Source organism: Rhizobium sp. SG741, from assembly GCF_012275435.1.
Lineage (GTDB): Bacteria > Pseudomonadota > Alphaproteobacteria > Rhizobiales > Rhizobiaceae > Rhizobium > Rhizobium lusitanum.
On sequence record NZ_JAAZQP010000004.1, the window covers coordinates 1 to 54,112 of the forward strand.

Here is a 54,112-nt window from a genome sequence, read left to right on the forward strand (position 1 = left end):
CTGATCGTGCCGATCGCGATGGAAGAAAAGCTGCGCTTCGCCATCCGCGAAGGCGGCCGTACCGTCGGCGCAGGCATCGTCGCATCCATCGTCGAGTAATAAAGCAGGCGGCTGGGCCAAGGCCCGCAAATGAGTGATGGGGACGCCGGTGAATTCGGTGTCCCTCTCGATCTTTGAAACCGGTGGCCCGCCTCAGGTAACTAAAGCTAAAGACGTGTCTTTTAGAGAGACGCGCAGATAACAAACACAAGGATAAAGTCGAATGAACGGCCAGAATATCCGCATCCGCCTTAAGGCGTTCGATCATCGGATTCTCGACGCTTCCACGCGCGAGATCGTATCGACGGCTAAGCGCACCGGTGCCAGCGTCCGGGGCCCCGTTCCGCTTCCGACCCGTATCGAGAAGTTCACGGTTAACCGGTCCCCGCACATCGACAAGAAGAGCCGCGAGCAGTTCGAGATGCGCACGCACAAGCGCCTTCTCGACATCGTTGACCCGACCCCGCAGACGGTAGATGCGCTGATGAAGCTCGATCTCGCCGCCGGTGTCGATGTTGAGATCAAGCTCTGAGACCTTGGGTTCTCGAGCTGAATGAGAAGGATTGAACCGATGCGTTCAGGTGTGATTGCACAGAAGGTGGGAATGACGCGCGTCTACAATGACGCCGGCGAGCACGTCCCGGTTACCGTATTGCGTATGGAAAGCTGCCAGGTCGTGGCCCAGCGCACAGTTGAAAAGAATGGCTACACCGCAGTACAGCTCGGTGCCGGCCAGGCGAAAGTTAAGAACACGACGAAGGCCCTGCGCGGTCATTTCGCCGTCGCAAGTGTAGAGCCAAAGGCCAAGCTCGCAGAATTCCGTGTCACGGAAGACAATCTGCTCGACGTTGGCACCGAGCTCAGCGCGGGTCACTTCACGGCTGGTCAGCTCGTCGACGTGACCGGCACGACGGTTGGTAAGGGCTTTGCCGGCGCCATCAAGCGCCACGGTTTCGGCGGTCTGCGTGCCACGCACGGTGTGTCGGTTTCGCACCGCTCGCACGGTTCGACCGGCTCGCGCCAGGATCCGGGCAAGGTGTTCAAGAACAAGAAGATGGCTGGTCACATGGGCCAGACGCGCGTGACGACGCAGAACCTTGAAGTGGTATCGACCGATGAAGATCGCGGTCTGATCCTCGTCAAGGGCGCGGTTCCCGGCTCCAAGGGTGCCTGGATCATCGTGCGCGACGCCGTCAAGTCGGCATCGAAGTAAGGGAGCCAAACCAATGGAATTGAACGTCAAGACCCTCGAGGGCAAAGACGCTGGGAAGGTTTCCCTTTCTGATGCGATTTTCGGCCTCGAACCGCGTGAAGATATCATCGCACGCGTCATTCGCTGGCAGCTTGCCAAGAAGCGCCAGGGCACGCACAAGGCTAAGGGCCGCGCAGAAGTGTGGCGCACAGGCGCCAAGATGTACAAGCAGAAGGGTACGGGCCGCGCTCGTCACCATTCGGCTCGTGCTCCGCAGTTCCGCGGCGGTGGTAAGGCTCACGGCCCGGTCGTGCGCAGCCATGAACATGACCTGCCGAAGAAGGTTCGCGCCCTCGGCTTGCGTCTTGCTCTCTCCGCTAAGTTCAAGGCCGAGGATGTTATCATTCTCGACAGCCTCGTTGCCGCTGATGCCAAGACCAAGGTTCTGGCCGGCGCTTTCGAGACGCTGGGCCTGACCAATGCGCTCTTCATCGGTGGTGCCGAGCTCGACAGCAACTTCAAGCTCGCAGCCGCCAACATCCCGAATATCGATGTTCTGCCGGTTCAGGGCATCAATGTTTATGACATCCTGCGCCGCGGCAAGCTCGTCCTGTCCAAGGCTGCAGTTGAAGCTCTAGAGGAGCGATTCAAGTGACGGATCTTCGCCATTACGATGTGATCGTTTCTCCTGCGATCACCGAAAAGTCCACGCTGCTGTCGGACAATAACCAGGTTGTTTTCAACGTTGCCAAGACTGCGACGAAGCCAGAAATCAAGGCTGCCGTCGAAGCGCTGTTTGGCGTCAAGGTTACGGCCGTCAACACTCTGCTGCGCCTGGGCAAGACCAAGCGGTTTAAAGGTCTCGTCGGCAAGCAGAAGGACGTGAAGAAGGCTATCGTGACGCTCGCCGAAGGCCAGTCGATCGACGTCTCCACCGGTCTCTGAGGAATAAGAAAATGGCATTGAAAACATTCAATCCGACGACCCCGAGCCAGCGTCAGCTGGTCATCGTCGACCGGTCTTCGCTCTACAAGGGCAAGCCGGTCAAGGCCCTGACCGAAGGCCTGTCCTCCAAGGGCGGCCGCAACAACCTGGGCCGCATCACCGTGCGTTTCCAGGGCGGTGGTCACAAGCGCACCTATCGTCTGGTCGACTTCAAGCGTCGCAAGTTCGACGTCGAGGGCACTGTCGAGCGCATCGAATACGATCCGAACCGTACCGCTTACATCGCTCTGGTGAAGTACACGGACAGCGAACTGGCCTATATCATCGCTCCGCAGCGTCTCGCTGCCGGCGACAAGGTCATCGCTTCCGAGAAGGCCGTGGACGTGAAGCCGGGCAACACCATGCCGCTTCAGTTCATCCCGGTCGGCTCCATCATCCACAACGTGGAAATGAAGCCGGGCAAGGGCGGTCAGATCGCTCGCTCCGCCGGTTCCTACGCCCAGCTCGTTGGTCGTGACCAGGGCATGGCGATCCTTCGCCTGAACTCTGGCGAACAGCGCCTGGTGCATGGCACTTGCCTTGCAACGATCGGCGCGGTTTCGAACCCGGACCACGGCAACATCAACGACGGCAAGGCTGGTCGTTCGCGTTGGCGCGGTAAGAAGCCGCACGTCCGCGGTGTCGTCATGAACCCGGTCGACCATCCGCACGGCGGCGGTGAAGGCCGCACCTCCGGTGGTCGCCATCCGGTGACCCCATGGGGTAAGCCGACCAAGGGCAAGCGTACGCGGTCGAACAAGTCGACCGACAAGATGATCATGCGCTCGCGCCATCAGCGCAAGAAGTAAGAGAGGAAGTCTCAAGTGGCTCGTTCAGTATGGAAAGGTCCGTTTGTTGACGGCTATCTTCTCAAGAAGGCTGAGAAGGTGCGTGAAGGCGGACGTAACGAAGTGATCAAGATGTGGAGCCGTCGCTCCACCATCATGCCGCAGTTCGTTGGTCTCACCTTTGGTGTTTACAACGGCAGCAAGCATATTCCGGTCAGCGTCAATGAAGACATGGTCGGACACAAGTTCGGCGAGTTCGCCCCGACCCGTACCTATTATGGTCACGGTGCGGACAAGAAGGCGAAGAGGAAGTAATAATGGGCAAGGCAAAAACCGAACGCCGGCTGAAGGACAACGAGGCGCAGGCAATTGCGCGCACGCTCCGTGTCAGCCCGCAGAAGCTCAACCTGGTCGCGGCTTCGATCCGTGGCAAGAAGGTTGATCGCGCGCTCGCAGAGCTGGAATTCTCCCGCAAGCGTATCGCAGGCGCCGTCAAGAAGACGCTTGAATCTGCGATCGCCAATGCAGAGAACAACCACGATCTCGACGTTGACTCGCTCGTCGTAGCGGAAGCTTACGTCGGCAAGTCGATCGTCATGAAGCGTTTCCACGCTCGTGGCCGTGGCCGTGCGTCTCGCATCGAGCGTCCGTTCGCGCATCTGACGATTGTCGTTCGTGAAGTGGAAGCTCAAGGGGAGGTCGCATAATGGGTCAGAAAATCAATCCAATCGGTTTTCGTCTTGGCATCAACCGTACCTGGGATAGCCGCTGGTTCGCGGACAATGCCGAGTATGGCCAGCTTCTCCACGAAGACCTGAAGATGCGTAAGTTCGTCATGAACGAACTGAAGCAGGCTGGTATCTCCAAGGTGGTCATCGAGCGTCCGCACAAGAAGTGCCGCGTCACGATCCACTCGGCTCGTCCGGGCCTGATCATCGGCAAGAAGGGCGCTGACATCGACAAGCTCCGCAAGAAGCTGTCGGACATGACGAATTCCGAAACGCACCTCAACATCGTTGAAGTGCGCAAGCCGGAAATCGACGCGACGCTGGTTGCTCAGTCGATCGCTCAGCAGCTCGAGCGCCGTGTTGCTTTCCGTCGCGCCATGAAGCGCGCCGTTCAGTCCGCGATGCGTCTTGGCGCCGAAGGCATCAAGATCACCTGCGCCGGCCGTCTCGGCGGTGCTGAAATCGCTCGTACGGAATGGTACCGCGAAGGTCGCGTGCCGCTGCATACGCTGCGCGCCGACATCGACTACGGTACGGCTGAAGCAGAAACCGCTTTCGGCATCTGCGGCATCAAGGTTTGGATCTTCAAGGGCGAAATCCTTGAGCACGATCCGATGGCCTCCGAACGCCGTGCGATGGAAGGCGACGCCCAGGGTCCGGCTAGCCGTGATCGCGATAGAGACCGTCGCCGCGACAACGCTTGATAGCGTGCGTGGCAGATAAGTTCGGAGAATAGGAAAATGTTGCAGCCAAAGCGTACGAAGTACCGCAAGCAATTCAAGGGCCGCATCAAGGGCGTTGCCAAGGGTGGTTCTGATCTGGCGTTCGGCGAATTCGGCCTGAAGTCGCAGGAGCCTAACCGCGTCAACGCTCGTGAGATCGAAGCGGCTCGCCGCGCGATCACCCGTCATATGAAGCGTGCCGGTCGTGTATGGATCCGCGTGTTCCCGGATGTTCCGGTAACCAAGAAGCCGACCGAAGTCCGTATGGGTAAGGGTAAGGGCTCCGTCGAATACTGGGCATGCAAGGTCAAGCCCGGCCGTATGATGTTCGAGATCGATGGTGTGAGCGAAGAAATCGCTCGTGAGGCTCTGCGCCTTGGTTCCGCCAAGCTCTCGGTCAAGACGCGCTTCGTGCAGCGCATTGCAGAGTAAGGAAGAAGCTCATGAAAGCCGCAGATGTTCGCGCCCTGAGCGCCGACCAACTCAAGGACGAGCTTGCCAAGCTGAAGAAGGAGCAGTTCAACCTGCGCTTTCAGAAGGCGACCGGCCAGCTTGAGAAGTCCTCGCGCATCAACGAAGTCCGCAAGGACATCGCTCGCGTAAAAACCATTGCCCGCCAGAAGGCGGCAGAAGCAAAGGCCTAAAGGAAAAATAACATGCCGAAGCGCATTCTGCAGGGCGTCGTGGTCAGCGACAAGAACGAGAAGACGGTAGTAGTCCGCGTGGAGCGTCGTTTCGCTCACCCGCTGCTCCAGAAGACTGTTCGTCGTTCCAAGAAGTACAAGGCTCACGACGAGAATAATCAGTACAAAATCGGTGACACCGTTTCCATCGAGGAATGCGCGCCGATCTCCAAGGACAAGACCTGGACGGTCGTTTCCGCCCAGGCCAAGTAACAGAATTTCGCTCAGGCCCTTGCGCTTGGGCGAAATATCTGTATGAAGCACGAGCTTGGAAGCAGGACGCTCGAGTACGAGCGTTCTTTTGCTTTATTGATGGCCGGCGAAGATGACCCTGGTGGTCCCGAGCGCTGGAGAAATCAGACAAGAGACTAGTCCATAAGCCGGGGTAGGGGGTCGTTAGGCCCAACCATTCCGGTAACAACAAGAAGGCGACCTGACATGATTCAGATGCAAACAAACCTCGACGTGGCGGATAATTCCGGCGCACGTCGTGTCATGTGCATCAAGGTGCTGGGCGGCTCGAAGCGCAAGTATGCCTCGATCGGCGACGTCATCGTCGTTTCGATCAAGGAAGCTATTCCGCGCGGCCGTGTGAAGAAGGGTGACGTGATGAAAGCGGTTGTTGTTCGCACCGCCAAGGACATCCGTCGTCCGGATGGCAGCGTCATCCGCTTCGATACCAACGCAGCAGTCCTCATCGACAACAAGAAAGAGCCGATCGGCACCCGTATCTTCGGACCGGTTCCGCGCGAACTTCGCGCCAAGAACCACATGAAGATCATCTCGCTGGCTCCAGAAGTACTGTAAGGAGCGGAGCGATGCAAAAGATCCGTAAAGGCGACAAGGTTGTCGTATTGGCCGGCAAGGACAAGGGCCGCACCGGCGAAGTCATTCAAGTAATGCCGAAGGAAGACCGTGCGGTCGTCCGTGGCGTCAACGTCATCAAGCGCCACCAGCGCCAGACGCAGACCCAGGAAGCTGGCATTATCAGCAAGGAAGCCTCGCTTCACCTGTCCAACCTGGCGATCGTCGACAAGGACGGTAAGCCGACCCGCGTCGGTTTCAAGGTTGTAGAAGGCAAGAAGGTCCGCGTGGCCAAGACCTCGGGAGAAGTGATCGATGGCTGAGGTAAAATACGAGCCGCGGCTCAAGAAGGAATACGGCACCCGCATCCGCGCGGCCATGCAGGAGAAGTTCTCCTACGCCAACGAGATGCAGATCCCGAAGCTTGATAAGATCGTGATCAACATGGGCGTGGGTGAGGCAACGGCTGATTCGAAGAAGCCGACCGTTGCTGCTGCCGACCTCGCGGCGATCGCTGGTCAGAAGCCGGTCATCACGCACGCGCGCAATTCCATCGCTGGCTTCAAGGTCCGCGAGAATATGCCGATCGGCGCCAAGGTGACGCTGCGCGGCGCCCGCATGTATGAGTTCCTGGATCGCCTGGTCAACATCGCGCTTCCGCGCGTTCGCGACTTCCGCGGCCTGAACCCGAAGAGCTTTGACGGTCGTGGCAATTTTGCCATGGGCATCAAGGAACACATTGTGTTCCCTGAGATCAACTACGACAAGGTTGATCAGATGTGGGGCATGGACATCATCGTTTGCACGACGGCGAACACGGACGACGAAGCGCGGGCTCTTTTGACAGAGTTCAACTTCCCGTTCCGTCAATAACCGTAACGACGAGCGTAGAAAAGGAACCCTGATATGGCGAAGACAAGCGCAGTTGAAAAGAACAAGCGCCGCCGCAATACGGTTGCCACCCAGGCCGCGAAGCGTGCTGCTCTGAAGGCAATCATCATGAACCAGTCTCTTTCGATCGAAGACCGGTTCAAGGCCACACTGAAGCTGGCATCGCTCCCGCGCGATGGATCGAAGACCCGTATTCGCAATCGCTGCGAAGTTTCGGGCCGTCCGCGCGCCTACTACCGCAAACTGCGCATGTCGCGTATCGCGCTGCGTGAACTCGGCAATTTCGGCAAGGTGCCGGGCATTGTCAAGTCGAGCTGGTAAGGAGCAGATTAGATGACTATGACTGATCCTTTGGGCGATATGCTCACCCGCATCCGCAATGGCGCTTCGCGTCGCAAGTCGTCGGTTTCGACGCCTGCGTCCAAGCTCCGTGCACGCGTTCTCGATGTTCTGCAGGCTGAAGGCTACATCCGTGGCTACTCCGTCGTCGATTTCGGCAATGGCAAGTCTGAACTCAGCATCGAGCTGAAATACTACGAAGGCACATCGGTGATCCGCGAGATCGGCCGTGTGTCCAAGCCGGGCCGCCGAGTTTATGTCTCGGTTAAGTCCATTCCGCAGGTCGCGAACGGTCTCGGCATCACCATCCTTTCGACTCCGAAGGGTGTGATGGCCGATCACCAGGCTCGTGAACAGAATGTTGGTGGCGAGGTTCTCTGCTCGGTCTTCTAAGATCGGACAGAGATCTCCTTCGAAACAGACAGGTTTGAACAAATGTCTCGTATCGGTAAAAAGCCCGTTCAGGTGCCTGCAGGGATCACGGCCTCGGTTGATGGCCAAAAAGTGACTGCCAAGGGCCCCAAGGGTGAGCTGTTTTTCGTCGCTAACGACGAAATCGGTCTCAAGCTGGAAAACAATGCAATCGTCGTAACGCCGATTAACGACTCGAAGGATGCTCGCGCAAAGTGGGGCATGTCCCGCACGATGATCGAGAACATCTTCAAGGGTGTTAAGGACGGCTACGAGCGCAAGCTCGAAATCAACGGCGTCGGCTACCGTGCCTCCATGCAGGGCAAGAACCTGCAGCTCGCGCTCGGCTTCAGCCACGACGTGGTTTATGAGCCGCCGCAGGGTATTTCGATCGCTGTGCCGAAGCCGACGGAAATCGTCGTCACCGGCATCAACAAGCAGCAGGTCGGCCAGGTTGCCGCAGAAATCCGCGAATACCGCGGTCCTGAGCCCTACAAGGGCAAGGGTGTTAAGTACGCTGACGAGCGGATCGTCCGCAAAGAAGGCAAGAAGAAGTAAGGATCACGCGAAATGGCTAGCAGGAAAGAAGCACTTGCGCGTCGCGCCAACCGCGTGCGCCGTCAAATCAAGGCGGTGGCCAATGGCCGTCCGCGCCTGTCGGTTCATCGCTCGTCAAAGAACATCTACGCCCAGGTCATCGATGACGCGGCTGGCAAGACCCTTGCGGCTGCCTCCACGCTCGACAAGGATCTGCGCGGTTCTCTGAAGACCGGTGCCGATACCGCCGCCGCAGCCCTGGTTGGCAAGCTCGTTGCCGAGCGCGCCTCCAAGGCCGGCGTGAAGGAAGTCGTGTTCGATCGCGGCGCCTTCATCTATCACGGCCGCATCAAGGCTCTCGCCGATGCGGCTCGCGAAGGCGGCCTGACCTTCTAATCAAGTTTCCGGCCGGTATCCGATAGGGCGCCGGCCGGATTTCACCGGACCGCAAATCTCCGTTTGGAGGTTGATGCGGTCTTTGTTGTTTGCCGATTGCACCCGGAAAAGAAAAAGGAAGAGGACAATGGCACAGGAAAAGAGGGGCTCGCGGGATGACCGTCAGAGCCGTGACGAGCGCGATAGCGAATTCGTCGACAAGCTGGTCGCGATCAACCGCGTCGCCAAGGTTGTAAAGGGTGGCCGCCGCTTCGGTTTCGCCGCTCTCGTCGTCGTCGGTGACCAGAAGGGCCGCGTTGGCTTCGGTCATGGCAAGGCACGCGAAGTGCCGGAAGCCATCCGCAAGGCCACCGAAAGCGCCAAGCGCGACCTGATCTTCGTACCGCTGCGCGACGGTCGTACGCTGCATCACGACGTCCATGGCCGTCATGGCGCCGGCAAGGTTCTGCTGCGCTCGGCCAAGGTCGGTACCGGTATCATCGCCGGCGGTCCGATGCGCGCCGTTTTCGAAACGCTCGGCGTTCATGACGTCGTTGCCAAGTCGACCGGTTCGTCGAACCCGTACAACATGGTTCGCGCCACGTTCGACGCCCTGAAGCACCAGGTTCATCCGAAGGACATCGCAGCTCAGCGCGGCATCAAGTATGCCACCCTGCAGGCTCGTCGTACCGCTTCGGGCAACGCCTCCGAAGAATAAGGGAGTTTGACCTATGGCCAAGACGACCAAGAAGGCTGAAGCCAAGACCGTTACGGTCGAGCAGGTTGGCAGCCCGATCCGCCGTCCGGACGTTCAGCAGAAGACGCTGATCGGTCTCGGACTGAACAAGATGCACCGTCGCCGCACGCTGGAAGATACCCCGGCCGTTCGTGGCATGATCCGTGCTGTCCAGCATCTCGTTCGCGTTGTCGACGAGAAGTGAGCCGGAGGTAATTCGCTATGAAATTGAATGAGATCAAGGATAACGAAGGCTCGACCCACAGCCGCAAGCGCCTCGGCCGCGGCATCGGCTCCGGCTCCGGCAAGACCGGCGGTCGTGGTGTGAAGGGTCAGAAGTCCCGTTCGGGCGTTGCGATCAACGGCTTCGAAGGTGGTCAGATGCCCATCTATCGTCGCCTGCCGAAGCGCGGCTTCACCAACATCTTCGCCGCCGATTACGTTGTCGTATCGCTGGCTCGCATCCAGGCTGCCGTCGATGCCGGCAAGCTCGATGCCAAGAAGACCGTTGATGCCGCTGCCCTCAAGGCTGCGGGCGTGATTCGCCGCGTCAAGGATGGCGTTCGCGTTCTCTCGGACGGCGAGCTGAAGGCGAAGATTACGCTTGAAGTTGCAGGCGCTTCCAAGCCGGCGGTCGAAAAGATCGAAAAGGCTGGCGGCTCCATCAAGCTGCTCGCTTCTGCCGCAGAATAATATTATCAATAATCGCCCGGGGTGCTTCACTTCGGGCGATTTTGCTCCCATATGTGAGCCTCACGAACCTGAACGATGCGCCAGTATCTTTCCGGGGAATAACGGGAACCAAGGGTGAGGCGCCCGATTGCAATGCAATCCGTCCGAAGCCCGGCTTTTGAACAATTTACATACTGATTCCGGGCCCGGCCGATTATGCCGGAATTGGTAGTGCGGAGATTTGCATGGCTTCTGCAGCGGAACAATTGGCGTCCAATCTCAATTTTTCGACCTTCGCCAAAGCCGAGGATCTCAAGAAACGCTTGTGGTTCACGCTTGGCGCTCTTCTCGTCTACCGACTCGGCACCCACATTCCGCTTCCCGGCCTCAATCCTGCCGCTTACGCCCAGGCTTTCCAGAATCAGTCGGGCGGTATCCTTGGCCTGTTCAACATGTTCTCGGGCGGTGCCGTGCAGCGCATGGCGATCTTTGCGCTCGGCATCATGCCTTATATTTCGGCCTCGATCATCGTTCAGCTGATGACGTCGGTCGTGCCTTCGCTTGAGAACCTGAAGAAGGAAGGCGAGCAGGGCCGTAAGATCATCAACCAGTACACCCGCTACGGTACGGTGCTGCTCGGCGCATTGCAGGCTTATGGTATTGCGATCGGCCTTGAGCACGGCAACGGCGTCGTCATAGATCCAGGCTGGTTCTTCCGTCTTTCGACCGTCGTCACGCTGCTCGGCGGTACGATGTTCCTGATGTGGCTCGGCGAGCAGGTTACCTCGCGCGGCATCGGCAACGGTATTTCGCTGATCATCTTCGCGGGCATCGCAGCCGGTCTGCCGACGGCACTTGCCGGTACGCTCGAACTCGGCCGAACCGGCGCTCTGTCGACCGGTCTCATTCTCGCCGTGCTCGTCGTCGCCGTTCTGGTCATTGCGCTCATCGTTTTCGTCGAGCGTGCGCAGCGTCGTCTGCTGATCCAGTATCCGAAGCGACAGGTCGGCACGCGCATGTTCCAGGGCGATACGTCGCACCTGCCGCTGAAGCTGAACACATCTGGTGTTATCCCGGCGATCTTTGCCTCGTCGCTGCTGCTTTTGCCGGCAACCATCGCCGGTCTCGGCAACAACACGGCGCTGCCGACCTGGGTCACCTCGATCGTCGCGGCCCTCGGTCACGGCCAGCCGCTTTACATGGTGCTCTATGCCGGCCTGATCGCCTTCTTCGCCTTCTTCTATACCGCACTGGTCTTCAACCCGAAGGACACGGCGGACAACTTGAAGAAGCACGGCGGCTTCATTCCCGGAATTCGTCCGGGCGAGCGCACCGCCGAGTATATCGATTACGTGCTGACCCGTATCACGGTCATCGGCGCGATCTACCTCGTCTTCGTCTGCATTCTGCCCGAAATTCTCGTGTCCCAGACCGGTATTCCCTTGTCTCTGGGTGGCACTTCGCTTCTGATCGTGGTTAGCGTAACGCTGGATACGGTGGCGCAGATTCAGGGTCACCTGATTGCACAGCAATATGAAGGCCTGATCAAGAAATCGAAGTTGCGTGGAGGAAAGAGGGGGCGATGAGACTCATACTTTTAGGGCCGCCGGGAGCAGGTAAGGGGACCCAGGCCCAGCGTATCGTGGAAAAGCACGGTATTCCGCAGCTTTCCACAGGCGATATGCTGCGGGCTGCGGTGGCGGCTGAGACTGAAGTTGGCAAGCGTGCCAAGGCCGTCATGGACGCCGGCAAGCTTGTTTCCGACGAGATTGTCAATGCCATCGTTTCCGAGCGCATCGATCAACCGGATTGCGCCAGGGGTTTCATTCTTGACGGTTTCCCGCGCACTCTGGTGCAAGCGGATGCCACCGAGCGGATGCTGCAGGCCAAGGGTCTGGAACTTTCCGTTGTCATCGAGCTCAAGGTTGATGATGCCGAACTGATTCGCCGCGTCTCCGGCCGTTATTCTTGCTCGAACTGCGGCAGTGTCTATCATGACACCGACAAGGTTCCGGCGACGGCTGGTGTCTGCGACAAATGCGGCTCGACGCATTTCAAGCGCCGGCCGGATGACAATGCCGAGACCATGGCAACCCGTCTCCAAGTCTACTACAAGGAGACCTCGCCGCTGATCGGCTACTACTACGCCAAGGGCAAGCTGCAGAGCATCGACGGCATGGCCGATATCGAGCATGTGACTGACAGCATCGAAGGTATCCTGGCTAAGCTTTAGATAGCTTAAAATAAACTTGCCGGAGCGGTTGCTTTTTTGCGCTGATTCCGCTAAACACCGCGCCAACTCGCGACATGCTATGCGATCGGCGCGGATTTCCATCGGGAAGTCCGGGTACGGTCGTTTTGACATGTTGCGGACTCAATCGAACAAGCAGCTCCCGGGCTGCATAACAAGACCCTTTGCCCTAAGGCAAAAGGAATGCAAGGAGAACAGGCGTGGCTCGTATCGCTGGCGTCAACATCCCGACTGCAAAGCGCGTAGTTATTGCGCTTCGCTACATTCACGGGATCGGACCGAAGTTTGCACAGGAAATCTGCGAGAAGGTCGGTATTCCGGCCGAGCGTCGCGTCAATCAGTTGACGGATGCTGAAGTTCTGCAGATCCGCGAAACCATCGACCGTGACTATCAGGTCGAAGGTGACCTGCGTCGCGACACTGCGATGAACATCAAGCGTCTGATGGACCTGGGCAGCTACCGCGGCCTGCGTCATCGTCGCGGCTTGCCGGTTCGCGGCCAGCGCACGCACACCAATGCTCGTACCCGCAAGGGTCCGGCAAAGGCGATTGCTGGTAAGAAGAAGTAATTTCCGGGCAACCGGATGTGGGAGGCTGGCGGTCCGCCGGCCTCTTTTGAGTTTGGAGCGGCGCCCCACGGGTGTCGCTTCGGTGTAGCCGCTGGGATTACGGCGGTGCAGAGATCCAAGAAAGGACTAACATGGCCAAGGAAGCCGTCCGCGTTCGCCGTCGCGAGCGCAAGAATATTTCGTCGGGCGTCGCACACGTCAACTCGACCTTCAACAACACGATGATCACCATCACCGACGCACAGGGCAACGCGATTGCCTGGTCGTCTGCTGGTGCCAAGGGCTTCAAGGGTTCGCGCAAGTCGACCCCGTTCGCTGCCCAGATCGCTGCTGAAGACTGCGCCAAGAAGGCTCAGGAACATGGCATGAAGTCGCTGGAAGTTGAAGTTTGCGGCCCGGGCTCCGGTCGTGAATCCGCTCTGCGCGCGCTCCAGGCTGCCGGTTTCATGATCACGTCCATCCGCGACGTGACCCCGATCCCGCACAATGGTTGCCGCCCGCGCAAGAAGCGTCGCGTCTGATCATCGCCACTCTCGACACCGGCCGGGGCAGATGCGCCCGGCCTGGTGTTTCTCAAGCTCGGTTGCCACGATTGGATGGTGGCAACGAACGGAAGGCAAAAACATGATTCAGAAAAACTGGCAGGAACTGATCAAGCCGAACAAGGTCGAGTTCACCTCGAGCGGCCGCACTAAGGCAACGCTCGTGGCCGAACCGCTGGAGCGTGGCTTCGGTCTCACCCTCGGCAACGCGCTTCGTCGCGTTCTGCTGTCCTCTCTGCGTGGCGCCGCTGTGACGGCCGTGCAGATCGACGGCGTGCTGCATGAGTTCTCCTCTATCCCGGGCGTCCGGGAAGACGTGACGGACATCGTGCTGAACATCAAGGAAATCGCCATCAAGATGGATGGCGATGATGCCAAGCGCATGGTCGTCCGCAAGCAGGGCCCAGGCGTAGTAACGGCTGGCGACATCCAGACGGTCGGCGATATCGAAATCCTCAACCCCGAGCATGTTATCTGCACGCTCGACGAGGGCGCCGAAATCCGCATGGAATTCACCGTCAACAACGGCAAGGGCTATGTCCCGGCCGAGCGCAATCGTGCGGAAGATGCTCCGATTGGTCTCATCCCGGTCGACAGCCTCTATTCGCCGGTCAAGAAGGTGTCCTACAAGGTTGAAAACACCCGTGAAGGACAGGTTCTCGACTACGACAAGCTGAGCATGTCGCTCGAAACCGATGGTTCGATCAGCGGTGAAGATGCTGTCGCTTTCGCGGCTCGCATCCTGCAGGATCAGCTTGGCGTGTTCGTCAACTTCGACGAGCCGCAGAAGGAAACCGAAGAGGAAGCAGTTACCGAACTCGCTTTCAACCCGGCTCTCCTCAAGAAGGTGGACGAACTGGAACTGTCCGTTCGCTCGGCAAATTGCCTGAAGAACGACAACATCGTCTATATCGGCGACCTCATTCAGAAGACCGAAGCAGAAATGCTCCGCACGCCGAATTTTGGTCGCAAGTCGCTGAACGAAATCAAGGAAGTTCTCGCTTCCATGGGTCTGCACCTCGGCATGGAAGTGCCGGCATGGCCGCCTGAGAACATCGAAGATCTCGCCAAGCGATACGAAGACCAATACTAAGGCCGCAAGCGCTCCTTGGAGCGCTTTAAGCTGGCCTTAGCATCTTTAAACAGCGCATGCACCTTTCGCTCCGCCGGGAATTGGAGCGGGGCATGCGCCCAACAAACTGCAGGTGAACGATGCCTGCAAGTGAAGGAGAATAGCAATGCGCCACGGTAAAGCCGGCCGCAAGCTGAACAGAACCGCTAGCCACCGTAAGGCGATGTTCGCCAACATGGCAGCTTCGCTCATCACGCATGAGCAGATCGTCACCACGCTTCCGAAGGCGAAGGAAATTCGTCCGATCGTTGAGAAGCTGGTTACCCTCGGCAAGCGCGGCGACCTGCACGCTCGTCGTCAGGCCATCTCGCAGATCCGCGACGCCGTTGTCGTCGCCAAGCTGTTCGATGCGATCGCAACGCGCTACGCCACCCGCAACGGCGGCTACCTGCGTATCATGAAGGCCGGCTTCCGCCAGGGCGACAATGCCGCTCTCGCAGTCGTCGAATTCGTCGATCGTGACACCTCTGCCAAGGGCGCAGCCGACAAGGCTCGCGTTGCTGCCGAGGAAGAAGCTGCAGCCGCTTAAGGCAAGCTTCGAATAAAAGATCGAGGGCCGGATGAGCGATCATCCGGCCTTTTGGCGTTTGGAGTTTTACCGGAAGCTGCGTCGCCCGACGGCTCATGCTCTTCAGCTGCAGGGATGACAATTGGACATGCGGCGGCAATTCATGCGCAGAAGGATTTCGCTGCTTCTGGCCCTGTTGCTGACAATCGCCAGCGGCCTTGCGCTCCGGCGATTTGGGTATGCGGCCAATCTTCCCTTTGCCGTCGTCAAATATGGCGGTTCGATATTGTGGGGAGCGATGGTCTATTGGCTGCTGGCCACGATATTCGTCTCCAGCAGGCCATTCAGGATTGCCGCGGTGGCATTGATCGTGGCGGTGGCAGTCGAACTCTTCAGGCTCTGGCATACGCCCACACTTGACGCGTTTCGATTGACCACTGCGGGAGCCCTGTTGCTGGGAAGGGTGTTCTCGCTTTGGAATATTGCGGCCTATGCCACTGGGATAGCTGCGGCCCTGGCGCTTGATCGCATCCTGTCGGCGTCGAAACGCACGATCTGATATTTTCGGCAAAACCTGACAACAGCGCGCGGCATCGCTGATGCTGGATGAGCGATCATCCGGCGGTTTGCCGTTTGCTGCATGCGCGGAAGTTCAGGAGCGCAGGAGCTTCCGCTATTCCGCGGCCACGGCTTGTCGCCGCGAGGGTTCGCTGCGGTGAAGATAGACGGCGAATGTGTCCCAAGGTGGCGAGATGGAGAGCTGCGTCAGCAGCCGGCCAATCTCGCCCCTGTGATACCCTCCGTGAATGACGACCTGGGTGAGCATTTCCTGACGCGACATGCAGCCCCTATCTCCGTCGGTGAATACGAACGGCAGAGATTCTGCCAGCAGGTCGGAACTGACCGTTTCGAGATATCGCAGATACCATTGATCCGATGCAACGACTGCGGCGCGAAGTTCCGCTAGAGACGGCGTGTCGGGCGTATTATCAGCCGTGAAGCCATGCTCTTGCCCGGTGAGATGCGCCGCGAATATCCGGCCGACGACATGGGAATGGTTCATCAACCGTATCGCCATGTGGCGCTCCTTGCCATGCTGTGCGGGATCGAGATGACCGATACTGTCGAGCAGTTCCTCATTCGCCCAGGCCTGATAGCTGAAAAGAGTGCTTAGCAACGACAGTTCGCTCATGATGAATCTACCCTTTGGTTGTCCCGGAAAATGCGAGTAATGTGTGCATATTTTCCGAGAGCAGGGCGTACATGTCTACTCGCATTAAAAAGCCGGGATCGCCGATGCGAAAAGAGCCGAGCCAGGCGCGTTCCCGGGCGACGGTCGAAGCAATCATCGAAGCAGGTGCTCGCGTTTTGGGCGACCGCGGATGGGCGGGGTTCACGACCAATGCCGTCGCAGTGGTCGCCGGGATAAGCATTGGCTCGCTCTACCAGTATTTTCCCGACAAGCTTTCTTTGGTCGAGGCCATTCGTCGTCACCACTTCGATGAGGTTCTGGCTGTCATGCGGAGGGCGACGGCCGGCGAACTGCCGTTAGCGGAGAGTGCCGAAGCTCTCGTTCAAGGCATGATCGATGCTCATAACGTCAATCCCGAGCTTCACAGGGTGCTCCTGGATGAAGCGCCGGGGCATGATGGTTCGAGGTTGGCCCATGACGCCTTCCTGACGGAGTATCACAGTCATTACAGGAGTTTTGTCGCCGTGCATCGTAACGGCCACGGCGGTCCAGCCAACGATGTTCTTGCGCAGCTGCTGTCCGGTGCGGTCGAGGGTGTGATCCATAGTGCGGCCCGAAAGCGTGCGCTCGGGTCGCCGGAGCTGAAGCAGGAGTTGATCAGGATGATCTGTTCCTATCTGCGCAGCGCCGACTAGCCCCGGTATGATCCGCCCGTCGCTGCGCGCATAGCTGCGTTTCGCATTTTAGATGGCAATATGCGCCCATATGCTTTGAATCCTAATTAGTTCAGTGCTAATAGATTGCTATGAAATCGTTTAACGCCCTGCAACGCATCTTCACCGCAAACCTGCTGTCAACCGGCCGCCAATGGCGTCGGGTCGTCGACCTCGCGCTGAGTTCCTACGGCTTGTCGGAGGCCGCGGCGGCACCACTGCTGTGGATCGGCCGTCTGGGAGGAGGTATCCGGCAGGTGGTTCTCGCCACCTATGTCGGCATTGAGGGTCCGTCCCTGGTTCGGCTGCTTGATCAGCTCGAAAGTATGGGCCTCGTCATCCGCAAGGATGATCCGACGGATCGCCGCGCGAAAGGTCTGTGGCTGACAGCGGAAGGCGAGGCGCTTGCCTCCCGCATGGAGGACGCGCTCGACGAACTGCGTGGCAGGATCCTCGCCAATGTCGACCGGGCCGATATCGAAGCTGCCATCCGCGTCCTGAAGGCCTTCGAGGAGTTCGAGGCGCCGCGGACTGTCGATGCCGAGCAGGAGCGGGAGAAGGTCTTATGAGCATTCCATCCTGGCGGGACTGGCTATTTTCAGTCAAGGCGTTCATCGCGGCCATCATGGCGCTATTCATTGCGTTGTCGCTGGACCTTCCGCGCCCTTACTGGGCCATGGCTGCCGTCTACGTCGTTGCCAATCCTCTTGCCGGCGCAACGAGCTCGAAGGCGCTCTATCGCGCTCTGGGCACGCTTATCGGCGCCTGTGCCTCGGTGATCTTCGTTCCGCTCCTGGTCAATGCGCCGGAATTGCTCTCCGTCGTCGTGGCGCTCTGGACCGGGATCCTGCTGTTCATCGCGATGCTCGACCGTACGTCGCGCAGTTATGTCTTCATGCTCGCCGCCTATTCGCTGCCGCTGATCGCGCTGCCGACCGTCGGTTCGCCCGAAACCGTATTTGATGTAGCGCTTGCCCGCTCCGAGGAGATCATCATCGGCATCGTTTGCGCAAGCGTCGTCAGTTCCATCATCTTCCCGAGCAGCGTCGGAACCGTGCTGGGGCGGCGCATCAGCTCCTGGCTCGACGATGCCGGCACCTGGGCCGATGAAATCCTGCGCGGCGAGGGCGCTGCACCCGCGACCCCGCTGAAGCGGCAGAAACTTGCCGCCGACGTCTCCGGCCTCGACCTCGTCATCAGCCAACTCAAATATGATGCGGGCAGCCGCGATATCGTCAGGCATTCCCGTGAGCTGCGCGGTCGTCTGTTGATGTTGCTGCCGCTCTTCTCGTCGCTTGCCGATCGCCTGCATGCGCTGAAGGCGGGCGAAAAGCCGCTGCCTCAGGAGCTTGCCACGGTCCTGAACGAAGTCGCCGATTGGCTGGGGCAGGGCGGCCGCGGCAAGGCCGACGATACCGCGGATGCCTTGTCCAAAAAGATCGAGGAGTTGCAGCAGAACGACCTTGATCTCGGCTGGGACGATCTCGTCCGGTCGAGCGCTCTGGCTCGGCTGAAGGAAATCGTCGATCTCTGGCAGGATTGCCTGACGTTGCGCGACCAGATCGTTTCAGGGCAGCAGGTTGGCGCCTGGCGGCCCGCCTTCCGGCACCGCAACGTCGTCGGGCACAGCAGGCACTATGACTATGCCATGCTTGCCTTCTCGGCCGGTGCGGTCGTGGTCGGTATCGCCGTCGCCTGCTTCTTCTGGATCTATTCCGGATGGGAGGATGGCGCCGGTTTCGTCACCATGGCGGCCGTCGCCTGTTCGTTTTTTGCCTCGCTCGATCGTCCCGCGCCCTTCATTACCTCCATGTTCATCTGGAGCGCGATGAGCCTGGTGATCGCCTGCCTCTATATCTTCGCCATATTGCCCTCCATCTCCGGCTTCGAGATGCTGGTGCTGGTCTTCGCGCCGCCCTTCCTGGTGATGGGTCTTTTGATCCCACGGCCGCAGACGAACCTGCTTGCCATGCTGCTGGCGGTGAACGGCGCGACCTTCATAGCCCTACAGGATCGCTACACCGCCGATTTCGCCAGTTTCACCAACAGCGCCATCGCCGCATTGGCAGGCATCGGCTTCGCGCTCGTCTGGACTCTTGTCACCCGTCCGTTCGGCTCCGAACTCACCGCATGGCGACTGGTGCGGGCCGGCTGGACCGACCTTGCCGAAACGGCGGCCGGCATTCGCCGCGCCGACCATGAGCGCCTGTCCGGCCGCATTCTCGATCGGCTCGGCCAGCTCGTGCCGCGCCTTGCCGGCATTGAGGACCGCGAGCTGAAGAAGGTCGACGGCTACGCCGATGTCCGGCTCGGCTTCAATGTGCTGATGCTGCAGAAGGAGCGTGTGCAACTGAATTCCGCCGCTGCCGCGTCCGTCAGCGAAGTCCTGATCGGCGTATCCGATTTCTATCGGTCGCGGCTGAAGGCCAAGCGTGCCATCGATCCGTCCGACGAGTTGCGCGTATCGATCGATCGCGGTCTCGAAGCGGTTGCGCAGAACAAGCGCGAGCTTGGCCGGGCCAGCCTCGATGCCCTCGTGGGACTTCGCCGCGCGCTCTTCCCGCATGCCGAGCCGCCGGCGAGCTGGCAACTGCCAATATCGGACACGTCTCAACCTCTTCCCATTGCCGCCGAGTAATATCATGCCCGCAGAATTCGATCTCTATGGCGTCTACATTCCACGCCTTCTCGTGCTCATGCTCGTGACGCTGTTTGTCGTCATCGTTCTTCGACGCCTGCTTGCATGGGCTGGAGCCTACACTCTGGTCTGGCATCGCGGCCTCTTCGATCTCGCACTTTACGTCCTGCTGCTCGGCGCCGTCTCCTCTGTCTCCCGTTGGTACTTCACATGAACACGCTAAAACTCATCGGCCGTGTGGCCGTCACTCTCATCTTCGTCGTCGCTGCCGTCTATGTCGGCCGCCAGCTCTGGGGCCATTACATGGACGAGCCCTGGACGCGCGACGCGCGTCTGCGCGCCGATGTCGTCGGCATTGCGCCTGACGTTTCCGGTCTTGTCAGCGAGGTCATGGTCAAGGACAACCAGACCGTCAAGAAGGGCGATCTCCTCTTTCGCGTCGATCGTGATCGCTTCGCCATCGCGCTCGAACAAGCGGATGCGGCTCTGGCAAGCAGCAAGGCCGCTCTCGATCAGGCCAGCCGCGAAAGCCAGCGGCAGGCGCGTCTCGGCGATGCGGCCTCGCTCCAGCAGAAGGAGCAGGCGCAGACGACCGAACAGCAGGACGAAGCCTCTCTCCGTCAGGCAACGGCCAATCGCGAGCTCGCCCAGCTCAACCTTGACCGCTCCGAAGTCCGCGCCACAGTCAACGGCACGATCTCAAACTTGAGCCTGCGTCCAGGTGACTATGTCTCGGCAGGGACCGCCAAGGTGGCGCTGATCGATACCGATTCTCTGCGGGTCGAAGGCTATTTCGAGGAAACCAAGCTGCCGCGCATCCATGTCGGCGATGAAGTCTCCATCCACCTGATGGGCCAGGCCGAGAAGCTGACCGGTCATGTCGAAAGCATCGCCTACGGCATCGAGGACCGCGAGCGCACCTCCGGCAGCCTGCTTGCCAATATCACCCCGACTTTCAGCTGGGTGCGCCTGGCGCAGCGCGTGCCGGTGCGCATCGCGCTTGACAAGGTGCCCGATGGCACGAAGCTGATTGCCGGCCTGACGGCAACCGTCGAGGTGCAGGAACAGGGCAAGGCCAAGATCGCCAGCGCTGCGGAATGAACATCGCGTGAAAGGGCAGGGCGGCCGAGTTCAGGCCGCTCTGGAGTTGGAAGCCGCAACCGGCCTGCGCGCGGCCCGGCGTTTTTCCATCATGATCGGCCTGTAGGATCTGTAGAGGATCATGGCGATCAGCAGGCCGATATAGATATATTGCTCCAGCGACAGGATCTTCGTCGACAGCGCGAAGTGCAGCGCACCGCAGGCGGCGACGATATAGACCAGACGGTGAAGCCAGATCCATTTTTTGCCGAGACGTTTGATTGAGAAATTGTTTGACGTCACCGCCAGCGCCAGCAGCATGACGAGGCCTGCCATGCCGAACATGATGAAGGGTCGCTTCAGCACGTCGACGACGACAGCCTGCACGTCCAATGCCTGATCCAGCACCATATAGACGATCAGATGCATCAGCGCGTAGTAGAAGCAGAGCAGGCCGAGCGCTCGGCGATAGCGCAGATAATTCCAGCCGAAGAGATCTCTGAGCGGCGTGACCGCAAGCGTCAGCAGCAGGAAGCGGATCGCCCAGAGCCCCAGGAAAAGCTCGAAGGTCTTGACTGCATCGGCACCGAGCTGGTCCGTGGCGCCGAGATAGAATTCCCAGGCGGCCGGCAGCAGCCCGACGACGTAAAGCGCCCAGACGGAGGCGGGTTGCCAGCGCTTGGGCAGGGTCAACGAAAGAGCCATCAGAAGTTCACCCGAAGGTCCATGTCGGTGTAGAGGCTCGCAACCTGATCGGCATAGCCGTTGAAGGGCAGGGTGGGATGACGGTTGGAGCTGAAGAAGCCGCCTTCGCCGATGCGACGCTCGGTTGCCTGGCTCCAGCGCGGATGGTCGACGGCCGGATTGACGTTGGCGTAGAAGCCGTATTCCTGGCTATTGGTCACCTGCCATGTGTTCAGCGGCTGCTTGTCGGTGAGCGTGATGCGCACGATCGACTTGATGCCCTTGAAGCCGTATTTCCACGGTACGACGAGGCGGATCGGCGCGCCGTTCTGGTTCGGCAAGGTCTCGCCGTAGAGACCGACGGCAAGCAGCGTCAACGGATTGCGCGCCTCGTCCAGCCGCAGGCCTTCGACATAGGGCCAGTCCAAGGATTGGAGAAGGCCTGACTGTCCCGGCATTTCCTCCGGCCTGACGACCGTCTCGAAGGCGACGAACTTGGCGCTGCCGAGCGGCTCCACCTTATCGAGCAGGGCAGAGAGCGGAAAACCATCCCAAGGTATGACCATCGACCATGCCTCGACACAGCGCATCCGATAGACACGCTCTTCCGGCGGAAACTCCTTGATCAGCGCGTCGATGTCGAAGGTACCGGGTTTGTTGACCATGCCGTCGACCTTGACAGTCCATGGCCGCGGCTTGAACTTGCCGGAAAGATTGGCCGGATCGGCCTTGTCGAGTCCGAATTCGTAGAAGTTGTTGTAGGTGGTGACATCCTTGATCGGCGTCAGCTTTTCATCGACGGTGTAGTTGCTCTTCGTCGCGGTCAGCGCATCCGCCAGTGCGGCCTTGCCGCCGGCGGCAGCCATGCCGATGCCGGCGGCGGCAGCCGTCAGGAAGTCGCGGCGCTTTAGGTAGACTGAGCGCGGCGTGATCTCGGACGACGCAATTTTCGGCGGGCGGTAGGCAGCCATGACTATTCCTCTATGCAATCTCAGCTTCGATATGAGCTATACGCAGCAGGTGCGCGTTTTGTTACACTCTTAGGCCGGTATTTCTTTGCGAGGGAAACCAACTTTTTGTGTGCACTTGTGATCGGGCTGCTTCGTTCCCAATTCTGATCGTATCGTTTGATCGCGATGAAGCGGAACGGTCGTCCCAACTCGCGTTTGCCTTGCGGCGTACCGGATTCGCTTGAGTTGATAGTGACAGTACCGCACGATTGGATTAGGACAATTCCAAAAAGCAGGACTGTCGGCGCTCCCTTCGGCGCAAAGCCCAGGCCGGCCGACGCTGCATAAATTCCAGGATGACGAGGAAGACACCATGCCAGCTTATCGTTCCAGAACCACGACCCACGGCCGCAACATGGCCGGCGCGCGCGGCCTTTGGCGCGCCACGGGTATGAAGGACAGCGATTTCGGCAAGCCGATCATTGCGGTGGTCAACTCCTTTACCCAGTTCGTGCCCGGTCACGTTCACTTGAAGGATCTCGGCCAGCTCGTGGCGCGCGAGATCGAAGCGGCCGGCGGCGTCGCCAAGGAATTCAACACCATCGCCGTCGACGACGGCATCGCCATGGGCCATGACGGCATGCTCTATTCGCTGCCGTCGCGCGAGCTCATCGCCGACAGCGTCGAATATATGGTCAACGCCCATTGCGCCGACGCCATGGTCTGCATCTCCAACTGCGACAAGATCACACCCGGCATGCTGATGGCGTCGCTGCGCCTCAACATCCCCACGGTCTTCGTCTCGGGCGGCCCGATGGAAGCCGGCAAGGTCGTCCTGCACGGCAAGAAGGTCGCGCTCGATCTGGTCGACGCCATGGTTGCGGCAGCCGACGACAAGATCAGCGACGAGGATGTCGCCACCATCGAACGTTCGGCCTGTCCGACGTGTGGCTCATGCTCCGGCATGTTTACCGCCAATTCGATGAACTGCCTGACCGAAGCACTCGGCCTGTCGCTGCCCGGCAACGGCTCGACGCTGGCGACCCATGGTGACCGTAAGCGCCTCTTTGTCGAGGCCGGGCACCTGATCGTCGATCTCGCCCGTCGCTACTACGAACAGGACGACAACAACGCCCTGCCGCGCACCATCGCCTCGAAGCAGGCTTTCGAGAATGCCATGGCGCTCGATATCGCCATGGGCGGTTCGACCAACACGGTTCTGCACATCCTGGCAGCGGCGCATGAAGGCGAAATCGATTTCACCCTGGCCGACATCGATGCCCTGTCGCGCCGGGTGCCCTGCCTGTCGAAGGTAGCGCCGGCCAAGAGCGACGTTCACATGGAAGACGTGCATCGCGCCGGCGGCATCATGTCGATCCTCGGCGAGCTCGACAAGGGCGGCCTGATCAATCGCGATTGCCCGACCGTTCACGCTGAAACGCTCGGTGATGCCATCGATCGCTGGGACATCACCCGCACCAACAGCGAGAGCGTGCGCGAATTCTTCCGCGCCGCACCGGGCGGAGTTCCGACCCAGGTTGCCTTCAGCCAGAGTTCCCGCTGGGACGAGCTCGACACCGACCGCGAAAAGGGCGTCATCCGCTCTGTAGAACATCCGTTCTCCAAGGATGGTGGACTGGCCGTTCTCAAGGGCAATCTTGCGCTCGACGGCTGCATCGTGAAGACGGCCGGCGTCGATGAATCGATCCTGAAATTCTCCGGCCCGGCCAAGGTCTTCGAAAGCCAGGATTCGGCCGTCAAGGGCATCCTCAGCAACGAGGTCAAGGCCGGCGACGTCGTCGTCATCCGCTATGAAGGCCCGAAGGGCGGCCCGGGCATGCAGGAAATGCTCTATCCGACGAGCTATCTGAAGTCGAAGGGTCTCGGCAAGGCTTGCGCGCTGATCACCGACGGCCGCTTCTCCGGCGGCACTTCGGGTCTCTCCATCGGCCACGCCTCGCCGGAAGCGGCAAACGGCGGCACGATCGGTCTGGTGCGCGAAGGCGACATGATCGACATCGATATCCCGAACCGCACCATCAGCCTGCGCGTCGACGACGCTGAACTCGCCGCTCGCCGCGAAGCCCAGAACGCCAAGGGCTGGCATCCGGCTGAGTTCCGCAAGCGCAACGTCACCACGGCGCTGAAGGCCTATGCGGCTTTTGCGACCAGTGCTGACCGCGGCGCGGTCAGGGATCTCGGCGGGAAGTAATTAAGCCCCTTTGCCCCGCAAGGCGGGGAGAAGGTGGACTCTCTCGGTCGCGCGGAGCGAGACCGAGAGAGGATGGATGAGGGGCCTTCTGGATATTCACGGCGATGGCAAAGCCCACCGCTCGTGCGGTAGCCCTCTCCCCGCAGGCGGGGAGAGGGGACGACAGCGCAGGATCTTCTGGCTCGTCATAGCGGTCGATTGATCTGCTTATACGTTTCGTTCAGCTCCTTCAGGCGATCCTGATAGGACGATGTCAGGCAGGCGACATCCGCGGCGCAAGTCTGCCGCTTCTTCAGCCATTCTGTCTGCTGGTCCTGCATCGCGCCGCGCGCGCCCATGGCGAGGAGCCCCGAGAGCAGGTCGAAAGTCGTCACCATCTTCACGTCTGCGTCGTTGAGCGCCCTGACGTCGCATATCGTCTTCTCATCCGGCTTCAGGTTCTGCGCCTCGCAATCGAAGCTGGCGGCATGGGAGGCGCCGGCTGCACTGAAGAAGATAATGAGGACGGTGGCGGCAAGGCTGTTCAATCGCATGATTCTGCTCCCTTTGACGATTCACAACGCAAAATGCATGACAGCATGTTTTTGTTCATCGAACCTGTTTTTTATCGCCGCAAACTTCCATTTATGCTTCATGCTTCCGCCCTCTTTTCTTTCTAGCGTCGGGCGCTACAACGTTGTTTCAAGAGCATTAAAAAAGGAAGTTTCCATGCATGTCCTCCTGAGGCGCACCACCGTTTCGATGATTGCCCTCATCATGGCGATGCCGCTTTCCGCTGAGGCGCAGACGGCGAAGTCGGTGCCGCAAAACCAGATGCAGATGCAGCTTTCCTTCGCACCGCTGGTCAAGCAGACGGCTGGAGCGGTGGTGAACGTCTATGCCGAGCGTATGGTGCAGCGGCAGTCCCCCTTCGCCGGCGATCCCTTCTTCGAGCAGTTCTTTGGCCAGCGCATGCCGAATCGCACCGAGAAGCAGTCTTCACTGGGCTCCGGCGTCATCGTGGAGGCGAACGGCACTGTTATCACCAACAATCATGTCGTCGACGGTGCCGATGATATCAAGATTGCGCTGTCGGACGGCCGGGAGTTTCCCTGCAAGGTCGTGCTGAAGGACGACAGGGTCGATCTCGCGGTCCTGAAGATTCAGTCGAAGAACGAGAGCTTCCCGATCCTCCCCCTTGCCAATTCCGATGCGGTCGAGGTCGGTGATCTCGTGCTGGCGATCGGCAACCCCTTCGGCGTCGGGCAGACGGTGACGAGCGGCATCGTTTCGGCGCTCGCCCGCAACCAGGTGAAGAACGAAGTCGGCTTCTTCATCCAGACCGATGCCTCGATCAATCCCGGCAACTCCGGCGGCGCGCTGGTGAATATGAGCGGCGAGCTGATTGCGCTTAACACCGCCATCTTCTCGCAGGGCGGCGGCTCGAACGGCATCGGCTTCGCTATCCCCGCCAACCTGGTCAAGGTCTTCCTTGCGGCATCCGATCGCGGCGATAAGTCTTTCGAGCGCCCCTATATCGGCGCCTCCTTCGAGCCTGTGACCTCTGATGTCGCCGAAGCGCTTGGCCTGGACAAGGTGCGCGGCGCTCTAGTGACCAAGGTCCTCGATGGCGGCCCGGCAGCCAAGGCCGGCTTGAAGCCAGGGGAAGTGATCACCGCTCTCAATAATATCCCGGTCGAGCATCCGGATGCGCTCGGCTATCGCCTGACGACGGCGGGCCTCGGCGCCACCGTGTCGTTGACGGTGCTGGACAATGGCAAGGAGCATGAAGCCAGCATGACGCTTGCCGCTGCGCCTGAATCCACGCCGCGAGATGAAAGGCTTATCCAGGGCAATAATCCCTTCGCCGGCGCAACCGTTGCCAATCTTTCACCGCGCGTTGCCGACGAACTGCATCTGCCGCCCGATTCGACCGGTGTCGTCATTGAAAGTCTGAAGTCGGATTCGCCCGCCGAGCGCCTCGGCTTCGCGCCGCGAGATATCGTTGTTTCCATCAATGGCGTCGCCGTGAACTCTACTGAAATATTGCAGCGAACCGTCGGCTCCAATCCGAGTTTTTGGCGCGTGGAGATCGATCGTGACGGCCAGCGTATCAGGCAGTTCTTCCGATGAATGACGACCTGTTTGCACCGCAGATACCGGAGGAGGTCGCCAACAAGCGACCGCTTGCCGATCGTCTGCGGCCGCAAACGCTGGCCGAAGTCACCGGCCAGCCGCATCTGACGGGCGAAGACGGCGTTCTGCGTCGGATGATCGAGGCGGGGTCGCTCGGCTCCATGATCTTCTGGGGCCCTCCCGGCACTGGCAAGACGACGGTCGCAAGGCTGCTTTCAGGCGAGGCAGGTCTTGCCTTCGAGCAGATCTCGGCGATCTTCTCCGGCGTCGCCGATCTGAAGAAGGTGTTCGAGGCCGCGCGGCTGCGCCGCATGGCTGGCCGCCAGACCCTGCTTTTCGTCGACGAGATCCATCGCTTCAATCGTGCGCAGCAGGATAGTTTCCTGCCCGTCATGGAAGACGGCACGGTCATTCTGGTTGGCGCCACGACGGAGAACCCATCCTTCGAGCTCAATGCCGCTCTTCTCTCCCGCGCCCGCGTCCTGACATTCCGCTCGCATGACGAGGAAAGCCTGGAAGAGTTATTGCGCCGGGCCGAGGCCGTGGAAGGCAAGCCGCTGCCGTTGACTGAAGATGCCCGCGCCAGCCTGATCGGCATGGCCGATGGCGACGGCCGCTCTGTGCTGACGCTTGCCGAGGAGGTCTGGCGCGCCGCGCGCAAGGATGAGCTTTTCGATCCCGATATGCTTGTCAAGATCGTGCAACGCCGGGCTCCGGTCTACGACAAGGCGCAGGACGGGCACTACAATCTCATTTCGGCCCTGCATAAATCCGTGCGCGGCTCCGATCCCGATGCGGCGCTTTACTATCTCGCCCGCATGTTCGATGCCGGTGAAGACCCGCTCTATCTCGGTCGCCGGCTGGTGCGTATGGCGGTCGAGGATATCGGGCTTGCCGATCCGCAGGCATTGGTGATCTGCAACGCCGCCAAGGATGCCTATGACTATCTGGGGTCACCGGAGGGGGAGTTGGCGCTGGCGCAGGCCTGCGTCTATCTCGCCACCGCTCCGAAATCGAATGCGGTCTACACCGCCTTCAAGGCGGCCACGCAGGCAGCCAAGCAGAACGGCTCGCTGCTGCCCCCCAAGCATATCCTCAACGCGCCGACGAAACTGATGCGCACCGAGGGATATGGCGACGGCTATCATTATGATCACGACGAGCCGGATGCCTTTTCAGGCCAGAACTACTTTCCGGAGAAGATGGGCCGCCAGACCTTCTACGATCCGCCCGAACGCGGTTTCGAGCGCGAAATCCGCAAGCGGCTGGACTGGTGGGCGAAGCTTCGCAAAGAGCGCGGCGAGCGCTAGATTTCACCGGCCGGTGACGTCCTGCTGTGCCTTCTGGATACGCGGAGCAGCCGTTTTGTCGACCATCTTCACGCTCGATTCTGCCAGGCTTTTATGGCCCTCCATGTCGACGACGAGATGCCAGTGACCGGCTTCGGGAATGGTCAGCCGGATCGGCGATTTCTTGGCGACACCGCCGATGAACTGATGCTTGAGGGTTTCCGTGAAGCGCTCGAAATTCGAGCTGTTCATCAGCCGCACGTTGGCGATGGCTGATAGCGTGATCTCGATCACCGTTCCGGTGCGTTGTTCCTTGAGATCGTAGTGGCTGTAGCGGAAGGCAGGCTTTGACATTTGCGTTTCTATTCTCTGGAACACCCGGCCAGAAATCCTACCCGAAGCCGGGTTAAGGAAACGTTGGGCCGGGTGTGCAGCTGTCGAAGCCTGCCCTCAAGGGCAGGGTCTAATGAAGATTGGAAGAGGCTGCCGGGAAGCCATCCAGGTCGAGTACAACGCCTTCGGGCGCGTGGCAGATGTCCGCCGGGTTGTGGTTGCACTCTTCCGCCGCGAAATGCAGGGCGGCAGCCTCGTTGCGGAATAGGCCGCCGACGAGGCCCTGCCGGTCCTGAACAATCCAGCTGCCGCGACGGTCACGGCCGACGATGAAGCGGGCCGGAGCCGGCAAGAGGGAGCTGTGAGCCGAGCGGCGTTGGATATGCTGTGCGTTTGCCATGTGATTTTCCTCGTGGATCTCTTCGATTACACTCAATGCCCGGCCCAATGCAGCAGCATCTGGAGGACGCCGGCGATGAGAAGGACAAGTCCGAGGCGCGGAGCGACGGCGTGAAGGCCGTCCAGCAACGCTTGTGAAGAGATGCGCCACCCGCTGGCTGCGAGGGTCGCATCACGAGGGCGTTGGAGGGGATCGGCGGGTACGCCGGCATGCATAAAGCGTGACATCATAGTTCCTTTCCAGTGTCACCGGCACCTCTGGTCTGCTAAGACCGCTTCAGGTGCCACGCTGTTGAATCTATGGGTGAGCCGCTAGGATTTCCATTTGTCCGAAATGGCAAAAATATAAAAATCTCATAGGGATGGAGCGGTTTTACAATCCCAGCCGGAGGGCATGGCGGGACGCAAGCCGGCCGCTGCCGTCGAGCTGAAGCGGCGCGACGGCGGCCTGGATCGCCGCCGCGGTTTGACTTTCGACGCAGACCAGCGGCAGGCGTACGTCCGGTTCGAAATCTCTCATGAGTGACAAGGCGTGCTTGACCGTTGCGGGCTCGCTCTCCTGTCTCAGCGCGTTGAACAGCGGCCGCAAGCGATCATCGATTGATCGGGCGGCGGCCAGGTGGCCGCAGGCTGCTGAATGCTGCATGGAATGGAAGAGCCGGGGTACGATATTGGCGGCGTTGGAAAAACAGCCATGACCGCCCGCAATCGTAAAGGCGAGCGCGCTTGTGTCGCTGGATGTGTAGAAACCGAACCATTCCGGCAGCAGGGGGCGGCAAAGATCCAGGCGCGTGATATCGCCGCTGCCATCAGCAATCCCTATGATGCCGGGAATTTCGGCCAACCGGGCGATCGTCGTCGGAGCGAGATCGATTGCGGTATGGGATGGCTGGTTATGGACGATAAGCGGCAGGTCGGTGCGCGCCGCAACCTGCTCGAAGTGGTGAAGGACACCCTTCTGCGTCGGCTTCGAATAGTAGGGCACCGTCACGAGGGTGGCGCCGGCGCCGAGCCGTTGCGCCTGCAGCGTCTCTTCCACGGTCGTCGCCGTGTCATTCGTGCCCGTCGCAACGATGACGGGCGTCCTAGCCTCTGAAAGCTCGACGCAGGTTTCTATAATGCGCACCCGTTCGGCATCGGTCAGCGTCGGCCCTTCGCCCGTCAGCGAGCAGGCGAGCAGCCCATCGACGCCGCTCAGCAATTGCCATTCGACATGCGCCGTCAGATTGACGGTATCGAGCGTACCGTCGCGAAATGGTGTTGCGAGAGCGGTGATCGCACCGCCGATGCGCCTCTGCAAGCTCGGCCTGCCCATGGTCGTGGCGCCTCAGAGATAGTGAAGCACGATGAAGAGCTCCAGGCCGCCGAGCAGCAGCCCGAAGGCGAACATCGCCTGAAAGGTGCGCTTCTCGCGAACCTGGCGATTGCGAAGCCGGCGTCCGGGCTGGGGCTTTGCTGTTGAAGCTGACGGAGCGACGCGATGGTGTCTCTCGTCGCTGTCGTGAACGAGAACGCGGATGGATTCCGTCAGGCTGGGTGCGTGCGTGTCGAGCATGGCATAGGCCTCCATATTTCGACGCAAGCATAGTGCCGGGCAGCATAGGAAATCCATTCGCGGCGGGAGGTGAAGAAGTAAGGGAGATATAAAGAGCCGCGTTGCCGGGGCCTCAGCGGATATCGCGAAACTCTGTATCCGTTGAGGAATACGGCCGGCGAGACCCGCCGGCGAACCGCTATCCGGCCGCCTGCAGGTTCTTTCGGTCCAGCTGCGTCACCAATGCAAGGATCGTTGCTGAAGTCGGCGTCGGCACGCCCGTCAGCTTGCCGAGCGTGACGACGACGCCGACGAGGGGTGTGATTTCCAGTGCCTTGCCGGCAAGCAGATCCTGCAGCATCGAGGTGCGCACAGGCCCGATCTGGCGCGAACGCTCGAGACGTTCTTCGACCGATATCGCTATGCGCGATCCCAAAGCCCCGGCAACGGCCTTCACCTCGCTCATCACCTGGCCGACCATCGCGGAAAGAGCGGGATCGTCCATAATGTCGGACATCAACCCCCGCGTCAGCGCGCTGATCGGATTGAAGGCGGCGTTGCCCATCAGCTTACTCCAGATGTCGTCGCGAATGCGCGCCGAAATGGAGATGTTGATGCCCGCCTTCTGCAGCAGCGCTGCGATGGCCTCTAAGTCCGCGGTCGTCTCGCCGGACGGTTCTCCGAGAATGAAGTGGCCGTTATTGCTGAGCTTGATCTCGCCGGGGCTGATGACCTCAGCGCCCTGATAGGCAACGCAGCCGATAACGCGCTCGGGGCCGATCAGCCGCCAGAGATCGCCGTTCGGATCCAGTTCCTCCATCTGGTGCTCGGCATGGCCGCTCTGCCGGTCCCGGTGAAAATACCACCACGGCACGCCGTTCAGGATCATCACGATGCGCGTGCCGGCATGCAGGAGCTTGGCGATGCCGGGAGCTGCCGCGCCGAGCTGGTGCCCCTTAAGCCCGGTGATGACGAGATCCTGCGGCGGCAGATCGCCCGCATCGTCGGTAGCCGTCATCCGGGCGACGAGGGGGCGATCCGCATCGGCCTCCCAAAGGCGTATGCCGCCAGCGCGAATGCCGTCCAGATGTGCTCCGCGCGCGATAACGGAGATGTGTACCTGCTCCTCTTGTGAGGAGGCCAGCTTTGCCGCAATAGCACCGCCAAGCGCGCCCGCGCCATAGATGCAGATGGTCTTGGGAGGGGAGGAAATCATGGCGTAGTGCTCCGAGTCGATCACGGTTGCTGCAAGGTAGGTCATATCAGCGATTTGGCGAATGGTTTATTAGTTCAGGCGCAATTGGAATTGAAATTCGTCGGGCCTTCATTCACATTACAGCCTTGTGGAAATTTCACCATTTCTTTGAACGGCTTGCTCGAGCTTGACTGAAACCAATCCGGCAAGGGACCACAGTTTCGGCTTGTCCCGCCAGTATTGGCTGATGCGGATTTCATGAACACAAATATGTTTTCGCTGCATACATTTGGTGGTTTGAAGCTTCTGGACAGTGATGGCCGCGAGATCGCGTTTCCTGAGAAGGGCCTGTTGATTCTGGCCTATCTGATGGTGGGGCCGGCGGAGCGCGCGCCGCGCAGCGCAATAGCCGAGCTTTTGTGGGGGCAGGACGATAACGGCAATGCCAAGGTCAATCTGCGCAAGCTGGTTTCGAGAATAAGAAGCCGCCAGGGCGAGCTGGGCAGGGCGTTTCTCCGGTTCAGCGAAACCACCATCGAGCTTGAGCCGCCCCGACTGGCTTCCGATATTTCGCTTCTGAACGCCGATCCGGTTTTTACAAAGCTGAAACTGCTGTTGGAAACGCTCGAAGCGGAGTTCCTGGGCGGGATCAATTGCCAAAGCCCGATCTTCTTCCATTGGCGTGAGGCGCAGACGCATCGCCACGCGCAGGTGCTGAAGGAAACTTTGATGGTGGCCGCCGCACAGGCCAGCACGAAGGACGAGATTGCTCTGGTGAAAGAGGCCGCACTCCTGGTTTTTGGTGCCGATCCGGAGGATCCGGATATCCGGCGCATTCTGCTGCGGATATTCGACGCGGCCGGGGAGGTCGAGCACTTCAGGCGCATTTTCGAACGACGCGGCGCGCTGCTGGCGTCATTTTCGCGGTCGGAGGATAAGTCACCCACCCATGGTCAAAGTGCCGCCGGCTCGGCGGAAGGATCTGTGGATGCCGGGCAGAAGATAGGGATACCGCTGCGGATATTGCGTCCCTCCGACACACAAACCAGCGCTTATGACGCGTCGTCCCTCATGGACGACATCACCATAGGCTTCTGCGCGCTGAATAGCCTGGAGGCGAATGATCGCTGCACCGCTATCCGGATTGGCCGGCAAGACGAGGATGCGGCCTCCGGTCAGCAAGACCGGTCTTATGTTCTGCACATGCGTCTAAGCACGCAGAACCACAACACCCTGCTATTTTCACAGCTTGTCGAAACTGCCAGCAACGAGATCGTCTGGGCGGACCGCCTCAGCCTTGAGCAATCTCCCCACGAACAACAGAGGCAGAAGATCGCGCGTCATATCGTGTTGTCGCTGACGGGGCAGATCGAACGTCGGGAAATGATGCGGGCTCATTTCGACAGAAGTCCAGCGGCCTATCAACGCTATCTCTCCGGTCGACGCTACCTTGGCCGCTTGTCGCTGCCGAATCTGCAGAAGGCGCGAGCGGAGCTCGAGGCTGCATTGCGGAGTGGCGATCGTTTCGCCCCTGCCTTGAGCTCCATCGCCCGCACCTATTCCAGGCAATGGTTGTTGACCTCAGGCGGGGATGCAGCCCTGCTGAAAGAAGCTGAAGATTATGCCATGCGGGCGATTGCGGCGCGGCGCGACATCGCGGACGGCTATCGCGAGTTCGGCGTTGCGAAAACCTTCCAGGGTGCGAGTGACGAAAGCCTCGAAGCGCTGGAATTGGCCGAGGCCTTGAACCCGAACCATCCCGGCATCATTGCCGACCAGGCGGAGGCGCTGATCTATTCGTCACGGCCGGATCTGGCCCTGCAAAAGATCGAAACTGCCATTGCGCTTCATCCGCTGAGCCCCGATTCCTATTTCTGGATCGCCTCGGCGGCAAGCTATATGCTCGGCAGCTTCGAGGCCGCCCTGGGCTATATCGACCGGATGGCGGATGCCCGCCTGGCGGACAGGATTTCGGCAGCGAGTTGGGCGATGCTCGGTGATAAGGAAAGGGCGGGTTTCTTCGTCCGGCGCGTTCATGACGCCAATCCCGGCTTCGATATCGACAAATGGCTTTCCGTGGTGCCGTTCAAGGAGCAATGGCAACACGACATGTATCGCGAGGGGCTGCGCAGAGCGGGCTTCTGGAAGAGCAGTTCAAATCCGGCCGGGGCGTAGTTCTTAAGGATACGCTGCCGTTCGAAGCGCCAAGTCGGGTGCGGCCTGAACGAGCGTTTTCCGCTCACTGTTCCATCGGGCTAGTCTTTACCACAATCGCATCCTAACCTTGGCTAGATCGCTATGGACCGGGAACAACCGGTGCGGTATCGATCTATCGTTTGTCCTTCTAAGTTGATGAATTCGCCGGGGAAGATCATTGCGTTTCGAAGCCTTAAACCGCCTTTGGGAAAGCGTTCGGGAGACCAGCCATGATTTCCGGGCCTCGACGGACGTCTTTCCCGTCGTCGATATCGACAAGCTCGGATCGACCCTCGACTTGAAAGAGAAAGGTGCCGCGGCGGGACGGTTGAACCGGCCAGGATCTGGCGCGCAATCATTCGACGAGACGGAGCAGCGGATCGTCACCTGGGTCGAAGCGGAGAAGAAGAGCTCCTATCAGGTCCTCGAGGATCAGCTCCAGACCTTCGACAGCCGCCTGCGAAATCTCGATTTCGAAGGACAGTTCGGGCTAATCCGCCAGGCGAACGCCTCGAGCCTATCGGATTTCAAGGCGGAGGTGGCAAGCGGCGTCGACGAGCTGCACGGCCTGCGCCGCAATCTGAAGACCGCCGAGGACGAAATGGTGGATTTCAAGGCCAGGCACAGGCTGCAGCGCGCGGCAAAGGTCTCCAGCAAGGCCGCCTGGGGCTTCAAGGTCGCGCTCATCATCTTTCTCGTTCTCATTGAAATGGTGATGAACGGCAGTTTCCTCGCCAAGGGGAGCGAGCAGGGCGTCGTCGGCGGCGTGACGGAAGCGGCTGCCTTCGCGTTTCTCAACATCGGCACGGCGCTGATGTTCTCTTTCTTCTGCGTCCGCTTCCTCCTGCATCGCTCCTATGCGCTGAAGCTGCTCGGCCTGCTCGGCCTCGTCGCCTATGTCGCCGTCGCCTTGGGGATCAACATCGCGCTGGCACATTACCGCGAGGTATCGGCCACCATTTTGAGCGGCGCCGGCGCCGAGGTGATACAGCGCTTGAAGACGGCGCCGCTGGGGCTGCAGGAGCTGAACTCCTGGATGCTTTTCGCCGTCGGCCTGATGTTCTCGCTCGTGGCTTTTATCGACGGCTGCTATCTCACCGATCCCTATCCGGGTTTTGCCGGCGTGCAGAAACGCCTCGATGCGGCGAGAGACAATTATATCGACCGCAAGCTGGATCTGATCGACGACCTTCGCGAGATCCGCGACGAGCACAACAGCAAGATCGAGGAAATCATCCGCGACCTCTCGCTGCGCCGGCAGGAGACGGCTGCCATCATCGCCCATCGCGGCAGAACCGCCGGCCTTTTTGCCGAACACCAGAACCATCTCGAACGCGCCGCCAATGTGCTGCTCACCAGCTATCGCGATGCCAATAGGGCGGCACGCACCGAGCCGGAACCGCCCTATTTCGCATCCGCCTACAAAATGGAACGGTTGACGTCGGTGCTGCGCACAGAAGAAGAATGGGACGACAAGGTGCTTGGCGCGCGCATCCAGAGCGCACAGGCCGAGCTGTCGGAGCAGATCAAGCAGATTGGCGACGAATTCGAGAGCGCCATCGAGAAGTATCACAAGCTCGACAATCTTTTCCCGGAGAGCACCCTTGGCGCGACGCAAGCGGCGTAGTCGGCGCGGCGGCTCCGCCGGCCTCATCATCGCAACGGTTTGCCTTGCCGTCCTGTCTCTCGGGATCGTCGGCGCCTATGGCTGGCTGCGCTACAAGGCGAGCGGCAATGTCGCCGTCGACCAGGCGTCGCTCTGCCCGGTGGACGGACCGAAGGCCGAAACGGCGATCCTGCTCGATGTCACCGATCCGATCTCGGATACGACGGCGCTCGATCTGCGCAACCAGTTCCAGAAGATCGTCGCCGAAGTGCCGATCGGCGGCGCGGTCGATATCTACGCCCTGACGGAAATGGAGGGCGAGCTCATCCAGACCTTCCACGGCTGCAATCCCGGAAGCGGGGCGAACGTCGACGAATGGACCAGCAATCCGCGCCTGGCGCAGGCGCGCTGGGAAAAGGGTTTCCAGAAGCCGCTTGCGGATATTGCCGGCAAGCTGAATGTTGGAGAATCCGGCACGCAATCGCCGATCATGGCGGCCATCCAGAAGATCAACCTGGAGGTCTTTGCCGGCGCGCCGGGCGGCATGCCGAAACGCCTGTTCGTCGCCTCCGACATGATCGAACACACGACAGCCTTCTCGAATTATCGTGATGGCGCTTCCTACCAAAAGTTCCTGCATAGCCCCGCCAACGATAGGTTCCGCACGTCACTGGACGGTGTCGCGGTCAAGATTCTCGCCTTTCAAAGGCCGAATATGAAGTTCAGCATGGAGGATCTCGCAAACTTCTGGGCGCAGTGGATCAAGGACAATAACGGCCATTTCGACGGGTTCGTGCGATTGGAGGGGATACGCTGATGGCCGGCACCGAGGCGAGATACGTCATTCGAGACTACGGGCCGATGCTCCTCTTCGCGTCGGTCACCATCGGCGGCATGATCTTCATCTGGTCGTCGAAGCTCATGGGCTGGTCGCTGCCGATCGTGACAGGCGTGCCTCTGCTGCTGATGGGCATCTACTTCGTGGTATCGCTGGCCTTCGCCGGATTTCGGCTGCACAACGAGCAGGCCGGCGACAACCTCTATTACATGGGTTTCCTCTTCACCCTGTCGAGCCTGGGCGTTTCGCTCTATCTCTTCGCCGGCGAAACATCGATCGAGACCATCGTCCGCAATTTCGGCATCGCCGTGACCTCGACGATCGCCGGTGTGACGCTGCGCATCCTCTTCAACCAGATGCGGCGTGACCCGATCGACATAGAGCGCAGCGTGCGCCACGAGCTTGCCGAGATGACCCGGCGGGTGCGCACCGAACTCGACTCCTCGTCGCGCGAGTTCTCCCATTATCGGCGGGTCAGCAATCAGATGCTCTCGGAAGGGTTCGAGGAGATCGCGCACCAGGCCGAGCGCAACGGCCAGGAGATCAGCAAGATCCTGGAGGTGCTGGCGAAGCAGGCGGTGACCCCGATCAACGATGCGGCGGCACAGCTGACGGCAACGACGTCGCAGCTCTCCGATATCATCGGCAAGTTCGGCACCACCGTCGAAAGCGTCGGCAAGAAGCTGGAGGAGATCCGGTCGCCTGAGGATGTTGTCCGCGCCGAGCTGGCGCCGGCGATTGTCGCCATCAAGGAGATGTCCGAGGCGCAGCTGCAGCCGTTGCGCAATATCGAAGAAGCGCTCAATCGCATGGCGGAGGCGATGGGGCAAACGCCGTTGCCGAGGTTGAAAGCCGATGACGGCGGCACCGTATCGAAGGACGAAGCCGTGCCACGAAAACGCTGGTGGCGCCTATGGTAACGGAAGCCTCGGACAGCAGGCCGAAACTGGAGCACAAGGGCTATAATCGTGGCCTCATCCTCGGTCTGACGATGGCCGAATCCATGCTGCTTCTGGTCTTCTGCCTGCTGCTCGTTGCCGCCGCCATGATCTCGGCGGAGAGAAACCGCCGCTACGAGGTCGAGCGTAAGCTCGGGAAAGCCGAGCAGCAGATCGTCTTGCTGGAGAAGAAGCGGGCCGAGCAGGCAGCGCAGATCGTCCAGTTGCAGTCGAAGCTCGTCTCCGGCGATCTCTCGGCAGCTGACAAGGCGGTCGTGGAGAAGCAATGGCGTGAGCTGGTGCTGGCGCGCGAGACGCTCGACAGCATAGCGAGCGAAGGTGCGACGTCAGCCGATCTGCAAGCGCTTTCCAAGGTTGCCGCTGTTTTGAAGGAACACGGCGTCTTGCTGACGGCCGCGCCCGATGAGGTCGACAAGCTGCTGGCCGGCAATGCAGGCGGCAAGGGTGCTCACGACTGGCCGCCGATCATCAATCTCGACGATGCCAAGAAGAACTATTTCCAGTCCGGCAGCGCCGAGCTCACCAGCACTTTCGCGCGATTGCTGGACACGACGATCACCGACGAAATCGCCAGCAATCTGAGCCTCTATGGCGCCAATATCGTCGAGGTGATCGGCCACACAGACGAACAGCCGATAGCGCGCGAAAAATCCAATCTCGACGATACGCTGATCAGCGCGATGGACGGCAAGCTGCCGGTATCGGCTTTGCTGCCGGCCGACAATGCCGGGCTTGGGCTCGCCCGCGCCATCGCGGTCGCCAATGTTCTTAAGGCCAATCCTAAGCTGAAGGATGCCACCATCCTGCCGATGTCCGCAGCGCAATTGATCCTGCCCGGCGATACGATCACCTCAGGCCAGCGTGGCGCCGTGGAGTCGCGCCGCCGCATCGAGATCCGCGTGCGCGGCAGAACGATGCCCGTTGCCGTCATCAATGCCGGAACCGCACTGCCTGCAGAGGTGCACTGACGCCGGCTTTGCAGGGGTGTCAGCTATGCAGGCCGGGCGCTTCGTGGCCCGTGCGCGCCACATATTCCGTATAGCCGCCGCCATATTGGTGAACGCCCTCGGGCGTCAATTCCAGCACGCGATTGGAGAGCGCTGCGAGGAAATGCCGGTCGTGCGAGACGAACAGCATGGTGCCTTCGTATTGCGACAGTGCCTTGATGAGCATTTCCTTCGTGTCGAGATCCAGATGGTTCGTGGGCTCGTCCAGCACGAGGAGGTTCGGCGGGTTGAAGAGCATGATCGCCATGACGAGCCGCGCCTTCTCGCCACCCGACAGCACGCGGCATCTCTTCTCGACATCGTCGCCGGAGAAGCCGAAGCATCCGGCGAGTGCGCGCAGCGGCCCTTGGCCCGCCTGCGGGAAATCGTGTTCGAGCTGCTGAAACACTGTGCGCTCGCCATCGAGAAGATCCATGGCGTGCTGCGCGAAATAACCCATCTTGACGCTGGCGCCCAAGGCGACGCTGCCTTCGTCCGGCTGCGTCGAGCCTGCCACCAGCTTCAGCAGGGTGGACTTGCCAGCGCCGTTGATGCCCATGATGCACCAGCGCTCTTTACGCCGCACCATGAAATCAAGCCCTTCATAGATGATGCGGCTGCCGTATTTCTTATGGACGTTTTTCAGGTTGACCACGTCTTCGCCGGAGCGCGGCGCCGGCTGGAATTCGAAGGCGACCGTCTGTCGCCGTTTCGGCGGCTCGACGCGATCGATCTTCTCCAGCTTCTTCACGCGACTCTGCACCTGCGACGCGTGCGAGGCGCGCGCCTTGAAGCGCTCGATGAACTTGATTTCCTTGGCAAGCATCGCCTGCTGGCGCTCGAACTGCGCCTGCTGCTGCTTCTCGTTCTGGGCGCGCTGCTGCTCATAGAACTCATAGTCGCCCGAATAGCTGGTCAGGTTGCCGCCGTCGATTTCGATGATCTTGGTGACGATGCGGTTCATGAACTCGCGGTCGTGCGAGGTCATCAGCAATGCGCCCTCGTAGCCCTTCAGGAAGGACTCCAGCCAGATCAGGCTTTCGAGATCCAGATGGTTGCTCGGTTCGTCGAGCAACATGACGTCGGGGCGCATCAGGAGAATGCGGGCCAGCGCCACGCGCATCTTCCAGCCGCCCGAAAGCGCGCCGACATCGCCTTCCATCATTTCCTGGCTGAAGCTCAAGCCATCAAGCACTTCGCGGGCGCGGCCTTCCAGCGCATAGCCGTCAAGCTCCTCGTAGCGCGCCTGCACCTCGCCATAGCGTTCGATGATCCTGTCCATGTCATCGGCCTGATCGGGATCGACCATGGCTGCTTCGAGCTCGCGCAATTCTGCGGCGACAATGCTCACAGGCCCGGCTCCTTCCATTACTTCGGCGACGGCGCTGCGGCCTGCCATCTCGCCCACATCCTGGTTGAAGTAACCGATGGTGACGCCCTTATCGGCCGAGACTTGCCCCTCATCGGGCTGTTCCTGTCCGGTGATCATCCGAAAAAGCGTCGTCTTGCCGGCGCCATTGGGGCCGACGAGCCCGACACTCTCGCCCCGGTTGAGCGCGGCGGACGCCTCGATGAAGAGGATGCGATGGCTGTTCTGCTTACTGATGTTTTCTATACGGATCATGTCTACGAGAGGCCCAAAGAATAAGTTTCGGGGCCTTATGCCACGGGTTGGCGGCTCTGTCGCAGGTTTTTAGCCATGTGATCGCAGGATGTGTGCCCGCGCAGCGGCTGCGTAATGAAATTCACGCCCGATCAAGGATCCGCCAGCGGCCTTCTCCATCTCTGCGACGAATGGAGCTCCTGCGGGCGTACCATCTGCCTAGAATGGCGTGGTACCCATGCAATGCGACAGGACGAACCACGAGTTCTGGATAAATGACGGCGGCTGAGGGGTATCACCCTGAATTGACGTCATCCGAACGTGAAAGTGGCTGAAGGAAATATACAATAGGCCCCGCGACTTTCGTGCGGGGCCCATCAGACAACTAATTAAATCGAGGCGCTCAGCTGCAGCCGCTCGTCGCGCCACAAGTGTCGCACTTCTCGCAAGTCCCGTTCCGCACCATCGTGAAGTTCTGGCATTCCGTGCACATGTTGCCGGTGTAGCCCTGCATGATGGAGCGGGCGCGGCGTTCGGATTCGAGCTTCTTGGCTTCCGTCTTCGCAGCCGCTGCGTCGCTCGCAGCCTTGTCGGTGAAGAGGCCGGTGGATTCGGCGACTTCGCTGACAACTTCTTCCGCAATCTCTTCGGCCAGTTCCTTGGCGCGCTCCTCATAGTCGCGCTTGAAGGCGACGACTTCGGAGGTGGAGATGGCGGTCGCCGGTTCCAGCTTGCGCACCGTGTTGCCGGCAAAAGCCGTGACTGTCGCGAGCGAGGCGGCGCGTGCCGGGGCGGCTGTCGCCGCACCCTTCACCTCGGCTGCGGAGCGCTCGCCTGATGTTGGAACCAGCGTCGGCTTGTAGCCGCGGGTCAGGCCCTTGGAGAAGACATCGGCCTTGCCTTCCGATACGCCGCGGCCAAGTGCCGTGTTGTTGAAGTCGGACGTATCGACATGGGCGAGGTCGTGACGGCCGAGATAGGAGATGGCCAGTTCACGGAACACATAGTCGAGGATCGACGTGGCGTTCTTGATCGCGTCGTTGCCGGTGACGATGCCGGCCGGCTCGAACTTGGTGAAGGTGAAGGCGTCGACATATTCCTCGAGCGGCACGCCGTATTGCAGGCCGAGCGAGACCGAGATCGCGAAGTTGTTGATGAAGGCGCGCAGCGCCGAACCTTCCTTGTTCATGTCGAGGAAGATTTCGCCAAGGCGGCCGTCGTCATATTCGCCGGTGCGCAGGAAGATGGTGTGTCCGCCGATCTTGGCCTTCTGGGTGTAGCCCTTGCGGCGACCCGGCAGCTTCTCTTGCGTGCGTATGACCTTTTCGATCACGCGCTCGACGATCTTCTCGGTGATGGTGACGGCCTGGGCGGCAGCCGGAGCCTGCAGGAATTCCTCCATCGCATCCTCGTCGCTGTCGTCCTCGATCAGCGAGGCGTTCAGCGGCTGGCTGAGCTTGGAGCCGTCGCGATAGAGCGCGTTCGCCTTGAGGCCGAGCTTCCAGGACAGCATGTATGCGTTCTTGCAATCCTCGACGGTTGCTTCGTTCGCCATGTTGATCGTCTTGGAGATGGCGCCGGAGATGAAGGGCTGGGCAGCCGCCATCATGCGGATATGGCTTTCGACCGAAAGGTAGCGCTTGCCGATCTTGCCGCAGGGATTGGCGCAATCGAAGACGGCGAGGTGCTCATTCTTCAGGAACGGCGCGCCTTCGAGCGTCATCGCACCGCAGACATGGATGTTGGCGGCCTCGATGTCCTTCTTGGAGAAGCCGAGATGGTCAAGCAGGCTGAAGCTGATGTCGGCCATCTGCTCGTCGGAAACCTTCAGCACGCCCTTCATGAAGTCGGCGCCGAGCGTCCACTGGTTGAAGACGAACTTGATGTCGAAGGCGCTCTTGAGGGCAGCGTTGACGGCGTCGATCTTCTCGTCTGTGAAGCCCTTGGCCTTCAGCGTCGAGGGGTTGACGGCCGGAGCCTGGTTCAGGTTGCCATGGCCGACGGCATAGGCCTCGATCTCGGCGAGCTGGCTTTCGGAATAGCCGAGTGCACGCAGCGCTTCCGGAACGGCACGGTTGATGATCTTGAAATAGCCGCCGCCGGCGAGCTTCTTGAACTTCACCAGCGCGAAGTCGGGCTCGATGCCGGTCGTATCGCAATCCATGACGAGGCCGATCGTGCCGGTCGGCGCGATCACGGTTGCCTGGGCATTGCGGTAGCCATGCTTCTCGCCGAGTTCCAGCGCCTTGTCCCAGGCAGCCTTGGCATGGGCAACGAGATCCTTGTCCGGGTTCTCGGAGTGGATCAGCGCCACCGGATTGACCGACAGGCCCTCGTAGCCTGAGGTCTCGCCGTAGGCGGCGCGACGGTGGTTGCGGATGACGCGCAGCATATTCTCGCGATTCGGCTTGAACATCGGGAATGTCCCGAGTTCGGAGGCCATTTCGGCCGAGGTCGCATAGGCGACGCCGGTCATGATCGCGGTCAGCGAGCCGGCGATGGCGCGGGCTTCGTCGCTATCATAGGGAATGCCCGACGACATCAGCAGGCCGCCGATGTTGGCGTAGCCGAGGCCGAGCGTGCGATATTCATAGGAAAGCTCGGCGATCCGGCGCGACGGGAACTGCGCCATCATCACGGAGACTTCGAGAACGACGGTCCAGAGGCGGACGGCATGTTCGTAATCGGCGATGTTGATGCGCTTCGTCGCCGCGTCCTTGAATGTCATCAGGTTCAGCGAAGCAAGGTTGCAGGCGGTGTCGTCGAGGAACATGTATTCCGAGCACGGGTTGGATGCGCGGATCGGGCCGGCAGCCGGGCTGGTGTGCCAGTCGTTCATCGTCGTGTTGAAATGCAGGCCCGGGTCGGCCGATGCCCACGCGGCATAGGAGATCGATTCCCAGAGGTCGCGGGCCTTCAGCGTCTTGATGACCTTGCCGTCCTTGCGTGCCGTCAGGTTCCAGTCGCCATCGTTCTCGACGGCGCGCAGGAAGTCGTCCTTGATCGAGACCGAGTTGTTGGAGTTCTGGCCCGATACGGTGAGATAGGCTTCCGAATCCCAGTCGGTATCATAGGTCTTGAACTCGAGATCCTTGTAGCCCTGGCGAGCGAACTGGATGACGCGCTGGACGTAGTTTTCCGGAACCTGATCCTTCTTGGCGGCGCGGATTTCGCGCTTCAGGGCAGGGTTCTTGGCCGGATCGAAGCAATTGTCGTTGTCGCCTTCGCAATTGACCGTGGCCTTCATGATCGCCTTCAGGTGCTTGGCGACGATCTTCGAGCCGGTCACGAGAGCGGCAACCTTCTGCTCTTCCTTGACCTTCCAGTTGATGTATTCCTCGATATCCGGGTGGTCGATGTCGACGACGACCATCTTGGCGGCGCGGCGGGTCGTGCCGCCTGACTTGATGGCGCCTGCAGCGCGGTCGCCGATCTTCAAGAAGCTCATCAGGCCGGAGGAACGGCCGCCGCCGGACAGCTTTTCGCCTTCGCCGCGCAGCAGCGAGAAGTTCGAGCCGGTGCCGGAGCCGTATTTGAAGAGGCGGGCTTCGCGAACCCACAGGTCCATGATGCCGCCTTCGTTGACGAGGTCGTCCTCGACGGACTGGATGAAGCAGGCATGTGGCTGCGGATGCTCATAGGCCGACTTCGACTTGGTGATCTTGCCGGTGAAGGGGTCGACATAGAAATGGCCCTGGCCGGGGCCGTCGATGCCGTAGGCCCAGTGCATGCCGGTGTTGAACCACTGCGGAGAGTTTGGGGCGACGCGCTGGGTGGCAAGCATATAAGCGAGCTCGTCCTGGAAAGCGGAGGCGTCTTCCTCGGACGAGAAATAGCCGCCCTTCCAGCCCCAGTAGGTCCAGGTGCCGGCCAGACGGTCGAAAACCTGGCGCGCGTCGGTTTCGGAGCCGGTCTGGCTCTCCTTTGGAAGGTCCTTCATGGCAGCTTCATCGGGCACGGAACGCCACAGGAATGAAGGAACGTCGTTTTCCTCGACTCGTTTCAGCTTGGCGGGCACGCCGGCCTTGCGGAAGTACTTCTGCGCCAGAATGTCGGCGGCGACCTGCGAGAACTGTGCGGGCACATCGATATTCTCGAGGCGGAACACGACCGAGCCGTCGGGGTTCTTGATCTCGCTGGTCGCTTTGCGGAATTCGATATCCGCGTAGGGCGACTGACCGGCCTTCGTAAAGCGACGTTCGATGCGCATGGTCCCAATCCTCGTTCGTTGGCGCGCCCATGAGAGAGCAGGGCGCAAAAATCCTAATCCGGCCTCGCGATTTCAACGCGCAGCCAGTCTTCAATCCGCTTTCTGACAGGAGGTGTCATCCGGAGATGTCTTCCTGTATCTTGTGGTGATGGTGGCTGTAAACACTAAATATAGTATTAACAGCTTATTGCCGCCAGTCCCCGCACACGTTTTTTGGCAGCATCGATATCGGCACAAAAACCCTCACGGCGGCCACCGATCATGGTGCATCGCCCTGAATCCAAATCCGATTTCGAGTTGAGGACCAGCCCTCGTAATTCCATCCGGTCCAGTCGCCGCCGCAACGTCGTCCATTAACTTTGAAAGACCCGTTTTCGTCAAGGGGTGGTTTGAAATGGATTGTTAACCACAATATCTTGTGGGCTTGGCTGTGGAAACTGGGGAAATGTCAGGAGATCAAAGGATTCAACAGCTTGGAGGCGGACGTTCGCCCATCGCTGGATCGGGGATGCGATGAAATCCGTTGCTGCAGGGGTCAAACGCGACAATATTGTGACCGTGACCCTGAAACCATTGGCGACGAGGCAAAAGCATGCCGTGGTGTCTTATGATTCGCTGGGAAAGCCTTGAATCGCACATGTTCTCATCGTCTGGCCTCCACTAAATATAGTGGGCGCCGCAGCGCCCACCTCTATTACCACAGGTCGAGTCCCGCTTTTGTCCAGCGGACAGAATCATTGCTGATTCGCGCGGCTCGCGACGGAATTCAGCCGCGATGACCCTTGGCGATCGGCTCCTGATAGGTGAAGCCCATGTCCCAGGGGAAGTAGATCCAGGTGTCCTGACTTACCTCGGTGATGAAGGTGTCGATGGTCGGCACGCCCTTGGGCTTGGCGTAGACGCAGGCGAAATGCGCCTTCGGCAGCATGGCGCGGACTTCGACGGCCGTCTTGCCGGTATCGGTCAGATCGTCGATGACGAGGACTGCTTCGCCGCCGTCGACCGCCAGTTCCGGCGCAACGCCCTTGAGAAGGTTCATCTCCCCCTGGCTTGTGTAGTCGTGATAGGAGGCGACGCAGACGGTCTCTATCACGCGGATATTGAGTTCGCGCGAGATGATGGCGGCCGGTACGAGGCCGCCGCGGGTGATACAGACGATCGCCTTGAATTCGCGATTGAGGCCGGCAAGCCGCCAGGCAAGCGCGCGGGCATCGCGATGGAACTGATCCCAGGATACGGGAAAGGCTTTATCGGGCAGGGACATGGCAGCAGGCTCCGGGCATGGAATAACGACGCGCCGGCGCTACCGGCGACCCTGAGCAGACCCCCGCGGCGGGCGCGGACCATGAACCAAATCCGGAACGCGATTCGCTTGATATCGACTTGAACAGGATTTCATCCAGAAAAGAGCGATATGCCTTTCGGGATCATGTTCCATGGACCGCGCGAACGGTTCCCTGACGGGAATTCTGTCATCGGTCGCTGCTTTCTGCTGGATTTGCGGTCAAAAGGCAATAGCCGCCATGCAGCGAAGCGGTGCAGTTTCCAGTGGAGAACCCTTCGGTTTAAGCTGCAAAGCCGATCAGCGGGCCAGAAGCGTCATCGCCGTCATGGATTGCAGCAATGTCCGCGTCGTGCCGCCGAAGATCATCTGCCAGAGCCAGGAATGCGTATAGGCGCCCATGACGAGCAGATCGATGCTGTTGTCGGCAAGGCGATTTTCGATGACTTGCGATGGCGTGGACTTGCCGGTGCAGGCCGCCGTTTCGAATTTGGCGCGAACGCCGTGGCGCGTCAGCGCCGCCGCAATCTGAACGCCGCTTTCCTTCGAGGGGTGGGTCTCTCTCTCGGATGTGCTGACCGAAAGAATTTCCACGGAATCGGCGGCCTTCAGGAAAGGCAGGGCATCGAAGGTGGCGCGCGCCGCCTCCTTGGAGCCGTTCCAGGCGATCAGCACGCGACGCACGGGTTTCGGCGTGCGCAGGATATAGGGGATCAACAGTACCGGGCGGCCGCTATCGAACAGGAAGGTTTCGACATCGACCTGGTTGTCGGAATATTTCGCCGGGTCCGGTTGCACGGCAACCAGCAGGTCGGCGCTGCGGGCACTTTCGATCAAGGGCTCGGTGCCGTAGCCAACGGTGCTGGTAAAGCTGCGCCATTCATAGTCGAGGCCGGCCCCCTCCATTTTCGTGCGAAACAGCCGCTCGATTTCGACCGCCTGGCTGTGGGCGACATCCTGAAGCGCCTGCACGGCGACAGGATCCGGGATTTCCATCGGCGCCACGAGCGGCACGGTCGAGATGATTTCCGCATGCAGGCCGACAATGTGGGCGCCATACTCCTTGGCGAACGCCGCCGCAAAATCGGCGGCGATGCGCGTGTTGTCGGGATTGTCGAGAACGGTCACTAGGGTTTTATAGGACATGACGTGATCTCCCATGCGGAGGGTTGGATCGCTTCATTATATCAGCATTCCGCATCGAAATAATGCGCTGAACCCGTTCCTGGTTCCCCGATAAAATGCACGCCATCGTTGAACGTCATGCCTGGGCGGACTGATTATCCTTGGCTTTCGACTGTCGGATAGCCTCGATCATCGCGCGCACTTCCCCCGCGACATTTTCAACCAGCTCGGCGGAGCGGGCTCTGACGACAATTTCGGTCGAGAAGGACTGGCCGACATAGCGCGGATAGGAGCCGATGCTGGTATCCGGATGGGCTTTCTGGATGATGCCGAGCGGCGTGCCGATCTCACCTTCGCCGTAAGGGCAGGCAATCGCCGTCGAAAGCATGCGCACGCCGGTCCGAAGCGTCGGTATGACATTGTCGAGCATCGCCTGGAAAACCTGCGGCACGCCGGCCATCACATAGACGTTCCCGATGTTGAAGCCCGGTGCTGTCGAGACCGGATTGGCGATGTGTTTCGATCCGACAGGCATGCGCGCCATGCGCTGGCGGGCCTCGGTGAATTCCATCTCGCGCTTGGCATACATCTCAGCCATCAGCCGCATGGCCTCGGCATCGTGCTCGCAGGGCACGCCGAACGCCTTGGCGATGGCGTCGGCGGTAATATCGTCATGGGTCGGGCCGATGCCGCCTGAGGTGAAGACATAATCATACGTGCCGCGCAAAGCATTCAGCGCCGATACGATGGCGTCTTCATCATCGGCGACGATACGAACCTCCTTCAGATCGATGCCCGCAAGCAGCAGGATATCGGCGAGATGGCCGATATTTCTGTCCTTCGTCCGGCCGGAGAGCAGTTCGTCGCCGATGGCCAGCATGGCGGCGGTGACAATGGTTTCGTTTGTCATGAAAACATCCGTGAAATTGCGCAGCGGCGCGTTCGCAAAAGGTTCGAAATAGGTAGCGCCGTTTTTCGCGAATGCAAACGGTCGTTTTCACGGTCCCGGGTAGTCGCCTTGAGGCCGCGCAAGTGAATTTTCGTCTATAGGGGATGAACAGTGCGTTCCGGGCATGGGGGCTGCGCGCCCGTCTCATCGCTGATAAAACTTGCTCCGATACTTAACGCGTCCAACAGACAGGAGACGTTCATGGCTAAGGTTCTGGTTCTTTATTATTCCGCTTACGGTCATATCGAGACGATGGCCTATGCCGTCGCGGAGGGCGCAAAGTCCGCCGGTGCCGAAGTCACCGTCAAGCGCGTGCCCGAACTGGTGCCGGAAGAGGTTGCAAAGGCCTCCTACTTCAAGGTCGACCAGGAAGCGCCGATCGCAACGCCGGACGAGCTGGCCGAATATGATGCTATCATCGTCGGCGCCGGCACGCGTTTCGGCACGGTTGCCTCGCAGATGCGCAATTTCTGGGATCAGACCGGCGGCCTCTGGTTCGCCGGCAAGCTCGTCGGCAAGGTCGGCTCGGCCTTCACCTCGTCCGCCACCCAGCACGGTGGCCAGGAATCGACCATTCTCGGCTTCATCCCGACCTTTCTGCATCAGGGCATGGTTGTTGTCGGCCTTCCCTATGCCTTCCAGGGCCAGATGGGCACCGAGGAAGTCAAGGGCGGCTCGCCCTACGGCGCTTCCACCATCACCAATGGCGACGGCTCGCGTCAGCCTTCCGAAATCGAGCTTGAAGCGGCAAAGTTCCAGGGCGCCCATGTCGCCAAGATCGCGGCCAAGCTCTTCGCTTAATTCGAGTTTTGTGCATTGAACAAAGGCGCGGCGAAAGCTGCGCCTTTTTCGTCGAGCATATAGGGGTTTATCTTTGGTGCGGACGACGGGGGTCGAACCCGTACAGCCAAAGGCCGAGGGATTTTAAGTCCCTTGCGTCTACCAGTTTCGCCACGTCCGCGTGTCTTTCCCCTTCAAGCACTTGAGCGATTCAGTCAAGGAAATGTTTTTGCAATGGCGGACCAACTTACATTGGTCCGCCGTGGTACGCGGGAATGGTGGGATTGTGCTGAACTCAGAGACTGGCGTTGGAGCTTTCGTTCGTGCGAGCCAGCTTGGAAAGGCCGATGGCCTGAATGAAAAAGCTCGATCAGCTTTTTACCCGTGAACACCCTTCTTCTACAGTGAGGGGTAATTGGCATTCTTCAGCTGGCAGTTAATTGACTTCGTTTCGGGTTGTTGGAAGAATCATTCCTTTCAGCTAACGGTAGTGTCGTAGGTGAGCGGGCGGGCATTTTAATGAGCATAGAAATTTTCGCGAATAACTACCGTGGCTTTAAGGATATCTCCCTTAATTTAGATAAAAACTTATTTTTAGTGGGGGATAACAGCTCAGGAAAAAGCTCCATACTGTACCTGATTGGCTATATCTATGGTACAGAGCTAATGGGGATTCCTAGGCTTGACTTAAAACACATGTCTGGCGGGTACGATTTCTTTTCTCCGTATTTTGATCACGCAGATGTGACTATAGGCTTTCTTTCGAGAGAGCGAAAAACTGTTGGTGCTAGAGTAGTAACCATCAAACGAAACCTTGACGGTGAAACCCCTAAGGTTTCAAAAATGACTACTATTTATGGTGACACGCGTCTAACCATCCTCAAAAAATCGACGGGCTCTGTCTGGTTCAAGTTTTCTTCTATCGAGGGCGAGTTAACCACTGCGCACGTCCGCGCATTGCATGGTGAAACATCAAAATTCAAGCGCGTTCCGATTGACGATGAAGAGGATTATTCTGAAGACCACGTAAATTTACTTCGCATGCCATGGTCGATATTGCGCGCTGCTGAAGTGGAAGACGAACAAACTAATAGTGTTATGCGTGGACTTTCACAGAACTTCTTACCTGGAGTCGTGCATAGCGGCCCGGTGCGTGGCCTTCCGGAGCGCTATTATAACTTTGAGCGGAAGTCCAAAGCTTCTGGGTCTCATTTTGCTTCCATGTTGCATGATCTGGAGAAGGACAACGACAACGAAAGTTTAGAGACCGTCCGCAGATTTGGACGCGATAGTCAGCTTTTTGAGGACCTAAACGTCGCGCGGCTATCTGCCAAGTTCGCTCATTCGCCATTGGTAGTGACAGTACGCAAGCGAGGCAGAGATTTTCTTTTAGATCAAGTGGGGGTCGGGATATCGCAAGTTATCCCTGTCATCATCGAATCGGTTTTTACGAAATCCACCCAGCAGACCGCCAGTATGTTGTTGCAGCAGCCCGAACTTCATTTGCACCCAGTTGCGCAGGCTGCCCTTGGGGAATTTCTCTTTAGAATGGCGACTGGGGATCTGAAATATGTCGTTGAAACCCATAGTGATTTTTTGATCGACCGCTTCAGAGCCAACATGCGTGAGACACCAGGTGTTACAGGCGCAAACATACTGTTTTGTGAAAACAAGGAGGACGGCAACCACTGTCACGTTATTAACATTTCAGACACCGGGGAGATCGAGAACCCACCCGAAAACTACAAAGATTTTTTCGTGAATGAACTGATGCGGACGATGTTCTAATGGCAACTGTACTTCTCGATGTTTCGGCTAGTTCACAGCAGTGGTTCCAAAATGCTTTAAAAGAAATGGGCGATGCGAAACACGTTAGATTTCTTTACACGGAAGAGCAAAAATACAAGACTGAAATTTTTAAAGTCTTGTATCTCGCTAAGTTTTTGAAGCTAATGGGTGAGAAGGGGCGTCGAATTGACGTCGACAAAGTTGCTTGCAAGACAGTCATGGACGAATTGGAAGCGAATGCGACATGGACCGGTTCGTCTGCATGTGATGACCCGCACATCTTTGCGATGGTCGCGCTAAGGAGCGCCCGGTATATCTTCACCGACGAGCACCGGATAAGCAAATGCCGAAAGTGCATGTCACCCGTCAAAAACGTCATGTGTACCTTCAAGACGATTAGAAGCGAAAGTGTTTACAAAAAGCATCGAAGCCGAATATTCAAAGCTTGAGAGCCTTTATCAAGTGGCGGGTAATCACCACCATTAGCCGTGTGGCGTACGCTTGTGGCGTGCGTGTGTGAGATTAACCCGAATGTGGGTACGTCGTTACTGAAGAAAACCCTGGTTTATGCCGAGGTTGAAAGATTTAAAACAGAGATTAACCCGAAAGTGGATTTCGAAGAGCGGCTACTTTAAGGAGCGGCTATTTTAAGTCCCTTGCGTCTACCAGTTTCGCCACGTCCGCGTGTCTTTCCCCTTCAAGCACTTGAGCGATTCAGTCAAGGAAATGTTTTTGCAATGGCGGACCAACTTACATTGGTCCGCCGCCGCATAGGGATCATTCGGCGTCGATCAGCTTAGCGCCCCTTGAGAACGGCGACGAGCGCCGGGGTCACCTTTTTCTGCTGGAACATGGCTTTGAAATCGGCGTAGCTTATTCTTCCGGAAACTACGCCTGTCATCAGCCGCTGACAAAAGAGCCGCTTTGCTTCGCTTCTTTGCGATCTCACATAAAACGCGATTTGATCCAGCGTTTCCGGCGGTAGGTGCTGCGACATGCATTTGGCGATGACTTGCGCACGGGCGCTCGGGCTTTCCTTCATGATCGGGATGCTCTTCTCGAAGGTTTGCTCCTGCGATGTGCAGGAAGCCAGCGCGGCGAGGGTGAAAGCAATGGAAAGCAAGCGGATAGAGCGCATGATGATGGTCTCCCTTGGATGAGGCCGGGATAAGCATCTTTTGCGCGATTTTTCAACTGTAAATGGAATTATTAGGTGAGTTCTGCACTGTGCCTAACAAGCGAAGCCCGCCGGAGCCGACGGATCGGTTTTAGGGCGGGCCTCTAACCATCATCATGATGGCTGTGTCATATTGGACGCGGGGGGAGCTTGGCTGTCAACTCGGAGATTTAGGAGTTTCCGCAGTCAGGGGCATAAATAGTTAATGACTCGTCAGTGTGGCGAATCTCGCTATCACAGGTCCGAAAGCGCGATAAACAGGCTTTCTTTGCTCATCTTTCCTGTGTCATAGCGGGGGCGATTGAAGAAGGACGGATAGACCGTGGACAAACAGACTGTTCTCGAAGCCACCGAGGCCATGCGTGGTCTCTTCCCCGTAACGCCGCTGCAGCTGAACGAGCATCTTTCCGCTCGTTACGGCGCGGACATTTGGCTGAAGCGCGAGGATCTGACGCCGGTGCGCTCCTACAAGATCCGCGGCGCCTTCAATTTCTTCCGCAAGGTGATTGCCGAAGGAGGAACGGGAAAGACCTTCGTCTGCGCATCCGCCGGCAATCATGCTCAGGGCTTTGCCTTCGTCTGCCGGCATTTCGGCGTGCCGGGCGTGGTTTACATGCCTGTGACGACGCCGCAGCAGAAGATCGACAAGACCCGCATATTCGGCGGCGAATTCATCACCATCAAGCTCTTCGGCGATTTCTTCGACCAATGCTATCAGGCCGCGCGCGATCATGTCGAAAAGATCGATGGCGTCATGGTGCCGCCTTTCGATCATGTCGATATTATCGAGGGGCAGGCGACCGTCGCGGCCGAGATCGCCGAGCAACTGCCTGATGGCGTCGTGGCCGACCGCATTCTTCTGCCTGTCGGCGGCGGCGGTCTGGCCGCCGGCATCACCAGCTATTTTGCCGATCGGCTCGCCCGCGATGCCTTTGTCTTCGCCGAGCCCGCCGGCGCGCCGAGCCTCAGGCGCAGCATCGAGGCGGGGAAGGTGGTGACGCTGACCAAAGTCGACAATTTCGTCGATGGTGCCGCGGTCGGCCGTATCGGCGATCTGAACTTCGCCGCTTTGAAAGGGTTTGCTGCCGAACAGATCAAACTCATCGACGAAAACGCCATCTGCGTGACCATCACCGATATGCTGAACGTCGAAGGCGTCGTGCTGGAGCCCGCCGGCGCCTTGGCGATCACCGCGCTGGAGACCCTGGATCGTGAGAGCATCCGCGGCAAGACCATCGTCGCCGTCGTCTCCGGTGGCAATTTCGATTTCGAACGCCTGCCCGACGTCAAGGAGCGCGCCATGCGCTATGCCGGGCTGAAGAAATATTTCATCCTGCGTCTGGCGCAGCGCCCTGGCGCATTGAGGGATTTCCTCAACATGCTCGGGCCTGAAGATGATATCGCCCGCTTCGAATATCTGAAGAAGAGCGCCCGCAATTTCGGCTCTATCCTGATCGGCATCGAGACGAAGAATCCGGATAATTTCAAACAGCTTATCGCGAATTTCGAAAGTTCCGGCATGGGGTATGAAGACATCACCGAAAACGACATCCTGGCAAACCTGATCATTTGACTTTGCGACCCTGCAACCTTCATGCTAAAGGCGATCCATGGCTTCGTTCTTTTCAAATATCCTTTCGATCTTCACCGGCGGCGCGTCGCAGGCGGGCGCTGAAAAGTCTGCCAGCTCCACTGTCAGCGCCGAGCCCCAGGTGCATGCCGGCTGCACGATCTATGCCACGCCGCAGCGCGAGGGCAATCAGTTCCGGCTCATGGGCCGGATCGAGAAGGATGTGAACGGCGAGATCCTGGTGCGCAACTTCATCCGCGCCGATGTTTTCACCTCGTCGGACGATGCCGTGGAATCGACCTTCCGCAAGGCGCAGCAGATCATCGATCAGAACGGCGCATCGCTGTTCGGCGACGGCGAAAAGGTCCGACAAGTCTGATCTAGGCGCCGCGGCAATCTATCTTTCTCCAGAGAGATATTGAAGGCGAGGCGCTGCCTTAATCCAAAGTCGAAGCATGGCAAATGTACATGTCGCGGCAATCGGAATTCTGAGATGCGCCGTCGTATCCCTGAAAAGGAAAGGCCGCCTCGTGCTTTACGCTTCCGGCGGCCTTACTCATGATTTCGCGGCGCCAACCCGCACCGGGCGGGCGCCTGGCTAGATTCTTGGCTCAGGCCGTGCGGAATATCTTCGCGCCCGAGGGGGCGTTGACGGCGCCGCCATCGACCGTGATTTCGATCGCCGTGACGTTGGCGGAATCGTCCGATGCGAAATAGAGTGCGGCCTTGGCGATCTCATCGGCTTCGCTCATGCGGCCGAGCGGGCTCAGGCCGCCGAAACGGGCCTCCAGTGCGTCCATAGCTTCCGGCGTTGCTGCCCGCGAATTCCAGATCGGCGTCTTGGTCGCTCCCGGCGTGACCTGGTTGACGCGGATGCCGCGCGGAGCAAGCTCTGACGCCAGGTTGCGGGTCATGGCGCGAACGGCGCCCTTTGTGCCTGCATAGGCAGAATAGCCGGGAATGCCGAGCACGGCATGCACGGAGCCGTTCAGGATCACCGAACCACCATCGTTCAGATAGGGCAGCGCTGCCTGCACCGTGAAGAATACGCCGGTGAAATTGATGCGCACGATGGATTCGAACTGCTCGAGCGTGGTCTTGCCGAGCGCGGTCTCGCCGCCAATACCGGCATTGGCGAAGACGATATCGAACTTGCCAAGTTTCTGTGCTGCCTCGGCGAAGGCCTTCTCCATCGCCGGGATGTCTGTCGTGTCGGCCTGCAGGGCCAGCACGTTGCCGCCAAGCTCCTCGGCGGCGGCTGCAAGGGTCTGCGGATTGCGGCCGGTGATGACGACCTTGGCACCTTCGGCGAGGAAGAGCCGGGCGGTGGCGAGGCCGATGCCGCTGTTCCCGCCGGTAACGAGGGCGACCTTGTTCTTGAGACGCATGTTCATAGCTCCTGTTGGCTTTTCTCACGATCTGGATTATGATCGTTCTCTATAAGGATTATGCTCGTAATCCATTTTGTCAAGGCTAAGCGGAAAGGATTCTCGATGGGCCGTTCGCAATTGGAAAAGCAGAAGACGCACGAACGCATCGTCGCGCTTGCCGCTAAGCGGCTGCGGGAGGAAGGATTGGACGGGATCGGCGTCGCCGATCTGATGAAGGAAGCCGGGCTGACCGTCGGCGGCTTTTATAAGCACTTTGCTTCCCGCGACGAGTTGGTGGCGGAAGCGGTGGAATCGGCCGTTGGATCTTGGCGGAAGCATCAAGAGGAAAAAGGCATCGATCCGGCAAGTATTCCGCTGGACGCCTACGTGGACAATTATCTCAGCGAGCGTCATCGGGATCATTGCGGCGAGGGTT

At 59.5% G+C, this 54,112-nt stretch carries 64 protein-coding genes, 1 tRNA gene and 1 pseudogene (1 of these 66 cut by a window edge); 48 read left to right on the forward strand and 18 right to left on the reverse strand.

Features of this window, described 5'->3' with window-relative positions:
• The 29 genes and pseudogenes from FHT29_RS11410 to FHT29_RS11550 all read left to right on the forward strand — a co-directional run.
• Window positions 1-99, forward strand: a pseudogene (locus FHT29_RS11410) (elongation factor Tu); the annotation flags it as partial.
• Between the two features lie 163 nt (window positions 100-262).
• The gene (rpsJ, locus tag FHT29_RS11415; protein WP_003547547.1) at window positions 263-571 is read left to right on the forward strand and encodes a 30S ribosomal protein S10; all 309 of its coding nucleotides are present in this window, start codon (window positions 263-265) and stop codon (window positions 569-571) included.
• A 39-nt stretch (window positions 572-610) separates the two neighbouring features.
• The gene (rplC, locus tag FHT29_RS11420; protein ID WP_037199976.1) at window positions 611-1,252 is read left to right on the forward strand and encodes a 50S ribosomal protein L3; all 642 of its coding nucleotides are present in this window, start codon (window positions 611-613) and stop codon (window positions 1,250-1,252) included.
• Window positions 1,253-1,265: 13 nt separating this feature from the next.
• Complete coding sequence (gene rplD / locus FHT29_RS11425) at window positions 1,266-1,886, forward strand: 50S ribosomal protein L4 (RefSeq protein ID WP_037199975.1); 621 nt, start codon at window positions 1,266-1,268, stop codon at window positions 1,884-1,886.
• On the forward strand, window positions 1,883-2,176 hold the full coding sequence (locus FHT29_RS11430) for a 50S ribosomal protein L23 (protein ID WP_007690755.1): 294 nt from the start codon (window positions 1,883-1,885) through the stop codon (window positions 2,174-2,176). The genes rplD and FHT29_RS11430 overlap by 4 nt, the downstream gene beginning before the upstream one ends.
• 11 nt (window positions 2,177-2,187) lie before the next feature.
• Window positions 2,188-3,024 (forward strand): 50S ribosomal protein L2, encoded by an 837-nt coding sequence (rplB, locus tag FHT29_RS11435; protein ID WP_037199972.1) that lies wholly within the window; start codon window positions 2,188-2,190, stop codon window positions 3,022-3,024.
• A 15-nt stretch (window positions 3,025-3,039) separates the two neighbouring features.
• Window positions 3,040-3,318 (forward strand): 30S ribosomal protein S19, encoded by a 279-nt coding sequence (gene rpsS / locus FHT29_RS11440; RefSeq protein ID WP_037199970.1) that lies wholly within the window; start codon window positions 3,040-3,042, stop codon window positions 3,316-3,318.
• Between the two features lie 2 nt (window positions 3,319-3,320).
• Complete coding sequence (gene rplV / locus FHT29_RS11445) at window positions 3,321-3,710, forward strand: 50S ribosomal protein L22 (protein ID WP_034507393.1); 390 nt, start codon at window positions 3,321-3,323, stop codon at window positions 3,708-3,710.
• Window positions 3,710-4,435, forward strand: coding sequence for a 30S ribosomal protein S3 (gene rpsC, locus FHT29_RS11450; protein ID WP_034507390.1), 726 nt, complete (start codon window positions 3,710-3,712; stop codon window positions 4,433-4,435). Before rplV ends, rpsC begins: the two co-directional genes overlap by 1 nt.
• 36 nt (window positions 4,436-4,471) lie before the next feature.
• Window positions 4,472-4,885 (forward strand): 50S ribosomal protein L16, encoded by a 414-nt coding sequence (gene rplP, locus FHT29_RS11455; RefSeq protein ID WP_034507389.1) that lies wholly within the window; start codon window positions 4,472-4,474, stop codon window positions 4,883-4,885.
• Between the two features lie 11 nt (window positions 4,886-4,896).
• Entirely contained in the window at window positions 4,897-5,097 is a 201-nt protein-coding gene (gene rpmC / locus FHT29_RS11460) for a 50S ribosomal protein L29 (RefSeq protein WP_007690763.1), read from the forward strand.
• A 12-nt stretch (window positions 5,098-5,109) separates the two neighbouring features.
• A complete protein-coding gene (rpsQ, locus tag FHT29_RS11465; RefSeq protein ID WP_034507387.1) occupies window positions 5,110-5,349 on the forward strand; it encodes a 30S ribosomal protein S17 in 240 nt (79 codons plus the stop codon).
• A 225-nt stretch (window positions 5,350-5,574) separates the two neighbouring features.
• The gene (gene rplN, locus FHT29_RS11470; RefSeq protein ID WP_003573790.1) at window positions 5,575-5,943 is read left to right on the forward strand and encodes a 50S ribosomal protein L14; all 369 of its coding nucleotides are present in this window, start codon (window positions 5,575-5,577) and stop codon (window positions 5,941-5,943) included.
• Window positions 5,944-5,954: 11 nt separating this feature from the next.
• On the forward strand, window positions 5,955-6,263 hold the full coding sequence (gene rplX / locus FHT29_RS11475; RefSeq protein WP_007690770.1) for a 50S ribosomal protein L24: 309 nt from the start codon (window positions 5,955-5,957) through the stop codon (window positions 6,261-6,263).
• Window positions 6,256-6,813 carry a 50S ribosomal protein L5 gene (gene rplE, locus FHT29_RS11480; RefSeq protein WP_037199965.1) on the forward strand — a complete coding sequence of 186 codons (558 nt, stop codon included), beginning with the start codon at window positions 6,256-6,258 and terminating at the stop codon, window positions 6,811-6,813. Before rplX ends, rplE begins: the two co-directional genes overlap by 8 nt.
• Window positions 6,814-6,846: 33 nt before the next feature.
• Window positions 6,847-7,152, forward strand: a complete 306-nt coding sequence (rpsN, locus tag FHT29_RS11485) for a 30S ribosomal protein S14 (protein ID WP_034507383.1) — start codon at window positions 6,847-6,849, stop codon at window positions 7,150-7,152.
• A 12-nt stretch (window positions 7,153-7,164) separates the two neighbouring features.
• Window positions 7,165-7,563, forward strand: coding sequence for a 30S ribosomal protein S8 (gene rpsH / locus FHT29_RS11490; RefSeq protein ID WP_034507380.1), 399 nt, complete (start codon window positions 7,165-7,167; stop codon window positions 7,561-7,563).
• 42 nt (window positions 7,564-7,605) lie between these two features.
• On the forward strand, window positions 7,606-8,139 hold the full coding sequence (rplF, locus tag FHT29_RS11495) for a 50S ribosomal protein L6 (RefSeq protein ID WP_037199963.1): 534 nt from the start codon (window positions 7,606-7,608) through the stop codon (window positions 8,137-8,139).
• A 12-nt stretch (window positions 8,140-8,151) separates the two neighbouring features.
• A complete protein-coding gene (gene rplR / locus FHT29_RS11500) occupies window positions 8,152-8,514 on the forward strand; it encodes a 50S ribosomal protein L18 (protein ID WP_034507377.1) in 363 nt (120 codons plus the stop codon).
• Between the two features lie 127 nt (window positions 8,515-8,641).
• Entirely contained in the window at window positions 8,642-9,211 is a 570-nt protein-coding gene (gene rpsE, locus FHT29_RS11505; RefSeq protein ID WP_034507374.1) for a 30S ribosomal protein S5, read from the forward strand.
• Between the two features lie 13 nt (window positions 9,212-9,224).
• A complete protein-coding gene (rpmD, locus tag FHT29_RS11510) occupies window positions 9,225-9,434 on the forward strand; it encodes a 50S ribosomal protein L30 (RefSeq protein WP_034507370.1) in 210 nt (69 codons plus the stop codon).
• Window positions 9,435-9,451: 17 nt separating this feature from the next.
• Window positions 9,452-9,922: a 50S ribosomal protein L15 gene (gene rplO, locus FHT29_RS11515; protein WP_034507368.1), complete on the forward strand. Its 471-nt coding sequence runs from the start codon at window positions 9,452-9,454 to the stop codon at window positions 9,920-9,922.
• Between the two features lie 224 nt (window positions 9,923-10,146).
• On the forward strand, window positions 10,147-11,487 hold the full coding sequence (gene secY, locus FHT29_RS11520) for a preprotein translocase subunit SecY (RefSeq protein ID WP_034507365.1): 1,341 nt from the start codon (window positions 10,147-10,149) through the stop codon (window positions 11,485-11,487).
• Window positions 11,484-12,134: an adenylate kinase gene (locus tag FHT29_RS11525; RefSeq protein WP_037199961.1), complete on the forward strand. Its 651-nt coding sequence runs from the start codon at window positions 11,484-11,486 to the stop codon at window positions 12,132-12,134. Before secY ends, FHT29_RS11525 begins: the two co-directional genes overlap by 4 nt.
• 218 nt (window positions 12,135-12,352) lie before the next feature.
• The gene (gene rpsM / locus FHT29_RS11530; RefSeq protein WP_015339612.1) at window positions 12,353-12,721 is read left to right on the forward strand and encodes a 30S ribosomal protein S13; all 369 of its coding nucleotides are present in this window, start codon (window positions 12,353-12,355) and stop codon (window positions 12,719-12,721) included.
• Window positions 12,722-12,852: 131 nt separating this feature from the next.
• The gene (rpsK, locus tag FHT29_RS11535) at window positions 12,853-13,242 is read left to right on the forward strand and encodes a 30S ribosomal protein S11 (RefSeq protein ID WP_003547577.1); all 390 of its coding nucleotides are present in this window, start codon (window positions 12,853-12,855) and stop codon (window positions 13,240-13,242) included.
• A gap of 103 nt (window positions 13,243-13,345) precedes the next feature.
• Window positions 13,346-14,356 carry a DNA-directed RNA polymerase subunit alpha gene (locus FHT29_RS11540; RefSeq protein WP_034507362.1) on the forward strand — a complete coding sequence of 337 codons (1,011 nt, stop codon included), beginning with the start codon at window positions 13,346-13,348 and terminating at the stop codon, window positions 14,354-14,356.
• A gap of 145 nt (window positions 14,357-14,501) precedes the next feature.
• Window positions 14,502-14,924: a 50S ribosomal protein L17 gene (rplQ, locus tag FHT29_RS11545; RefSeq protein WP_007690793.1), complete on the forward strand. Its 423-nt coding sequence runs from the start codon at window positions 14,502-14,504 to the stop codon at window positions 14,922-14,924.
• A 142-nt stretch (window positions 14,925-15,066) separates the two neighbouring features.
• Complete coding sequence (locus tag FHT29_RS11550) at window positions 15,067-15,462, forward strand: DUF2809 domain-containing protein (protein WP_246703025.1); 396 nt, start codon at window positions 15,067-15,069, stop codon at window positions 15,460-15,462.
• Between the two features lie 114 nt (window positions 15,463-15,576).
• Here FHT29_RS11550 and FHT29_RS11555 read toward each other — a convergent pair whose 3' ends face one another.
• Window positions 15,577-16,095: a DinB family protein gene (locus FHT29_RS11555; protein ID WP_168595768.1), complete on the reverse strand. Its 519-nt coding sequence runs from the start codon at window positions 16,093-16,095 to the stop codon at window positions 15,577-15,579.
• Window positions 16,096-16,166: 71 nt separating this feature from the next.
• Between FHT29_RS11555 and FHT29_RS11560 the strand changes: the two genes are divergently transcribed.
• From FHT29_RS11560 to FHT29_RS11580, 5 genes are all read left to right on the forward strand, one after another.
• A complete protein-coding gene (locus tag FHT29_RS11560; RefSeq protein WP_047557900.1) occupies window positions 16,167-16,790 on the forward strand; it encodes a TetR/AcrR family transcriptional regulator in 624 nt (207 codons plus the stop codon).
• 110 nt (window positions 16,791-16,900) lie between these two features.
• The gene (locus tag FHT29_RS11565) at window positions 16,901-17,377 is read left to right on the forward strand and encodes a MarR family transcriptional regulator (protein WP_037199955.1); all 477 of its coding nucleotides are present in this window, start codon (window positions 16,901-16,903) and stop codon (window positions 17,375-17,377) included.
• Window positions 17,374-19,446 (forward strand): FUSC family protein, encoded by a 2,073-nt coding sequence (locus tag FHT29_RS11570; protein WP_168599688.1) that lies wholly within the window; start codon window positions 17,374-17,376, stop codon window positions 19,444-19,446. Before FHT29_RS11565 ends, FHT29_RS11570 begins: the two co-directional genes overlap by 4 nt.
• 4 nt (window positions 19,447-19,450) lie before the next feature.
• Window positions 19,451-19,660, forward strand: a complete 210-nt coding sequence (locus tag FHT29_RS11575; protein ID WP_037199953.1) for a DUF1656 domain-containing protein — start codon at window positions 19,451-19,453, stop codon at window positions 19,658-19,660.
• A complete protein-coding gene (locus FHT29_RS11580) occupies window positions 19,657-20,547 on the forward strand; it encodes an HlyD family secretion protein (RefSeq protein ID WP_047557893.1) in 891 nt (296 codons plus the stop codon). The genes FHT29_RS11575 and FHT29_RS11580 overlap by 4 nt, the downstream gene beginning before the upstream one ends.
• A 30-nt stretch (window positions 20,548-20,577) precedes the next feature.
• Here FHT29_RS11580 and msrQ read toward each other — a convergent pair whose 3' ends face one another.
• Window positions 20,578-21,234: a protein-methionine-sulfoxide reductase heme-binding subunit MsrQ gene (gene msrQ, locus FHT29_RS11585; protein WP_112441678.1), complete on the reverse strand. Its 657-nt coding sequence runs from the start codon at window positions 21,232-21,234 to the stop codon at window positions 20,578-20,580.
• The gene (gene msrP / locus FHT29_RS11590; protein ID WP_047557891.1) at window positions 21,231-22,181 is read right to left on the reverse strand and encodes a protein-methionine-sulfoxide reductase catalytic subunit MsrP; all 951 of its coding nucleotides are present in this window, start codon (window positions 22,179-22,181) and stop codon (window positions 21,231-21,233) included. Before msrP ends, msrQ begins: the two co-directional genes overlap by 4 nt.
• A 352-nt stretch (window positions 22,182-22,533) precedes the next feature.
• Here msrP and ilvD point away from each other — a divergent pair, with 352 nt between their 5' ends.
• Complete coding sequence (gene ilvD / locus FHT29_RS11595; RefSeq protein WP_047557889.1) at window positions 22,534-24,372, forward strand: dihydroxy-acid dehydratase; 1,839 nt, start codon at window positions 22,534-22,536, stop codon at window positions 24,370-24,372.
• 185 nt (window positions 24,373-24,557) lie between these two features.
• On the opposite strand, the gene FHT29_RS11600 is transcribed toward ilvD, so the two are convergent.
• Complete coding sequence (locus FHT29_RS11600; protein ID WP_047557887.1) at window positions 24,558-24,905, reverse strand: periplasmic protein; 348 nt, start codon at window positions 24,903-24,905, stop codon at window positions 24,558-24,560.
• Between the two features lie 175 nt (window positions 24,906-25,080).
• Between FHT29_RS11600 and FHT29_RS11605 the strand changes: the two genes are divergently transcribed.
• Together FHT29_RS11605 and FHT29_RS11610 are read left to right on the forward strand one after the other, a co-directional pair.
• Entirely contained in the window at window positions 25,081-26,484 is a 1,404-nt protein-coding gene (locus FHT29_RS11605) for a DegQ family serine endoprotease (RefSeq protein WP_037199942.1), read from the forward strand.
• Window positions 26,481-27,797 (forward strand): replication-associated recombination protein A, encoded by a 1,317-nt coding sequence (locus FHT29_RS11610; RefSeq protein WP_037199941.1) that lies wholly within the window; start codon window positions 26,481-26,483, stop codon window positions 27,795-27,797. Before FHT29_RS11605 ends, FHT29_RS11610 begins: the two co-directional genes overlap by 4 nt.
• Before the next feature lie 3 nt (window positions 27,798-27,800).
• Here the strand turns inward: FHT29_RS11610 and FHT29_RS11615 are convergent, their stop codons facing one another.
• From FHT29_RS11615 to FHT29_RS11640, 6 genes are all read right to left on the reverse strand, one after another.
• Window positions 27,801-28,130, reverse strand: coding sequence for a DUF1883 domain-containing protein (locus FHT29_RS11615; RefSeq protein ID WP_047557885.1), 330 nt, complete (start codon window positions 28,128-28,130; stop codon window positions 27,801-27,803).
• 109 nt (window positions 28,131-28,239) lie between these two features.
• Window positions 28,240-28,509: a hypothetical protein gene (locus FHT29_RS11620; protein WP_047557883.1), complete on the reverse strand. Its 270-nt coding sequence runs from the start codon at window positions 28,507-28,509 to the stop codon at window positions 28,240-28,242.
• 32 nt (window positions 28,510-28,541) lie between these two features.
• Window positions 28,542-28,739 (reverse strand): hypothetical protein, encoded by a 198-nt coding sequence (locus tag FHT29_RS11625; protein WP_131512089.1) that lies wholly within the window; start codon window positions 28,737-28,739, stop codon window positions 28,542-28,544.
• Between the two features lie 142 nt (window positions 28,740-28,881).
• Window positions 28,882-29,823, reverse strand: coding sequence for a 4-hydroxy-tetrahydrodipicolinate synthase (gene dapA, locus FHT29_RS11630; RefSeq protein ID WP_047557881.1), 942 nt, complete (start codon window positions 29,821-29,823; stop codon window positions 28,882-28,884).
• A gap of 12 nt (window positions 29,824-29,835) precedes the next feature.
• Complete coding sequence (locus tag FHT29_RS11635; protein WP_131512087.1) at window positions 29,836-30,063, reverse strand: hypothetical protein; 228 nt, start codon at window positions 30,061-30,063, stop codon at window positions 29,836-29,838.
• Between the two features lie 178 nt (window positions 30,064-30,241).
• Window positions 30,242-31,258: a 2-dehydropantoate 2-reductase gene (locus tag FHT29_RS11640; protein ID WP_037199985.1), complete on the reverse strand. Its 1,017-nt coding sequence runs from the start codon at window positions 31,256-31,258 to the stop codon at window positions 30,242-30,244.
• Window positions 31,259-31,495: 237 nt separating this feature from the next.
• Here FHT29_RS11640 and FHT29_RS11645 point away from each other — a divergent pair, with 237 nt between their 5' ends.
• The 5 genes from FHT29_RS11645 to FHT29_RS11665 all read left to right on the forward strand — a co-directional run bounded on the left by FHT29_RS11645 (window position 31,496) and on the right by FHT29_RS11665 (window position 37,804).
• Entirely contained in the window at window positions 31,496-33,412 is a 1,917-nt protein-coding gene (locus FHT29_RS11645) for a hypothetical protein (protein ID WP_168599689.1), read from the forward strand.
• Window positions 33,413-33,611: 199 nt separating this feature from the next.
• Window positions 33,612-35,060, forward strand: a complete 1,449-nt coding sequence (locus FHT29_RS11650; RefSeq protein ID WP_168599690.1) for a hypothetical protein — start codon at window positions 33,612-33,614, stop codon at window positions 35,058-35,060.
• Window positions 35,038-35,856, forward strand: coding sequence for a hypothetical protein (locus FHT29_RS11655; RefSeq protein WP_168599691.1), 819 nt, complete (start codon window positions 35,038-35,040; stop codon window positions 35,854-35,856). Before FHT29_RS11650 ends, FHT29_RS11655 begins: the two co-directional genes overlap by 23 nt.
• Window positions 35,856-36,797, forward strand: a complete 942-nt coding sequence (locus FHT29_RS11660) for a methyl-accepting chemotaxis protein (protein WP_037199930.1) — start codon at window positions 35,856-35,858, stop codon at window positions 36,795-36,797. Before FHT29_RS11655 ends, FHT29_RS11660 begins: the two co-directional genes overlap by 1 nt.
• Window positions 36,791-37,804 carry an OmpA family protein gene (locus tag FHT29_RS11665; protein WP_037199929.1) on the forward strand — a complete coding sequence of 338 codons (1,014 nt, stop codon included), beginning with the start codon at window positions 36,791-36,793 and terminating at the stop codon, window positions 37,802-37,804. Before FHT29_RS11660 ends, FHT29_RS11665 begins: the two co-directional genes overlap by 7 nt.
• A 19-nt stretch (window positions 37,805-37,823) precedes the next feature.
• Here the strand turns inward: FHT29_RS11665 and FHT29_RS11670 are convergent, their stop codons facing one another.
• The 5 genes from FHT29_RS11670 to FHT29_RS11690 form a co-directional block, all read right to left on the reverse strand.
• Complete coding sequence (locus FHT29_RS11670) at window positions 37,824-39,446, reverse strand: ABC-F family ATP-binding cassette domain-containing protein (protein ID WP_037199927.1); 1,623 nt, start codon at window positions 39,444-39,446, stop codon at window positions 37,824-37,826.
• Between the two features lie 382 nt (window positions 39,447-39,828).
• Window positions 39,829-43,635 (reverse strand): vitamin B12-dependent ribonucleotide reductase, encoded by a 3,807-nt coding sequence (locus FHT29_RS11675; protein WP_168599692.1) that lies wholly within the window; start codon window positions 43,633-43,635, stop codon window positions 39,829-39,831.
• Window positions 43,636-44,401: 766 nt separating this feature from the next.
• Window positions 44,402-44,899 carry a xanthine phosphoribosyltransferase gene (gene gpt, locus FHT29_RS11680; RefSeq protein WP_037199984.1) on the reverse strand — a complete coding sequence of 166 codons (498 nt, stop codon included), beginning with the start codon at window positions 44,897-44,899 and terminating at the stop codon, window positions 44,402-44,404.
• A gap of 318 nt (window positions 44,900-45,217) precedes the next feature.
• Window positions 45,218-46,063, reverse strand: coding sequence for a universal stress protein (locus tag FHT29_RS11685; protein WP_047557873.1), 846 nt, complete (start codon window positions 46,061-46,063; stop codon window positions 45,218-45,220).
• 115 nt (window positions 46,064-46,178) lie between these two features.
• Entirely contained in the window at window positions 46,179-46,952 is a 774-nt protein-coding gene (locus FHT29_RS11690) for a competence/damage-inducible protein A (protein ID WP_168595781.1), read from the reverse strand.
• A gap of 240 nt (window positions 46,953-47,192) precedes the next feature.
• On the opposite strand from FHT29_RS11690, the gene wrbA reads away from it, so the two are divergent.
• Window positions 47,193-47,792: an NAD(P)H:quinone oxidoreductase type IV gene (gene wrbA / locus FHT29_RS11695; RefSeq protein ID WP_037199918.1), complete on the forward strand. Its 600-nt coding sequence runs from the start codon at window positions 47,193-47,195 to the stop codon at window positions 47,790-47,792.
• Window positions 47,793-47,866: 74 nt separating this feature from the next.
• Here the strand turns inward: wrbA and FHT29_RS11700 are convergent.
• A tRNA-Leu gene (locus FHT29_RS11700) sits at window positions 47,867-47,952 on the reverse strand.
• 338 nt (window positions 47,953-48,290) lie between these two features.
• Between FHT29_RS11700 and FHT29_RS11705 the strand changes: the two genes are divergently transcribed.
• Both FHT29_RS11705 and FHT29_RS11710 read left to right on the forward strand, forming a co-directional pair.
• The gene (locus FHT29_RS11705) at window positions 48,291-49,559 is read left to right on the forward strand and encodes an AAA family ATPase (protein ID WP_168599693.1); all 1,269 of its coding nucleotides are present in this window, start codon (window positions 48,291-48,293) and stop codon (window positions 49,557-49,559) included.
• A complete protein-coding gene (locus FHT29_RS11710; RefSeq protein WP_168599694.1) occupies window positions 49,559-50,008 on the forward strand; it encodes a hypothetical protein in 450 nt (149 codons plus the stop codon). Before FHT29_RS11705 ends, FHT29_RS11710 begins: the two co-directional genes overlap by 1 nt.
• Window positions 50,009-50,355: 347 nt before the next feature.
• Here FHT29_RS11710 and FHT29_RS11715 read toward each other — a convergent pair whose 3' ends face one another.
• Window positions 50,356-50,697: a hypothetical protein gene (locus FHT29_RS11715; RefSeq protein WP_168595782.1), complete on the reverse strand. Its 342-nt coding sequence runs from the start codon at window positions 50,695-50,697 to the stop codon at window positions 50,356-50,358.
• Window positions 50,698-51,058: 361 nt separating this feature from the next.
• On the opposite strand from FHT29_RS11715, the gene ilvA reads away from it, so the two are divergent.
• A complete protein-coding gene (gene ilvA / locus FHT29_RS11720; RefSeq protein WP_168595783.1) occupies window positions 51,059-52,309 on the forward strand; it encodes a threonine ammonia-lyase in 1,251 nt (416 codons plus the stop codon).
• Window positions 52,310-52,346: 37 nt separating this feature from the next.
• Entirely contained in the window at window positions 52,347-52,685 is a 339-nt protein-coding gene (locus FHT29_RS11725; RefSeq protein ID WP_037199911.1) for an HlyU family transcriptional regulator, read from the forward strand.
• A 232-nt stretch (window positions 52,686-52,917) separates the two neighbouring features.
• Here the strand turns inward: FHT29_RS11725 and FHT29_RS11730 are convergent, their stop codons facing one another.
• Complete coding sequence (locus FHT29_RS11730; RefSeq protein WP_037199981.1) at window positions 52,918-53,694, reverse strand: SDR family oxidoreductase; 777 nt, start codon at window positions 53,692-53,694, stop codon at window positions 52,918-52,920.
• A gap of 105 nt (window positions 53,695-53,799) precedes the next feature.
• On the opposite strand from FHT29_RS11730, the gene FHT29_RS11735 reads away from it, so the two are divergent.
• Window positions 53,800-54,112: the 5' portion of a TetR/AcrR family transcriptional regulator gene (locus FHT29_RS11735; protein ID WP_047557864.1), read on the forward strand. Its footprint extends 275 nt past the window's final position; the window shows 313 of its 588 coding nt (coding positions 1-313); its start codon is at window positions 53,800-53,802; its stop codon lies beyond the right edge, outside the window.

Excerpts from the sequence above, each read along its gene's own strand:
- rpsJ (WP_003547547.1), top strand. The coding sequence starts at position 263 with ATGAACGGCCAGAATATCCGCATCCGCCTTAAGGCGTTCGATCATCGG.
- rplC (WP_037199976.1), top strand. The coding sequence starts at position 611 with ATGCGTTCAGGTGTGATTGCACAGAAGGTGGGAATGACGCGCGTCTAC.
- rplD (WP_037199975.1), top strand. The coding sequence starts at position 1,266 with ATGGAATTGAACGTCAAGACCCTCGAGGGCAAAGACGCTGGGAAGGTT.
- rplB (WP_037199972.1), top strand. The coding sequence starts at position 2,188 with ATGGCATTGAAAACATTCAATCCGACGACCCCGAGCCAGCGTCAGCTG.
- rplV (WP_034507393.1), top strand. The coding sequence starts at position 3,321 with ATGGGCAAGGCAAAAACCGAACGCCGGCTGAAGGACAACGAGGCGCAG.
- rpsC (WP_034507390.1), top strand. The coding sequence starts at position 3,710 with ATGGGTCAGAAAATCAATCCAATCGGTTTTCGTCTTGGCATCAACCGT.
- rplP (WP_034507389.1), top strand. The coding sequence starts at position 4,472 with ATGTTGCAGCCAAAGCGTACGAAGTACCGCAAGCAATTCAAGGGCCGC.
- rpmC (WP_007690763.1), top strand. The coding sequence starts at position 4,897 with ATGAAAGCCGCAGATGTTCGCGCCCTGAGCGCCGACCAACTCAAGGAC.
- rpsQ (WP_034507387.1), top strand. The coding sequence starts at position 5,110 with ATGCCGAAGCGCATTCTGCAGGGCGTCGTGGTCAGCGACAAGAACGAG.
- rplN (WP_003573790.1), top strand. The coding sequence starts at position 5,575 with ATGATTCAGATGCAAACAAACCTCGACGTGGCGGATAATTCCGGCGCA.
- rplX (WP_007690770.1), top strand. The coding sequence starts at position 5,955 with ATGCAAAAGATCCGTAAAGGCGACAAGGTTGTCGTATTGGCCGGCAAG.
- rplE (WP_037199965.1), top strand. The coding sequence starts at position 6,256 with ATGGCTGAGGTAAAATACGAGCCGCGGCTCAAGAAGGAATACGGCACC.
- rpsN (WP_034507383.1), top strand. The coding sequence starts at position 6,847 with ATGGCGAAGACAAGCGCAGTTGAAAAGAACAAGCGCCGCCGCAATACG.
- rpsH (WP_034507380.1), top strand. The coding sequence starts at position 7,165 with ATGACTATGACTGATCCTTTGGGCGATATGCTCACCCGCATCCGCAAT.
- rplF (WP_037199963.1), top strand. The coding sequence starts at position 7,606 with ATGTCTCGTATCGGTAAAAAGCCCGTTCAGGTGCCTGCAGGGATCACG.
- rplR (WP_034507377.1), top strand. The coding sequence starts at position 8,152 with ATGGCTAGCAGGAAAGAAGCACTTGCGCGTCGCGCCAACCGCGTGCGC.
- rpsE (WP_034507374.1), top strand. The coding sequence starts at position 8,642 with ATGGCACAGGAAAAGAGGGGCTCGCGGGATGACCGTCAGAGCCGTGAC.
- rpmD (WP_034507370.1), top strand. The coding sequence starts at position 9,225 with ATGGCCAAGACGACCAAGAAGGCTGAAGCCAAGACCGTTACGGTCGAG.
- rplO (WP_034507368.1), top strand. The coding sequence starts at position 9,452 with ATGAAATTGAATGAGATCAAGGATAACGAAGGCTCGACCCACAGCCGC.
- secY (WP_034507365.1), top strand. The coding sequence starts at position 10,147 with ATGGCTTCTGCAGCGGAACAATTGGCGTCCAATCTCAATTTTTCGACC.
- FHT29_RS11525 (WP_037199961.1), top strand. The coding sequence starts at position 11,484 with ATGAGACTCATACTTTTAGGGCCGCCGGGAGCAGGTAAGGGGACCCAG.
- rpsK (WP_003547577.1), top strand. The coding sequence starts at position 12,853 with ATGGCCAAGGAAGCCGTCCGCGTTCGCCGTCGCGAGCGCAAGAATATT.
- FHT29_RS11540 (WP_034507362.1), top strand. The coding sequence starts at position 13,346 with ATGATTCAGAAAAACTGGCAGGAACTGATCAAGCCGAACAAGGTCGAG.
- rplQ (WP_007690793.1), top strand. The coding sequence starts at position 14,502 with ATGCGCCACGGTAAAGCCGGCCGCAAGCTGAACAGAACCGCTAGCCAC.
- FHT29_RS11550 (WP_246703025.1), top strand. The coding sequence starts at position 15,067 with ATGCGCAGAAGGATTTCGCTGCTTCTGGCCCTGTTGCTGACAATCGCC.
- FHT29_RS11555 (WP_168595768.1), bottom strand. The coding sequence starts at position 16,095 with ATGAGCGAACTGTCGTTGCTAAGCACTCTTTTCAGCTATCAGGCCTGG.
- FHT29_RS11560 (WP_047557900.1), top strand. The coding sequence starts at position 16,167 with ATGTCTACTCGCATTAAAAAGCCGGGATCGCCGATGCGAAAAGAGCCG.
- FHT29_RS11565 (WP_037199955.1), top strand. The coding sequence starts at position 16,901 with ATGAAATCGTTTAACGCCCTGCAACGCATCTTCACCGCAAACCTGCTG.
- FHT29_RS11570 (WP_168599688.1), top strand. The coding sequence starts at position 17,374 with ATGAGCATTCCATCCTGGCGGGACTGGCTATTTTCAGTCAAGGCGTTC.
- FHT29_RS11575 (WP_037199953.1), top strand. The coding sequence starts at position 19,451 with ATGCCCGCAGAATTCGATCTCTATGGCGTCTACATTCCACGCCTTCTC.
- FHT29_RS11580 (WP_047557893.1), top strand. The coding sequence starts at position 19,657 with ATGAACACGCTAAAACTCATCGGCCGTGTGGCCGTCACTCTCATCTTC.
- msrP (WP_047557891.1), bottom strand. The coding sequence starts at position 22,181 with ATGGCTGCCTACCGCCCGCCGAAAATTGCGTCGTCCGAGATCACGCCG.
- ilvD (WP_047557889.1), top strand. The coding sequence starts at position 22,534 with ATGCCAGCTTATCGTTCCAGAACCACGACCCACGGCCGCAACATGGCC.
- FHT29_RS11600 (WP_047557887.1), bottom strand. The coding sequence starts at position 24,905 with ATGCGATTGAACAGCCTTGCCGCCACCGTCCTCATTATCTTCTTCAGT.
- FHT29_RS11605 (WP_037199942.1), top strand. The coding sequence starts at position 25,081 with ATGCATGTCCTCCTGAGGCGCACCACCGTTTCGATGATTGCCCTCATC.
- FHT29_RS11610 (WP_037199941.1), top strand. The coding sequence starts at position 26,481 with ATGAATGACGACCTGTTTGCACCGCAGATACCGGAGGAGGTCGCCAAC.
- FHT29_RS11615 (WP_047557885.1), bottom strand. The coding sequence starts at position 28,130 with ATGTCAAAGCCTGCCTTCCGCTACAGCCACTACGATCTCAAGGAACAA.
- FHT29_RS11620 (WP_047557883.1), bottom strand. The coding sequence starts at position 28,509 with ATGGCAAACGCACAGCATATCCAACGCCGCTCGGCTCACAGCTCCCTC.
- FHT29_RS11625 (WP_131512089.1), bottom strand. The coding sequence starts at position 28,739 with ATGATGTCACGCTTTATGCATGCCGGCGTACCCGCCGATCCCCTCCAA.
- dapA (WP_047557881.1), bottom strand. The coding sequence starts at position 29,823 with ATGGGCAGGCCGAGCTTGCAGAGGCGCATCGGCGGTGCGATCACCGCT.
- FHT29_RS11635 (WP_131512087.1), bottom strand. The coding sequence starts at position 30,063 with ATGCTCGACACGCACGCACCCAGCCTGACGGAATCCATCCGCGTTCTC.
- FHT29_RS11640 (WP_037199985.1), bottom strand. The coding sequence starts at position 31,258 with ATGATTTCCTCCCCTCCCAAGACCATCTGCATCTATGGCGCGGGCGCG.
- FHT29_RS11645 (WP_168599689.1), top strand. The coding sequence starts at position 31,496 with ATGAACACAAATATGTTTTCGCTGCATACATTTGGTGGTTTGAAGCTT.
- FHT29_RS11660 (WP_037199930.1), top strand. The coding sequence starts at position 35,856 with ATGGCCGGCACCGAGGCGAGATACGTCATTCGAGACTACGGGCCGATG.
- FHT29_RS11665 (WP_037199929.1), top strand. The coding sequence starts at position 36,791 with ATGGTAACGGAAGCCTCGGACAGCAGGCCGAAACTGGAGCACAAGGGC.
- FHT29_RS11670 (WP_037199927.1), bottom strand. The coding sequence starts at position 39,446 with ATGATCCGTATAGAAAACATCAGTAAGCAGAACAGCCATCGCATCCTC.
- FHT29_RS11675 (WP_168599692.1), bottom strand. The coding sequence starts at position 43,635 with ATGCGCATCGAACGTCGCTTTACGAAGGCCGGTCAGTCGCCCTACGCG.
- gpt (WP_037199984.1), bottom strand. The coding sequence starts at position 44,899 with ATGTCCCTGCCCGATAAAGCCTTTCCCGTATCCTGGGATCAGTTCCAT.
- FHT29_RS11685 (WP_047557873.1), bottom strand. The coding sequence starts at position 46,063 with ATGTCCTATAAAACCCTAGTGACCGTTCTCGACAATCCCGACAACACG.
- FHT29_RS11690 (WP_168595781.1), bottom strand. The coding sequence starts at position 46,952 with ATGACAAACGAAACCATTGTCACCGCCGCCATGCTGGCCATCGGCGAC.
- wrbA (WP_037199918.1), top strand. The coding sequence starts at position 47,193 with ATGGCTAAGGTTCTGGTTCTTTATTATTCCGCTTACGGTCATATCGAG.
- FHT29_RS11705 (WP_168599693.1), top strand. The coding sequence starts at position 48,291 with ATGAGCATAGAAATTTTCGCGAATAACTACCGTGGCTTTAAGGATATC.
- FHT29_RS11710 (WP_168599694.1), top strand. The coding sequence starts at position 49,559 with ATGGCAACTGTACTTCTCGATGTTTCGGCTAGTTCACAGCAGTGGTTC.
- FHT29_RS11715 (WP_168595782.1), bottom strand. The coding sequence starts at position 50,697 with ATGCGCTCTATCCGCTTGCTTTCCATTGCTTTCACCCTCGCCGCGCTG.
- FHT29_RS11725 (WP_037199911.1), top strand. The coding sequence starts at position 52,347 with ATGGCTTCGTTCTTTTCAAATATCCTTTCGATCTTCACCGGCGGCGCG.
- FHT29_RS11730 (WP_037199981.1), bottom strand. The coding sequence starts at position 53,694 with ATGCGTCTCAAGAACAAGGTCGCCCTCGTTACCGGCGGGAACAGCGGC.